Origin of the sequence: Streptococcus sp. CL9.43 (genome assembly GCF_049737935.1) — a bacterium.
Lineage (GTDB): Bacteria > Bacillota > Bacilli > Lactobacillales > Streptococcaceae > Streptococcus > Streptococcus infantis_I.
Genome location: NZ_JBKOTS010000006.1, coordinates 1 through 42,682 on the forward strand (window position 1 = coordinate 1; position 42,682 = coordinate 42,682).

A 42,682-nucleotide genomic window follows, 5' to 3' on the forward strand; every position below is an offset into this window, starting at 1 on the left:
AACAGTCTTCTCAACACCGTTAACTTCAACTGTACCACCCTTGAATTCAGGCTTACCTGTTTGAGTTGCACCTTGAATATCTTTTGTTTCTGCTGGTGTTGCAGTTGGTGTTACTCCTACAACTGTTGGTGTGTATGTCGCTGATGCTTTTGTTCCGTTCTTATCTTCGCGGACAACTGTCACTGCTGGTGCAGTTCCTACAAAGTTTGGTTCTGGAACGAATGTTACTGTTCCATCTGCTGCAACCGTAAATTCACCAACACCTTCTACTGTCTTAGTTGTTGAACCATCATCAAATGTTGCTGGAACATCTTCGTTGATTGGTACACGGCTATCACCTTCAGTAAATACAGGTTTACCAGTTTGTGTAGCACCTTGGATATCTGTAGTTTCAACTGGTGTTGCTGTTGGTGTTACTGGAGTCACAGTTGGTGTGTAGGTTGCTGAAGCTTTTGTTCCGTTCTTATCTTCACGGACAACTGTCACAGCTGGTGCAGTTCCTACAAAGTTTGGTTCTGGAACGAATGTTACTGTTCCATCTGCTGCAACTGTAAATTTACCAACACCTTCAACAGTCTTAGTTGTTGAACCATCGTCAAATGTTGCTGGAACATCTTCGTTGATTGGAACAGTCTTTTCAACACCGTTAACTTCAACTGTACCACCCTTGAATTCAGGCTTACCTGTTTGAGTTGCACCTTGGATGTCTTTTGTTTCTGCTGGTGTTGCGGTTGGTGTTACTCCTACTACAGTTGGTGTGTACTTAGCTGTAGCAGTCTTAATGTACTCTTTTTGAATCTGACCGTCTTTATTTCGTCCAACTGGCGCTGACAATGTAACTTCCACACCTTTGGCTGTACCAGTAAAGCTTGGTTCTGGAGTGAAGGTTACTTCACCAGTTGTAGGATTAATAGTGTAAGTCCCTTCTCCTGCTACTGTTACAGATGTCGCATCAGTAGTAAGACCTGTTGCTGGATCTACCAACTTAGCAGGATAGTCCGTGCTTGGAGCAATAACAATCTTATCACCAGCTGAGTTAGAAGCTGTTGTATTAAAGGTAGGTGTTTCTTTTTGAGTTGCACCTTGAATATCTTTAGATGTTTTGTCAACCCCTTCGATTTCAATCGGAGTAACTGTTGGGATGTAAAGACCATCCATGGTATTCAACTGACCATTAACGTTTGCTTCTTGGTCTGGGAATTTTGTTGACCAACCAGTATCATAACCATTATTATCTGAACGACGGATAGAGATACCATCAGCTGTTCCTAGGAAGTTGTCCTCAGGAATAAACTCAACATCTACATCTTTACCTTTAGCAGTAATCTTGTACTTACCTTGTCCTTGAACGACATAGTAACCGTCTGCGTCAAGGGTTGCTCGGTTGCCATCTTTGTCAACAATGTATGGTTCTACAGTTTCATCAATAATAGCAGTAGAATCACGTTCAAACTTATGTTCTCCACGTGCTGTAAAGGTTACAGTTGCTGATTGTTTCGTACCTTGAGGGCCACTTGTTTCCTTAAATTCTCCTTTTGGTGGGTGGGTGATTTGAGTCTTGAAGTCTTCTACTTCACCTGAGAAGGCCATGCCAGTTGGGCTTTCGATCTCGTTCGCTTTCTTAGCGATACGAACACGAGCACCTAACTCTTTAACGCTTGGGTCGACGTAAGTCTTGCTGTTTGCAAAGGTCAACTCAACAGTGCCATCTTGTGTGATTGTAGCGAGATTTGAGCGTTCATCCTCATCGAATTTACCATTTTGGTTAAAGTCTACCCAACCATAGATATGTGCTTCTGAAGCTCCATCCGTATGAGCTTGAATTGACATCTTATAGTTGCCTGGTTTGGTACGATCCATCTTAATCATCTCATTGGTTGTACCTTTGAGTTCATCTGGAAGCAATTGGTTAATTCCTTCATCGGCCGTAGTTGCCTTATCATCACCGAACCAGTCTTGAGTAGTGTTTTCATCCATATCTGGGCTCACATTACCAAGATACGGTTGATTTACTTTAGCTCCAGTAACACCGTCAACAGTTGCAATGGTATGAACTGCCTTACCGTATGACTCAGGAGCATCCCCTTCATCAAGTGGGAAGAACCCTAGCATAGCAGACTGTTTACCACCCGAAGCGATGTAAAGTCCCACTTCAGATGCTCCACGCGTCATAACAAGGGGAACAGAGGAATCGCCTGCAGAAATATTTGGCCCAAAGACACCAGTCCCAAGACCACCAGTTACTTGGTCAGGGTTCCCAAAATACTTCCAAGCGACTGGTTTCTTATCTGGGCCAACTTGATTAGACCCGCGAAGTTGGTTAAGGTTAATTCCGTAGAATGATTTACCATTAATAGTAGTCGTAGGGTTAGGGCCAAAAAGATTATCCGTATCTTGTATCATGTACGGTACACTATATCTTCTATAATCTTTTTTCCATTCTCCAAGATGTTGCCAACCTTGTCCGTTGGTAGTGAACATAACAAATTCACCAGGGTTGGCAGACTCACCATCAGCCATTACAATAGCCGGTTTAACAACTTTACCACGGAAGGTGGCAGAAATTTCAAATTGCACACCAATATTTCCACCATTTATCGCTGAAGCAATGGTTGTCTTCTTGGCTTTGGTATCAATTCCTTCATGTTTAACTTCGGTATAACCATTTTGAGGCTCTGCGGTAATCATGGCCTCATCACCGTTATTGAAATGTAACTTAGAAGTAGGTGAACTTGAATTATTGACAAAACCGTTTCGAGCATTTGGATCATAGGTTGCTTTTTCTGCGTCAGTAGCTCCTTGGCTTTCTAGTCGCTTCTTATAGATTTCAGTTGCTTGGAAGGGTTTCAAAGACTTAACTTTGATGGTCACCACATATCCAGGCATGATTTCCTTAGTATAGGTAGCTCCAACTTGAAGAGCCATTTTCTCTTGTAAGTTTTCAGTTGGTTTAGTTTCGGCGGCAGGTACTAATGTCGTAGTGGTTCCTGTCCAGTTGGCTACATCTCCAAAGTCCAACCATGTAATCTGGCTAGTCAAAGATTTTGCGTCAAGGTCTGTTGTATATCCTGGTTTTTCAACCTTTGGAGTTGAAGTTGCATCGACAACGTCTGCTCCTACACCAGTAGCTGTCGCTGTATCTGCACGGAAGGCTGTGTTTTTGTCAATCTCTTTACCATTACGAGGGTCGTTTTTCCCTGTATTTGCGATTGCGTTAGTACCTTCAGCTGGCTTAGTGTTTTCTGCAGGCTTACCTGTAGTGGCTTCTGTCTTTTCAGTAGCTGCTACTTTTTCTTCGGCTACAGCTTTTTCTTTGTTTTTAAGCTTAGAATTGACAATAGTTACAAGTGATTGGTAAGCTGCGTCAAGTTCAGCTTGGCTTGTAGCAGAAGTAAGTGCATTTTTAGCATTAGCAAGACCTACCTTAAGAATTTCAACGCTCTCGTCTGTCTTGTTGCTGTATTTACCATTTGCCACGTTTGCTTCAATTTCAGCAACGTAAGCTGCCAATTTGTCGCTATTTAGCTCCGGTTTTACTTCAGTAGAAACTGCAGGTGCTGCTTCTGCTTTATAAGTTACTTCTTTAGCAGGTGCTGCTTCTGTAGTTACAGGAGCTTCAGTTTTCTCTACTTCTGTTGTAGCTGCAACTCCGTCAGCTTGTTTTTCTTCAGTTACTTCATCAGCTCCGACACCTGTAGCAGTTCCGAGCATTACCAACGTTCCGAGTAAGACCGAGCAAACTCCTACATGAAGCTTACGGATCGAGAATCGACTAATTCGGTCGTTAAACAGATCATTTTTCATGATTTACCTCCATTACCCTTTCGGGAGTGTATATATTGTTATAATTTATGCATTGTTTTTTACAAAATCCCAAACATGCAACGCTCCTATTTTAGCACTATTGTACTTAAAAACCAAGCATTATGCTCATTGTTTTGAAAGTTGAAATCAATATACATTTATTCCATTTTTTTACTATTATTTCAAGAAAATATACATTACGATTTCATTTCCTATACACACCAAAAGAGGGAATTGCCCCTCTTTTGGATAAATAGGTTTATTCACTTGTTTCAACAGTCTCGACTTGGGCATCTACTTGCTCTTCTTGTGAATCTGCAAGGAGGGATTCTTCGTTGACTGCTTGTGGTTCAAGGTTACGGTAGCGAGCCATACCAGTACCAGCTGGGATGATCTTACCGATGATAACATTTTCCTTGAGACCAAGGAGATGGTCTTTCTTACCACGGATAGCTGCGTCTGTAAGGACACGAGTTGTTTCCTGGAAGGAAGCTGCTGACAAGAAACTATTGGTTTCAAGTGAGGCTTTGGTAATTCCCATAAGGACTGGGCGACCAGTTGCTGGAACACCACCTGCGATAAGAACATCTTTGTTGGCATCTGTAAAGTCGTTGATATCCATGAGAGTACCCATAAGAAGGTCTGTATCCCCTGGATCCATGACACGAACTTTGCGGATCATTTGACGAACCATTACCTCGATGTGTTTGTCACCGATTTCTACCCCTTGGCTACGGTAAACTTTTTGTACTTCACCGAGGAGGTAAGTTTCAACTGACAAGACATCACGTACAGCAAGGAGACGTTTTGGTTGGATAGAACCTTCTGTCAATGCTGCACCACGAGAGATTTGATCGCCAACCTCTACACGCATACGTGCTGTGAATGGTACCACGTATTCGCCTTCGCCAGTTTCACCTTTAACGAAGACTTTCTTAGTACGAGTTGAAGCATCTTCTTCGATTGCTGTAACTTCCCCTTTGACTTCTGTGATGACCGCTTCCCCTTTAGGATTGCGGGCTTCAAAGATTTCTTGGACACGAGGAAGACCCTGAGTGATATCGGTATTTGAGGCAACACCACCCGTGTGGAAGGTACGCATTGTAAGCTGTGTACCAGGTTCCCCGATAGATTGGGCAGCGATTGTACCAACTGCTTCACCAACTTCAACCGCATCACCAGTCGCTAAGTTGATACCGTAACAGTGACGGCAAACACCATGACGAGTGTTACATGTAAATACTGAGCGGATAGTCACTTCTTCAACACCAGCATTGACGATTTCACGCGCCTTGTCTTCTGTAATCAATTCATTTGGACCGATAATAACTGCACCAGTTTCTGGATGTTTAACAGTTTTCTTAGTGTAACGACCATTGAGACGTTCTTCTAGAGACTCAATCATCTCTTTACCTTCAGTAATAGAACGGATCAAGAGACCACGGTCAGTTCCACAGTCATCCTCACGAATGATAACGTCTTGGGCAACGTCAACCAAACGACGAGTCAAGTAACCTGAGTCGGCTGTCTTAAGGGCCGTATCGGTCATACCTTTACGGGCACCGTGAGTTGAGAAGAACATCTCAAGTACTGACAAACCTTCGCGGAAGTTTGAAAGGATTGGCAATTCCATGATACGTCCGTTCGGAGCAGCCATCAGACCACGCATACCGGCAAGCTGTGAGAAGTTTGAGATGTTACCACGGGCTCCAGAGTCCATCATCATAACGATAGGGTTCTTAGGATCTTGGTTGGCAACCAAACGTTTCTCGAGTTTTTCACGGGCAGCACGCCATTCAGCTGTAACAGCATTGTAGCGCTCATCGTCTGTGATCATACCACGACGGAATTGTTTTGTGATTTGTTCTACACGTTTGTGTGATTCTTCGATGATTTCAGCCTTGTCTTCAACGACTGGAATATCAGCAATACCCACTGTCAAACCTGCAAGAGTTGAATGGTGGTAACCGAGGTTCTTCATACGGTCAAGTAGGGCAGATGTTTCTGTCGTACGGAAACGTTTGAAGATTTCAGCGATGATATTTCCAAGGTTTTTCTTCTTGAATGGTGGGTTGAGTTCAAGCCCTTCAATAGCTTCCTTGATATTTCCACCTAATGGCAAGAAGTACTTGGCCGGGACACCTTCTGTCAAGTTAGCGTTTGTTGGCTCTTGCAAGTAAGGTAGTCCTTCTGGCATGATATCGTTGAAGAGGATTTTACCTACAGTTGTAAGCAAGATTTTGTGTTTTTGCTCTTCTGTCCATGGTTTGTTAAGGCTATCTGTTGCGATACCAACACGTGAGTGGAGGTGAACATAACCATTACGGTAAGCCATGACAGCTTCGTCACGATCCTTGAAGACCATACCTTCGCCTTCACGACCAGCTTCTTCCATAGTCAAGTAGTAGTTACCCAAAACCATGTCCTGAGATGGAGTAACAACTGGTTTACCATCTTTAGGGTTCAAGATATGCTCAGCAGCAAGCATCAAGATACGAGCTTCTGCTTGGGCTTCTTCTGAAAGAGGTACGTGGATGGCCATTTGGTCCCCGTCAAAGTCGGCATTGTAGGCTTCACAGACAAGTGGGTGCAAACGAAGGGCTTTACCGTCAATCAAGACTGGCTCAAAGGCTTGGATACCCAAACGGTGAAGGGTAGGTGCGCGGTTCAAAAGCACTGGGTGTTCTTTGATAACTTCTTCGAGGATATCCCAGATACGTTCATCTCCACGTTCTACCAAGCGTTTAGCCGCTTTAACGTTTTGAACGATATCGCGCGCAACGATTTCACGCATGACAAATGGTTTAAAGAGCTCGATTGCCATTTCACGTGGCACACCACATTGGTACATCTTAAGAGTTGGACCAACGGCAATAACGGAACGTCCTGAGAAGTCAACACGTTTACCGAGCAAGTTTTGACGGAAGCGTCCTTGTTTCCCCTTGAGCATATGGCTCAATGATTTAAGCGGACGGCTACCTGGCCCTGTGATCGGACGACCACGACGGCCATTGTCAATCAAAGCGTCAACCGCTTCTTGAAGCATACGCTTCTCATTTTGAACGATGATACCTGGCGCGTTCAACTCAAGCAAACGAGCCAAACGATTGTTACGGTTAATAACACGACGGTAAAGGTCGTTCAAGTCAGATGAGGCAAAACGGCCACCATCCAACTGCAACATTGGACGAAGATCTGGTGGAATAACTGGAAGGATGTTAAGAACCATCCATTCAGGCTTGTTTCCAGACTTGTGGAAAGCATCCAAAACATCCAAACGACGGATAGCTTTCACACGTTTTTGTCCAGTAGCTGTTTTCAACTCTTCTTTGAGTTCAGCAATTTCTTTTTCAAGATCTACTTGTTTCAAGAGGTCTTGGATCGCTTCGGCACCCATTTTGGCAACGAATGAACCATGACCAAATTCACGCAAGCGTTCACGGTATTCACGCTCTGTCATAATAGATTTGTGCTCAAGTGGTGTATCTTTTGGATCAATCACCACGTAAGCAGCAAAGTAGATAACTTCCTCGAGGGCACGAGGACTCATGTCAAGGGTCAAGCCCATACGGCTTGGAATCCCCTTGAAATACCAGATATGAGATACAGGAGCTTTTAACTCGATGTGCCCCATACGTTCACGACGAACTTTTGTACGCGTTACTTCAACACCACAACGGTCACAAACAATCCCTCTGTAACGAATGCGTTTGTATTTACCACAAGCACATTCCCAGTCTTTTGTAGGACCAAAGATCACTTCGTCAAAGAGTCCTTCACGTTCTGGTTTCAACGTACGGTAATTGATTGTTTCAGGTTTTTTGACTTCTCCATAAGACCATGAACGGACTTTACTTGGAGAAGCTAGTGTGATTTGCATACTTTTAAAACGATTTACATCAACCACTATTTCTTCCCTTTCTATTATAAGTGAACTGCTTATTCTTATTCAGCAGCTTCTTCTGTTGCTTCCGCTTTTGCATTTTCTTCTGCTTCAAAGGCTGCTTTAGCCTCTTGAGCTGCTCTTTCGCGGGCTTTTTCAAGGTCATCTACGTGGATGACATCTTCGTCCATTCCTTCATCAAGGTCACGAAGTTCCACTTCTTGATTGTCTTCGTCAAGGACACGCATGTCAAGACCAAGAGATTGCAATTCTTTTACAAGAACTCGGAACGATTCTGGAACACCTGGTTTTGGAATTGGTTTTCCTTTTGTAATAGCTTCATAAGCTTTCAAACGTCCGTTGATATCGTCAGACTTGTAAGTCAAGATTTCTTGAAGAACATTTGATGCACCATAGGCTTCAAGCGCCCAAACCTCCATCTCACCGAAACGTTGTCCACCAAACTGAGCTTTACCTCCGAGTGGTTGTTGTGTAACGGTTGAGTATGGTCCGACTGAACGAGCGTGCAATTTATCATCAACCATGTGGTGAAGTTTGATCATGTACATGACACCAACTGACACACGGTTATCAAATGGTTCACCAGTACGACCATCGTATAGGATAGTCTTAGCGTCGCTATCCATACCTGCTTCTTTGACAGTGTCCCAAAGATCTTCAGAACTTGCTCCGTCAAAGACTGGCGTTGCGATGTGGATACCAAGAGTACGAGCCGCCATACCAAGGTGAAGTTCCATAACCTGACCGATATTCATACGTGATGGCACCCCAAGTGGGTTCAACATGATATCGACTGGAGTTCCGTCTGGAAGGTAAGGCATGTCTTCTACAGGAACGATACGAGAGACAACCCCTTTGTTTCCGTGACGTCCGGCCATCTTATCTCCGACCTTAATCTTACGTTTTTGTGCGATGTATACGCGAACTAGCATGTTAACACCAGATTGCAATTCATCACCGTTTGCACGTGTAAAGATTTTAACATCACGAACGACACCATCGGCACCGTGTGGTACACGAAGGGAAGTATCACGAACTTCGCGAGATTTGTCACCGAAGATAGCGTGCAAGAGACGCTCTTCAGCAGAAAGGTCTTTTTCACCCTTAGGTGTGACTTTACCTACAAGGATATCCCCTTCTTTAACCTCAGCACCGATACGGATGATACCCATTTCGTCGAGGTCTTTAAGGGCATCTTCACCAACGTTTGGAATTTCACGAGTGATTTCTTCAGGCCCAAGCTTTGTATCGCGTGTTTCTGATTCATATTCTTCGAGGTGAACTGATGTGTAAACATCGTCTTTCACCAAGCGTTCGCTCATGATAACGGCATCCTCGAAGTTGTACCCTTCCCATGTCATGTAGGCAACGATTGGGTTTTGTCCAAGCGCCATTTCACCTTTTTCCATAGAAGGTCCATCAGCGATAAAGTCACCTTTTTCGATGACATCGCCAACTCGAACAAGGGTACGTTGGTTATAAGCAGTACCTGAGTTTGAACGACGGAATTTTTGGATGTGGTAAACATCAAGGGAACCATCTTCACGGCGAACTTCTACTTTGTCCGCATCCGCATAGGTAACCTTACCACCATGTTGTGCAATAACTGCAGCTCCTGAGTCATGGGCTGCTTGGTATTCCATACCAGTACCAACGAAAGGCGCTTTAGGATCGATCAACGGAACAGCCTGACGTTGCATGTTGGCACCCATGAGGGCACGGTTGGAGTCATCGTTTTCCAAGAAAGGAATACATGCTGTCGCAACGGCAACTACCTGTTTAGGAGAAACGTCCATGTAGTCAACGCTTGATGCTGGATATTCTTGGTTAACCCCTTGGTGACGTCCCATGACAACTTTTTCAGCAAAAGTTCCATCTGCGTTCAATTTAGAGTTAGCCTGAGCTACTGTGTATTCATCTTCTTCATCGGCAGTCAACCAAACAATTTCGTTGGTAACTTTACCAGTTGCACGGTCAACCTTACGGTATGGTGTTTGAATGAAACCATACTTGTTGAGGTGTCCATATGAAGACAAGTTGTTGATCAAACCGATGTTTGGTCCTTCAGGTGTTTCGATTGGACACATACGACCATAGTGAGTGTAGTGCACGTCACGCACTTCATATCCAGCGCGGTCACGTGTCAAACCACCAGGCCCTAAGGCAGACAAACGACGTTTGTGAGACAGCTCAGAAAGTGGGTTGTGTTGGTCCATGAACTGTGACAATTGTGAAGAACCAAAGAATTCTTTGATCGCCGCAGTCACTGGACGGATGTTAATGATTTGTTGAGGTGTCAATACTTCGTTATCTTGAACAGACATACGTTCACGAACATTACGTTCCATACGTGAAAGTCCAAGACGTACTTGGTTAGCAAGCAATTCACCAACGGCACGAATACGACGGTTTCCGAGGTGGTCGATATCATCGATACGACCGATACCTTCAGCCAAGTTAAGGAAGTAGCTCATCTCAGCAAGGATATCTGCCGGAGTGATAGTGCGAACCTTATCATCTGGATTTGCATTTCCGATGATTGTTACAACACGGTCTGGATCAGTTGGTGCCACAACCTTGAATTTTTGAAGAACAACTGGTTCTGTCAAAACAGCTGAGTCATTTGGAGTGTAGACAATCTTGTTCAAATCGCCATCTAAATGGCTTTCGATGCTCTCGATGACATCGCGAGTCATAACAGTACCCTTTTCAACTAAGATTTCACCAGTTTCAGGGTCCACCAATGGTTCAGCGATTGTTTGGTTGAGCAAACGAGTTTTAATATTTAATTTCTTGTTAATCTTGTAGCGTCCAACAGCTGCCAAGTCATAACGACGTGGGTCGAAGAAACGAGCCACAAGCAAGGTACGTGAACTCTCAGCAGTTTTTGGTTCACCTGGACGAAGACGCTCATAAATTTCTTTCAAAGCTTCGTCTGTACGAGAGTCCATTGGGTTTTTATGGATATCTTTTTCAACAGTGTTGCGAACCAACTCGCTGTCCCCAAAGATATCAAAGATTTCGTCATCGCCTGAGAAACCAAGAGCACGAACCAAAGTCGTAAATGGAATTTTACGTGTACGGTCGATACGAGTGTAGGCGATGTCTTTTGAGTCACTTTCCAGTTCCAACCAAGCTCCACGGTTAGGGATTACAGTTGAACCGTAGCCCACTTTACCGTTTTTGTCTACTTTATCATTAAAGTAAACACCTGGAGAACGCACCAACTGTGATACGATAATACGTTCACCACCGTTAATGATGAAAGTACCCATCTCAGTCATGATTGGGAAATCACCAAAGAAGACTTCTTGAGTTTTGATTTCGCCAGTTTCTTTGTTAATCAAGCGGAAAGTTACAAAGATTGGTGCTGAATAGCTAGCATCATGGATGCGAGCTTCTTCAAGCGTATATTTAGGTTCTTTGATTTCGTAGCCAACAAATTCCAACTCCATTGTTTCTGTGAAGTTTGAAATTGGCAATACATCTTCAAACACTTCCTTCAGACCATAGTCTAGGAAATCTTTAAATGAATCAGTTTGAATTTCAATCAAATTTGGTAAGTCAAGAACTTCTTTGATTCTTGAAAAACTACGACGGGTACGATGTTTCCCGTATTGAACGTCATGTCCTGCCAAGATGATTCTCCTTTGTAAATAAAGTTCCAAGCTTAGTCACCTAAGCTAATAATTATCGTTTAATGGTTCTAAAACCCCTATCAACTTATCCCCCTTGACTAATTTTTCAGAATCTTTAAATCTCTGTTACAGATGCAAAAAATACCGAAAAAAAGCACAAAAAGAGCAGTTAAATCCGACTTTTTTGAGGAGATTTAACTGCTGTGAGCCTTGTCCGGACAATATTTCAGACAAAACCTACGACAAATGATTACTCATATTATACCCGATTTTCTCTAATTTTTCAAGTCCTTTGAAGGATTTTTCTTGCTTTAGTATAGCTGTGGATTGTTTTCAGAAAAGGTAATTTTCATAATTTTGTAATTTTTCTTATAGTTTCTTCATCTCATAGTTACATAAATCCCTTAATTGCTAGCTATGAAAAATTAGGATATACGGACAGTAAGTACATAACAAAAGAGCTTTTCATCCTCGAAAAACCTGAATAAAAAAGAGAGCAGTTCAAACTACTTCTAAAGTAGACTGAACCGCTCTTTTTTAATTTCCCACTCTAACTCGCGTCACAATGCCATCGCTATCAGTTATACTAAATTCTGCAGAAGAAAGCCACTGAATTATCACCTCATTACCTTGAGATTGAGCAAAAACCTTCAACAACTCCTCTTTGTTCTCAACTTCAACCACATAGTAGGCTAGCCCCACCATTCCATGCTTACGTCGAACTAAGTTTTTGCCACCCCATTCATTTACAGCTAAATGATGGTGATAAGCCCCTGATGCGATCCAACTGGCATGTGGAATCGTGAATTTATCCTCCAGACCTAGAGACTCTTGATAGAATGTACTCGCTTCTCGGCTATTCTTAACAGATAGGTGAACATGGCCCATACGAGTGCCTTCTGCAATCACAAAAGGCTCGATTTCTTTTCCTAGTTGGTAGATATCTTGAGCAGAGAGTTCTTCTGTCACACCAATAATACGGCCATCCTCACGAATATCCCATACTGTTACAGGTTTATCTCTGTAGAGTTCAATGCCATTGCCCTCTATATCTTCCAAATAGATAGCCTCGCTATAACCATGGTCCGCTCCACCCACTAGAGGTATCTTTAAACCGAGCAAGTGTTTAAAAACATTAGCCAAGTCTTCTCGGCTCGGTAAGAGCAAGGCCATATGATAAAGTCCGTAGCTCTGCTTAGGATTGCTAGTATCATCTGTCTTAATTAGCCGAACTAGTGGTTTCCCACCGGCACCTAAAAGAACTTTATTTTCCGATTGATTCAAAATCTCCAACCCAAGCAACTGATGATAAAATGCTGTCTGACTTTCTAAGTCCTTGACATTTAAAGCTACTTCAGCCAAATAAATCTGACTATTATATTCGTAAACCATAGAAAACCTCTCTTTGTTGTAACTGTTTTAATTACATCTATTGTACTCCCTTCTCAGCCAATGTCAATCCAGATGCTCAACGCTGATAACACAAGAAAAACCCTCCCCGTGTAGGAAGGATTGTTTGGATTTAATGAGCCAACATTTCTTGAGCAATCTCTTGACCTGATAAGCCATCTGGATAGTAGGTTGGCCAGTTGTCCATCTCTTCAAAGAGGGCTTCTTGGCTAGTGCCTCCAAAGAAGATATGGAAATGTTCTGCCTTGACCGGAGCAATATTGTGGTCGCTAAACTGAACATACTTGAATTGTCCGGCGTCTGCATCAGTCGCTTCAAAGAGGAAGCGTACTCCACGATTCCCTTTCTTATAAGTCAAGATTTTCTTGCCGACATACTTATAAGTATATTGCTTACTTTGGCCTCCTTGGATAAATTCCATAGTATTATCTGCAATATTAATCTTGTTTACATCTGTTTGGTAACCTTTTTGATAGTAGGCTTTGTATTCATCCTTGGTCATCTTACCAGTCAATTTAGCCTTGTAGTCAAATACTTGATCAAGAGTCCCATCCTCAAGGAAAGGATAGACTGACTGCCAGTTGCCAGCATAATCACTCAGGGTACGGTCCTTAACATCTGCATCCTCAAAGTAGCCATTTTGAACGGTTTTAGTTTCCTCTGCCTTTTCTGGTTCAATCTCTGCTCCTGCCTGATCAGTTGTCTGCTTGAGAGACTTGAGGTTTTTCTCCATGACAGAGATATAGTTTTCTCCAGCCTTCATATCCTCTTCGGTCAAGCTTTCAAGAGGATTCAGAACATCTAACTTCACTCCTGTTTCTTTTGAAAGGGTATTGGCTAGGGCTTGAGAAGCATTTTCTTCAAAGTAGATATAAGAGATCTTGTTTTTCTTGATGTACTCGGTCAATTCTGCTAAACGGCTTGCTGAAGGCTCCGCATCTGGTGAAAGACCTGAGATAGAGACTTGATTGAGTCCGTAGTCTAGAGCTAGATAACGGAAGGCAGCGTGTTGAGTCACAAAACTCTTTTGCTTAGCATTAGAAAGTCCTTCAGTATAAGCCTTATCCAAGGCTTGCAGTTTTTCGATATAGGCTGCTGCATTTTGTTCAAAAGTCGCCTTCTTATCTGGATAGTCAGCCGAAAGACTGTCACGGATGTGCTCTACAAGCTTAATGGCACGCGCAGGAGACAACCATACGTGAGGATCATACTCATGATGATGACCTTCTTCACCATGGTCATGGTCTTCCTCTTCTTCACTTCCTGGAAGAAGCAACATATCTCCAGTAGCCTTGATTGTTTTTACTTTTTTCGCATCTAGTGAATCTAAAAGCTTGGGAACCCAAGTTTCCATATTTTCATTCTCATAAACAAAGGCATCTGCGTCTTGGATTTTAGCGACTGCCTTAGCTGATGGTTCATAATCATGTGGCTCTGTTCCAGCCCCGATTAAGAGTTCGACATTGGCTGTATCACCTGCTACTTGCTTGGTAAATTCATAGACAGGGTAGAAAGTTGTAACGATATTTAATTTCCCGTCTGCTTCTTTTTGATTGGAACAAGCAACTAAGAATAAGGTCACAAGACTTGCCAAAAGTAGGCTTAGTTTTTTCATGTACTTCTCCTATTTGATAAAACGTTTGAGGATGCTGACTACTAAAAAGACAACTACAAAGATAATGGTGATACTTGCACTAGGAGGCGTCTCTGCATAATAGGAAATATAGAGTCCCGCAACCATGCCTAGAAAACCAATGACGCTAGCAAGAATCATCACAGAACTAAAGTTTTTACCTAGACGCAAAGCAATACTTGCTGGCAAAACCATAATAGTCGATACCAAAAGTGCTCCCGCTGCTGGTATCATGAGGGCAATAGCCACACCCGTCACCATGTTAAAGAGAATAGACATGGTGCGTACAGGCAATCCATCTACAAAAGCTGTATCCTCGTCAAAAGTTAGAATATACATAGGTCTTAAAAAGAGGAAGGTCAGGATTAGAACAACCGCCGCAATGACAAAGAGCCCAATGACCTGCTCTTGACTAATAGTCACAATAGAACCAAAAAGATACTGATCCAGACTCATCGAACTAGAGCTCTTACCCTTACTCATGACAATAAGTGAAACTGCAAGTCCTGTAGACATGAGAATGGCTGTCCCAATCTCCATAAAGCTTTTATAAACTGTACGCAAGTATTCAAGAAAGACCGCCGCAATCAAAACGATCACAATGGTTGAGATGGTCGGAGAAATCCCCAAAACCAAACCAAAGGCAACACCCGAAAGCGAGACGTGACTGAGAGTATCACTCATGAGACTTTGACGGCGCAAGATGAGAAAAGTCCCAAGAACTGGTGAAAAGAGACTCATGGCAATAACTGCCAAAAAGGCTCGCTGCATAAAATCATAAGACAGTAGATTAAGCATGCTCCACCTCCTGGTCACTTTCATGGACATTGAAGCAACGCCATGGTGAATCTTGGTCTCGGACAAGGTGAATATTGCGATCTGCGTAGTCTTTGACTTCTTCTGGGTCATGAGTAATCATCAAAACAGCCTTGCCATGATGGTGGGCGCTGTGGTGCATGAGCTCATAAAATTCATTCTTAGTCCCTGCATCCATCCCTGTCGTCGGCTCATCCAAGATAAAGATATCTGGATCGGACGCAAACATACGTGCAATGACTGCTCTTTGCTTTTGCCCACCAGAGAGGGAACCAATGCGTTTATCCCGATGTTCCCACATGCCAACCGAGTTTAAACTAGCCTTGATATGTTCCTCATCGTGAGCATTTAAACGACGGAACCAGCCCTTTCTTGGATAACGACCTGATTTGACAAATTCATAAACGGTACTTGGAAAACCTGCATTAAAACTTGCAATCTGTTGAGGAAGGTAGGCAATTCTTAATTTTGTCCCACGAGTGTTGGTCTTTGAAATGGTAACTTTACCAAATCTTGGTTGTAAAATACCTAGACTGGCCTTGATTAGAGTCGTCTTGGCAGCTCCGTTTTCTCCCGTGAGTGTGACAAACTCCCCACTATCAACACTGTAATTGATGTGCTCAAGCACAGGTTCCTTGTCATAATAGAAGGACAAATCCTCTACTGTGATGTATCTCATTACTTGATTTCTCCTACTAAAGCAGTTAAAAACCGCTGGATAATTTGTTGCTCCTTAGCTGAGAATTGAGTGACAACTTGCTCATACGTCGAGAGGGTATGTTCATGGTGATGATGGTGCTCCTCAGCAATTGGTCTAGCAAGGTCTGTCAATTGATAAAAAATCACTCGAGCATCCTTAGGATCCTTAGACGTTTCCAGCATCCCCTCTTTAATCAAAGATTTAATAGCCTTGGTAACAGCCGCTTGACTGACATTAAGGCGACGTGCCAACTCAGAATTGGTCAATGATTCCTCTGATAAGAGCATGAGGATATGCTCCTGGGTGTTTGTCAAAGCCACTTCACTCGTGCAATGACCAATCAAAATTTCATGCTGATTTTCAGCTTTCAAGATTACTTCATTTAAAAAATGATCAATTTCCGTTGCTAATTGTCTCATGATTTGCCCCTTTCTTCGAATAGTTTTTCCATTATTACAGGACTTTTAGTCTATTTGTTTACTAGTTAAGTATATCACATCCTAGTACAGAGTCAAGAAAAAAGATGAAAACAATTTTTTATGTTTTCATTTTCTTGATCTCTTTTTACTTACCCTTATTCAAATGAAGAGGCCGCTACAACACTGTCCATTACCAAAAATCTTTCATTACAAAGAGCCCAAAACAAGGTTCGGGCTCTTTTGCTATTTATTGAAAATCTTTAATATTCCCATCGTAATTTGCCCAATCCTGGCTAAAGAATCGATCATTCATTTGGTAACTAGGTGCTGTTGTTGGATTGCTCAAAAAAGGATTTACAACCTTGTCAAACGCCAACCAACCTAACCAACCGATATGAATCGTATCCTTGACAAAGTATGGATCTCCTCCGTTTTTTGAAAAGTCAGCAATATTGGTAAAACCTTGACTTTCCAACTGGTAACGGATCTTTTCAACAGAGTGTTGATACATTCCCTCACTTAATCCGGTATAATTCATCCATTTTTTATTGACAGGTTGAAAGACAAAGAGTACATTCACCTTAGATTTGGCAAATTGATTGAGCACTAACTGCAAATCATTGTATTCCCTTGACTGGAGGAAGTTGTAATTTTTTTGATACCCTTCCCACTTTTTTAAATCTTTCTTAAGTTGAGTATTGTAAAAGTGGTTATCCATCCCCAAATCATTATTGGTCGTATTTTCCTCTGCATCCTTACGTGCAATATTTTCCAATTCTTCATACGAAAACTGATCTGGGAGACTGCTCAAATATTTTTCAATATGATCTTTATACTTTAATTGGCCTCGAATAGAGAATTGACCAAAAAGGGCAGCTTGTCTCTCATTGAACTCGGCAGAGATATTAACCATCGTTTGATCAAAGTCTGACAACTGTTCATTCTTAGCTATCTTCTCAACAATTCCTTTCATCGGAACTCTTGGATTTTGCTTTAAGAGTCTATTAGCCGCATATTGAGAAGCTACGTCTCCAGATTGATTCTCCAAGAAGGCAGTCAACTGATCATTGTTAAAATAAGTTTGAAAAATAGTCGGGTCATGATCCTCTTTTGTAAACCACTGTGGAGAGATTACAAATACCGCTTGTTTGTTTTCAAGTTCAGATGTGATTTGTTGCATCCCAAAATATTGACTAAGAGAAGCGGCTCCTGCCTGCCCCATAAAATACGGACGGTAGGAGCGATTATACTTTTCAGCCAACACTCCTGGATGCATGCTATCAAAACGAATCCATTCACTCGAACCCAAAAAGGGTATAAAACGCATATTAGGATCCGTGAGAGCTCTCACTTTTTGACTTCTCTCTTTGAAACTTTCTGCACTTACTGAGGCTGCAGAGTATTTTTCCTCCATTAGATTATGACTCTTACTACTAGGATAGAAAAAAATGAGTAGAAGAACCAATAAACCTGCAATAAGAATCGGCCCGAAGATTAACCACAGGCGTTTAAGCATTCTTTAACTCCGTAATCCCTGCCACGATTTTATTGGCTGTATTCCAATCATCACGGCCAAATTCTGTAACCGGGACACGTATATCAAAGCGATTTTCGATTTCTACAATCAATTCAACCGTTCCCATACTATCCAAGACACCTGCATCGAAAAGATCTTCATCCATCATGTCAGAAACATCTTCCATAAATAATTCATCGATAATTTCAATAACTTCTGATTTGATATCCATTTTTTAATTTCCTTCTATTTTTTAAACCATAAATCATTCAAAAATCCAGAAAAGATTAAGAATGAAACCATTACGACATGGAAGGTTATCACCATGCCAAGCAACTGAGCCCAACGATTTTCAAGCAAGGGAGGTCGTCCTGCTTTCTTACGTTCTTTATTGAGCGTTTTTTTCTTTCGAACCCAGACATCATTAATGACTAAGCCCACTCCATGAAAGAGCCCGTAAACGATATAAAACCATGTTATCCCATGCCAGAACCCCATAATCAGCATATTTACAATATAAGCGACACTTGAGGTCACATTTCGATTCTTAAAAAGCTTCTTTCTCGTCATCACCATGACCATGCGCATAAAGACAAAGTCACGAAACCAGAAGGATAAACTCATGTGCCAACGATTCCAAAACTCTTTCAAATCTCTTGACAAAAAGGGTTTGTTGAAGTTGATCGGACTACGAATCCCCATCAGATTTGAAATAGCTATAGCAAACATAGAGTAACCTGCAAAATCAAAGAAGAGTTCCAAACCAAATGTGTACATGATGGCCACTACATAATAGTTAAAGACGCCACCTGTTTGTAAAGCTAAATTCTTTAGCGGTGGTAATAAAATCTCGCCTAAAATATGGGCTAGGATAAATTTATACAGAAATCCCCACATGATATACCGAACGGACTCGGCTAGCATATCTAGCAACTCATCGCGCTCTGGTATCGTCTTATAATTTTCATTAAAACGTTTGAAACGATCAATAGGACCACTTGAAAATGTCGGCATAAAGAGAAGAAAACGCAAATACTCCCACATTTTCAAATCCTTAATGACTCCATCTCTAAGTTCGATGATGATTCCCACTGAACGAAAGGTCAAATAAGAGATTCCTACGAATCCCAGCAGAGACTGTGTACCGTTAATAGCTGGTTGCACCTTGACAAAGATGATGGGAAGGAGGGACAGAAAACTAACGAGGTAGAATACCCACTTGCCATCCTTGCTTTTTCGATAGTGCTTGTAGAAAAGCAGGAGCAATATTTCCCAGCACAGATAAATACCCAAGGCAGCCAATTGATTGGTCTTGCCTCCCGTCAACATAGTGACGATAAAGAAGAGACTAACCAATATTTCATACCAGCCAAAACGTTTTTTGAAAAAAAGACCGATAAAGATTGGCAAAATAGCAGTAATCACATACAAAAAGTACTGCGGATTCCAATAAGGCTCAATATGAGGAAGCTGTTTAAGAAGCTCCATCATCTATTGTTAACCTCACTAATCAACCCTTTGATGTCGATTTTCCCATTTGGAGTTAACGGCAAGCTGTCACGGTAGAGGAATTTCGAAGGCATCATATAAGACATCATAATATCTTCCAAGTCTTCCTTGATCGCTTTGGTAATATCAATCTCGCGCTCAAATTGTTCTTTGACCCCATCTTTTAAGATAACATAGGCCAAGAGATTTTGAACCTTGTGATCTTTATTATAGCGCGGTACCGCAACAGCCGAGTCAATGTACTGAGATTTGTTCAAGTTTTGAGAAACATCTTCTAGCTCAATACGGTAGCCGTTAAACTTGATTTGGAAATCCATCCGTCCACCGTAGAGAAGAAGGCCTTCATCCGTCATGGTTCCAACATCTCCTGTATGGTAGGCTGGCAGACCTTCAAATTCGAAGAAAGCTTCTGCTGTTTTCTCAGGATTATTCATATAACCTTTTGAAACAGCCGGTCCAGACACGATGATTTCTCCTTGCTCTCCATTTGGCAATTTGTTTCCTTCCTCATCAATGATGAAGGTTGGAGAATCTTCTTTGGTATAACCAATTGGCAAGCGTTTAAGTGTCGCTAACATCTCATCTGTGATAGCAACCGCCGACAAAGCAACGGTTGCTTCTGTTGGTCCATAGGCATTGATGATGCGCGCATTCGGGAAACGTTCACGCAGTTTTTGAGCCGTTTTAACAGTTAACTCTTCCCCATCAAAGTAGAAATGGGTAATGCCTGGCATCTTTTCAGCATTGAAATCTTCAGACAGCATGGCCATATCTGCAAAAGATGGTGTCGAAGTCCAGATAGCAATCGGAAGAGAAAAGATAGTTGCAAAGAGTTGTTTGAAGTCTTGAGTAATGGCTGATGGGAGGGCAAAAAGCGTTCCTCCAAGAGCCAAGGTTGGTGCCCAATACATGACAGACAAGTCAAAGGAATAGGGCGGTTGCGCCAACATTTGCGGACGTTCTGGCGTTGCAAACTCCTTGTCTGTAATCATCCAGTTGGTGAAGCTGAGCAAGTTATCATGTGAAATCTGCACCCCTTTTGGCTTCCCGGTCGTCCCCGAAGTAAAGATGATGTAGTAGTTATCATCCCCTTTGACCGGATGTTGCAAATCATAGGCATGCTGAACCGCACAAGCTTCACGCACTTGCTCCAAGGGCATGATTGGAGCAGCTGGGTTTCCCAATGGAAATTCATTGATAGCGATGATTAAGCTTGGTTCTGCTACTTCAAGAATGGCAGACACGCGCTCCAAAGCAGAATGGCTATCAATTGGGATATAGGCATGGCCAGATTTGGTCAAGGCCACAAAGGTTGCTAACATTTCATATTCTTGGCCACCAAAGACCACAACAGGTGACTTTTCAGGAAGTCCCATTTGGTCAATATGGGCTGCTAAGCTATCTGAATCAGCCTTCAATTGGCCATAGGTATGCTCTTCTCCAAGGACATTGTAGACCGGAAAATTAGGCTGCTTTTGAGCATAATGCTCAATGGTTTCAATCATATCTACTATTGGTTTATTTGACACAATAGGGTTTCTCCTTTAAGTTAAAATTCATTATAGATAAAGCTACCTTGAACCTGACCGAGATAACTAAAAAAGTAAAGCAGGCCCAAGAAAATGATAAAATACAAGGCTGTCCGACCAAGAAAGAGATAGAGTTCATTTCTCTGTTTCATCAAGAAAAACCTTTCATTCCTGTAATTTTCAACTAAAATAAAATCAATTTCTTACTAACTTATTTTCTGCTATTATACCACTTTATAAACTATTTTTTCAATTGTTTTCCGTCCATTTCCACTACATTTCAACATCATTAAATCGTTCCATATGATACCTTCTACTGATAGCTTTAATGTTTCCCAGTATAGATTATATTGGGAGCTACAACAAAGTAGGCTCTATACTACCTATAGAGGACTTCCCCACTATAAATATTATAGAGCCTTATCTTATGTCTCACTTTATCGGTAGAATTCCCTTTATCTAGAGATTTTTATAATATGTAATCTTAAAATTCACTATAGATGAAATCTTGAATGTTCGAAAAATCAGTCACAAAACAGTAGATTACGATGCTTAAAATAACTGTGTAGAAAAACAAGGTCCACAATAGTAAACGATGTGTGTCAGTTAGTTTCATTTGCAAATTTGTAAAGTTCTTTTTCAACTTCCATCCATCCTTTCACCCCAACGTGCATCACGTCGAATAAAAAGTAATCTTCATACTCTTTATTTCCATAGTTTAACACCGTAGCACCGTGGTTTTTGGCAATATTTTCTATTTTTTTGTAAGTTTCTTCACGCATTTCTCGTGAAACACCTGTGTAATCATTCCATTTACCATTTACAGGAAAGATAATGACTTCAACTTCAATTCCCAATTCCTTAGCAACTGTCAAGAAGAGTTCCATATCTGAATACTCTGGTGACTCTATGTAACTCAAGTCTTTGTTAGAATCTTTCAACGAAGCATAGCGGTCTCTCAAGTAGGTATTGTAGTAGTTATTATCCACAGCATAATCATTGTTATCTGTTTTCTTTTTAACTTCTTCTACAAACTGATCTGTCATCTGCTCCCAATTATAATCCGGAGTTTCATCCCCTAGTGCAGGATAGTCTGATTTGGCATGATTTTCATAGAATTTTCGTTTAAGCTTAAAGGAATAAACGGCATTGTCAAACTCCAACAGTTTTTTATCAATGATTGTTCCTTTTCCTTCTATGAAATAGCTTTTATACTTTTTATAGATATCATTTTGTTGTTTGTTTCCTTTGGTAATCTCAATAATGCGATTAATCAGTTTTTCTTTCGTTTCCTTACTGATTTTCTCGTTATCTAGCATGTGAAAAATATGTTCCTGAGAGGCCTTGTTTAAGAAGGCGTCTTGATGAGTCCCATCCTTTTCGAACCATTGAACAGACTCTACGATGGCTACTTTTCGCTTGCTCATAGCCCCCTCAATCGAGCTCAAGGTCGTAGCTTGAATGATATTTTGAGAGTAACTGGTTCCTATCTGCATAATGTTAAAATCATTGTAGTTAAAAATTTTATTGGGATGGTAATCTTCATTTATCGTCGCAACTAACTCTGAGGAACCCATTAGAACTAGTGTATTGGGAGTGATATTATTTGTTAGAATATCTCTACTTTTATACTTTTCATAAGAAGTGCTGTAGCGAATACTATTGTCCTTGACTTTATAATAGTCGTCAATCTTCTTGACATATGTCACATTTAAAAGAGCAAGAGTCGCAATTACGAGCACAAGCGATAGTAAAAATGCTTTTAACTTAATCATCTTGTTTTTCCAATCTCCTTGTTTTAGCAAATCTCTTTATCTACTTAGAATTGCCATAATTATCTTATAAGGTTCACCTGAAAAGATAAAGAAGCCAACCATAACTAAATTCATGGTCACAAACCAACTTATTAGCTTGTACCAAGTTTTATTTTTATGTTTCTTATAAAAATTGCTTTTCTTTTGATAAATTTCAAATCCAGACATCAAGATTCCATGGTAAAATCCATAAGCGATGTAGCTGACACTAATTCCATGCCAAAATCCCATAACCAACATGTTGACCATATAGGCATAGGCTGCATTGTGTAATCTATTCTTAAACCACTTCTTTCTGATAACCTGCATCAAAACTCTTGAAAATACGAAATCTCTCAACCATGTTGACAAGGTGATGTGCCATCTAGTCCAGAAATCCTTGATATCAATACTCAAGAAAGGTTTATTGAAATTCATCGGTGTCTGAATACCCAAAACATTGCTGCTTCCAACAGCCATCAAACTATACCCCGCAAAGTCAAAGAACAGATAGAGAGTATACAGGTACATATATTTGATTGAGTAGACAACTGTACCAGTATTGCTTAGAGCAAGTAGTATCTGGTAAACATAGGTTGATAAAACAACCTTGTAGAGAAGACCTAAAACGATGCGATAAATACCATCACCTGCTAACTCTAGGTAGTCTTTTCTAGGCATGACTTCATTGATCTCTTTTAGAAATCTTCTGCTACGATCGATTGGCCCAGAACTAACTGTAGGGAAAAAGAGTAGAAACTGCAGATAATCTTTTACAGTGATTTTTTCTTTGATTAAACCATCCGATATTTCTAGCATGATCTGAATGGTCTTAAAGGACATGTAGGAAATCCCAATAAAAGCCAACAAATGTAGCTGGGTTATTGCAAAGACTTTATTGACCACTAAAGGTAAAATGGATAACATAACTAGAGGTTTTAACTGTTTTGAATCCATTCTTTGTGCTATGAAAACTAGGACATATTGGTAGATGATGAAAGCCAATAGATAAACAACCATGGATTTACTCTTACCATAGATGGCTCCTGCAAATAAAATTGACAGACTTAAAATATAATAATCCTTACGCTTGCCAAAATAGTTTAAAACAAAGCCAATCAGTAAAACCACAAGTAATAGAAGGAAAAACTCATTCCCCTCAAAATAATTCATACCAAATGGACTCCTTTTCTCTTTTTCTCATCTCCTGATTTGTCATTTTAGGATTAGTCCCTATCATATTATCAAGGATAATTAACTTTATTCATTATATCATAATTTAAAAACTATATACTTCTATTATCCAATTTCCTAAAATAAAAAAACAAATGACTCTTACCACTAAAATCCCAATAACGAGACAAAATTATTTACAAAATAAATAAAATCTAATAGTAAATAATTAACTTGACTCAGCTTTTCCCATCAAGTCTCCTAAATATATTCGTTACCCCTTTCATTTTCTCCTTCAATCGGAACATAATATAAAAAATACCAGAATAATCCTCAGAACTAGCAAACACACCACTCCCCCTTTAAGCATTTTTATGCTAAAATAGTAGCTATGGATAAAATTATTAAAACAATATCAGAAAGTGGTTCTTTTCGTGCTTTTGTTCTAGATAGCACGGAAACGGTCCGTACTGCTCAAGAAAAACATCAAACCCAAGCTAGTTCAACTGTAGCGCTTGGTCGTACTTTAATCGCCAGTCAGATTCTCGCTGCCAATGAAAAAGGGAATACCAAGCTAACCGTCAAGGTTCTTGGGACTAGCTCCCTCGGTGCCATTATCACAGTTGCAGATACCAAGGGCAACGTCAAAGGTTATGTGCAAAATCCAGGTGTTGACATCAAAAAGACTGCAACTGGCGAAGTCCTTGTCGGACCTTTTGTCGGCAATGGTCAATTTCTAGTCATTACAGACTATGGCACTGGAAATCCCTACAACTCCATGACTCCTCTCATCTCTGGAGAAATCGGTGAAGACCTAGCTTTCTATCTTACAGAAAGTCAACAAACGCCTTCAGCAGTTGGCCTCAATGTTCTTTTAGACAAAGACGACAAGGTCGAAGTTGCAGGTGGCTTTTTGCTCCAAGTATTGCCAAATGCCAAAGAGGAAGAAATCGCTCGTTTTGAAAAACGAATCCAAGAGATGCCAGCCATTTCAACTCTTCTAGAAAGTGACGACCATATCGAAGCCCTTCTCAAGGCTATCTATGGTGACGAGCCCTACAAACGTCTGTCCGAAGAAGAAATTCGTTTCCAATGTGACTGTAGCAAAGAACGCTTTATGGATGCTCTTGCCAGCCTTCCAAGTTCAGACCTTGAGGAAATGAAAGAGGAAGACCATGGGGCAGAAATCACTTGTCAATTCTGCCAAACAACTTATAACTTTGATGAAAACGACTTGGAGGAACTCATTCGTGACAAATCTTAATACACCATTTATGATTGGGAACGTCGAGATCCCAAACCGGACGGTCCTCGCACCTATGGCTGGCGTAACCAACTCAGCCTTTCGTACTATCGCAAAAGAACTTGGCGCAGGGCTCGTTGTTATGGAAATGGTCTCTGATAAGGGTATCCAATACAACAACGAAAAAACCTTACACATGCTTCATATCGACGAGGGCGAAAACCCTGTTTCCATCCAACTTTTTGGTAGCGATGAAGATAGCCTAGCTCGCGCAGCTGAATTTATCCAAGAAAATACAAAGACAGATATCGTGGATATCAACATGGGCTGTCCAGTTAACAAAATTGTGAAAAACGAAGCTGGGGCTATGTGGCTCAAGGACCCAGATAAGATTTACTCTATCATCAACAAGGTCCAATCTGTCCTTGATATCCCTCTCACTGTCAAAATGCGGACAGGTTGGTCGGACCCTTCTCTAGCAGTGGAGAATGCCCTCGCAGCTGAAGCAGCAGGTGTCTCTGCCCTCGCCATGCATGGACGGACTCGGGAACAAATGTATACGGGGCACGCTGACCTCGAGACCCTTCACAAGGTTGCGCAAGCTCTGACCAAGATTCCATTTATTGCAAATGGAGACATCCGTACGGTTCAAGAAGCGAAACAACGTATCGAAGAAGTCGGTGCCGACGCGGTCATGATTGGCCGTGCCGCTATGGGCAACCCTTACCTCTTCAATCAAATCAATCATTACTTTGAAACAGGAGAAATCCTGCCTGATTTAACCTTCGAAGACAAGATGAAGATTGCTTATGAGCATCTGAAACGCTTGATTGATCTCAAGGGCGAGCACATTGCCGTTCGCGAATTCCGCGGCTTAGCCCCTCACTACCTCCGTGGGACATCTGGTGCTGCTAAACTCCGTGGAGCCATTTCACAAGCCAGCACTCTTGCAGAGATTGAAGCACTCTTGCAACTAAACAACGCATAACCTTCTATCTACTTCACAAAAAGGCAAAGCTCAAAAACGAGCCTTGCCTTTTTATATATTTTCATCTTGTAAATCTAATTGCTTCACCCTAGCTATATAGTAGGACATAATCAAAAACAAATTGAAGCTGACAATCCAAATAGACCATTCATGGAAAAAATGCATAGATATAGCCAAACTAATTGCCCCTACTACGAAACTCCCTACAACAATCCCATAGTTTAAGGCTTGACGGCGATATTCTTGAACGTCTCCTTCTCCTCTAACGACGCGATACAAAGCAGTCAGCATTTTTCGGTAATTTCCAGAAGTCATAAAAATGACATAGGGATGATCTTCAATCAAACTGCCCGTATATGTCAGCATCATCATTCCAGTTCCAAAAGCAATAAAAGGGACTTCTAATAGAGGAAAGCGGGAAAAGAAGGGAAGAACAAGGGTTCCGATAAATAAGGGAAGTAGCATCTTAACCCGCCAATAGGCTGTTTTACGATATTCCTTCACGTGTAAGGCAAAAACAAATCCTAGGGAAAAGAAAATAATGGAGCAGAATCGCAGCATTGTATTGATAACATGTGAATCGTGCCAATCTGATATCAGTAGAAGAATGTTCCCTGTCTGTGTTGCCACCAAACTATGGTACTGGATGTGACAGAACACATCCAAAGAACCACCTATAAAGCCAAGAAATATTCCCATTAGTCGTGTATTTTGAGGTAAAATTAATTTATCTGGCATTGATTCATCACTCGTTTCCCTTTGATTTTTTCATTATACCACTTTCTCTGAAAGAAACTAAGTGAAAAACGGTCAGTTCAAGTAGACATGATTACATATACTCCTAAGTTAGTCTCATCTCTGGAGTTCATGTATGACGTCTTATCAACTGGGAATGCTGTAAGTATTCATCAACTGAGCTATTTTTAAACAAATTATTTCAGTACTAAATTCTATGGTTGAATCAAGACAACACTAGATACCGTACCATCCGCTCCTGTTGTAATTTGAATGACTTTTCCACCACCTACTTCCGCATTGTATTTTCCATCATCAAGGGTATAAGAATAACTTTGGATAGAGTAGTTTTCTTTCTTACCATCAGCAGATTCCACTGTAAACTGGCCACCTGATGAGACCGTGATAGTTTCACCATTAGCCCCCTTCCAATTCCCAGCTGCAGCCGAAAAGTCTTTGTCCACCATAGTCAAGACGCCTTTATAACGTTTGTTGTGTTCTGCCTGCTTGTCTTGAAGTTTGCGATCAGTTGCTGGATCATAAGCTGACTGATTCGGGTTTGCTTGTGTTCCTTGTTGATTGGATGGGGCTTGAGAAGGGGTTTGCTTAGCAGAAGGTTCTTGATTTTGTTTTGTTTCTGGTGCTGGTGTTGCTTGCGATTGATTAGCAGTAGTCGTTGACTGATCAGAAGATGATGACTTAGCTTTTTCTGATGAAGTTGAATTTGATGATTTCTGAGTTTTGTTCTCTTTACTTGAAGAACTCGCCTTAGAACTAGAAGATGCTTGTGTTGTCTTACTAGAATTATCACTTGCAGTGTTCTCTTTCTTATTTCCGCATGCTCCTAAAAGCAAAGTTGAAGCCAATACTGCTACTGCTAGTAAACGAATTGAATGTTTTGTTTTCATGATGCGCCTCCCATGTAATCTTTTTGAAATGTTATGAAATACTTCTGTAATGTTATTGTAATATTTGTTTTAGGGTTTGTCAACTATTTATATATGGTTTTGGTTTTTATTTATATTTGTTTTTTTTTAATCCTCCTATCTCTATTATTCGTTAAAAATTTAAAAAACAGGAAATTTTTCCTACTAAAAATACTATATTTTATAAGTGTAATCGCTTGCATTTTTTTCTTGAAGGGCTATAATAAAATTGAAATAAGATATTGGAGGTGTAGGCTTATGTTAAGAAACTATTACAAGTATCTTCCTTGGTTGATTTTAGCTGCTTTCGTTTCTTATGGGGGTGCTACTCATTACGCTCAAACAACATTTGATTTGTTCTACCTAACTGCCATTTTCATGATTGTCTACGTGGCTTTATTGTATTTACACGAACATTATTTAAAATATAAATACAAAGATTTATTCATTCGAATCATGAGCAATTCTAATAAAGATAAACATCCTTAAACAAAAAGAGGTCGAGAAAATCCCGACCTCACTTTTTTATTTTAATCGATAAATAGTGATAACTTCCTTCTGAGGAATCCGTTTAAATCCAACTTCCTCTATGCTATGACCATATTTCGATAAGAAACTATCACTCGTACATGATTTGCCTGGGCATAGAGTCTCAATGAGGGCTAACCCATCATCCACTGTGAACTCATCCTCTAGTAAATAAAGGAAACGAGCGTCATAGTCGATAGCTTCTTGAATCTTCTTGATGGATGTTTGAATAATGGATAAGTGGTCAAATGCAAAGTCCTTCTCGTCAAGTTCTTTGCCATCCAAGTAACACTTGCCTGTGTGAAAATCAACATCTACAAGAACGACTTCTTTTGCATCATCTCCTGCCTGGACTAAGTCAAGAGCTCGACTAGGTAGGTAAACCAAGTGGGCAATGGTAACTGTCCAACCTCTGGGATCACGACCAGGAGTAGATACTGTCACTAACTGTTCAATCTTTTCTAGTGGAAGTTCAAGATTAATTTCTTCTTTTACCTCACGTTGACAAGCATGGGCAGCATCTTCCCCTTTATCCATAAAACCACCAACTAGCGCTAAACAATTTTGAAAAGGGTGTGCCTTCCGACGAATCAGAAAGAGTTTCATTTTCCCTTCTGCAAAGCAATAGGCTACCATATCCACAGTCACACTTGGTTTTTCATACTGAGGGAGTGCTTGCTTGTGGTACCAGTCTAAAAATTCAGCTTGACTAGCGTGAACTTCAAAGTACTCTTTTTCTGTCATCCCGGTTGGAATTATCTGATTCATCATCTTCTACTTCCTTTCTGCTTTTGATGGCAATAAAGAGGGTGGATCTACAAATTATAGATTAATAGTTCTTGTTTTATACAATGTCGAATTTCAATTGACCAGCTTTGACACCAATTTTAAGTGTCTTACCTTCTTTCAATTCACCTGTAAGAAGGAGTTCTGCTAGTTTGTCTTCTACTTCTGTTTGCAGAGTTCTGCGCAGTGGGCGAGCTCCCATTTCTGGATCATATCCCTTCTGAGCTAGAAGCTTAAGGGCAGATGCTTGGAGTTTCAAGTCAATGCCTTTTTCTGCGAGACTTGCAATCAATGGTTTGACCATAATCTTAACCACTTCCTGCATATCTTGACTTGACAAGCTGTGGAAGACCACCTTTTCGTCAATACGGTTGATAAACTCTGGACGATAAGCTTTTTTCAACTCTTCGAACATCCGTTTTTCCATATTTTCTTGGTCAAAACGAATATCCTTAGCTCCAAAACCGACTGTCTTGTCATCACGAAGAGCTGTCGCACCAAGGTTTGACGTCATGATAATAATGGTATTTGAGAAATCAACCTTGCGACCCTTACTGTCTGTTAAGACACCATCATCCAAGACCTGCAAGAGCACATTAAAGATATCTGGGTGGGCCTTTTCTACCTCGTCAAAGAGCAAGACTGAGTACGGTTTGTTACGAACCTTCTCGGTCAACTCTCCGCCCTCTTCGTAGCCTACATAACCTGGAGGAGCTCCATTGAGACGACTAGCTGCGAATTTCTCCATATATTCACTCATGTCAAAACGAATGAGGGCTGACTCGTCATCAAAGAGAACTTCTGCCAAGGCTTTGGCCAATTCTGTCTTACCAACACCTGTTGGTCCTAGGAACATAAAGGAACCAATTGGACGTTTGTTATTACGAATACCTGATTGATTTCTGCGAATGGCACGACTGATACTTGATACCGCTTGTTCCTGCCCGATAACACGTTTATGCAGTTCAGCTTCTAGATTGAGATATTTCTTGGCGTCCGTTTGTGTCAATTTTTGAACTGGAATACCTGACAAGCGACTCAAGGTTGTCAAAATATCAGACTCTTTTACTAGATCTTTATAGACTGGAACTTCCTGTTCTTTTGCAATGAGCTGAGCTGCTTGTTTCCATTTGCCATCCATCAAGGCCTTGTCCGCTGCTGTTAAACCTGACTCATCTTTTTTAGCGTGCTTTGATTTATTTTGGACAGTTGCTGCCGCTTCATCCAAAAGATCAATCGCTGAGTCTGGCAAGTGACGACTAGTCAAATAGCGATGTGCCATTTTGACAGCTGTTTCGACAGCATCATCTGTAATTTGGACATGGTGGTGTTTCTCATAAGTTGCTTTCAAGCCACGCAAGATAGCCATACTATCAGCCACACTTGGTTCCTCAATCATCACTTTTGCAAAGCGACGAGAAAGGGCTGCGTCTTTTTCGATGTGTTTTTGGTATTCTTCCTGAGTGGTTGCCCCAACAGTTCTCAGAGTTCCACGCGCTAGGGCAGGTTTCAGGATATTGGCCGCATCCAAGGTCGAATCAATACCACTTCCTGATCCCATAATGGTATGAAGCTCATCTATAAAGAGGATAACCTTACCGTCTTCCTCGATATCTTTGATGATATTGTTCATACGTTCTTCAAAGTCTCCACGGAAACGGGTTCCCGCAACCACATTCATCAAATCAAGTTCTAAGACACGCATCTTAGCCATTTCATCAGGCACATTTCCGTTGGCAATTCGCTGTGCAAGGCCAAGTGCCAGAGCTGTTTTACCAACACCTGCATCTCCAACTAGAACTGGATTGTTTTTTGTTTTTCGACTCAAGATTTGGATTATACGAGAGATTTCTTGGTCACGTCCAATAACTGGTTCCAATTTGCCTGAACGAGCTTGCTCTGTGAGGTCATGAGTGTAATCTTCCAAACCACCACTTGGAGTTTGAGGCATACCCATCATATTGGCCATAGAATTTTGCTTATCTGCTACTGATCTGTGACGCTGACGCAGAGCCTTCAAATCTTCCTTTGTCCAACCAGCACGCGCTTCAAGACTACGACGAAGCCCAGCAATCTTGACTTGATCTTTCTGGTCTTCATAAGAAAATCCTGCTTTTTCCAAAATGCGAGTAGCTAGGGCATTGCCATCATGTAAGATAGCGTAGAGAAGATGCTCTGTTCCCAATGCTTTGGCATGTACAACCGAAGCAACATGTTCCGCCTCCAACATCAAGACGTTCAAACGATAGGAAAATGGGAGCTCCTTATAATCTTCCTTATGGTTAAAGTTTGCTTCTGTTAATTCTACAGCTACTTCCTCTAAACGATCAATCTCATACGGGAATTCATTTAAAGTTGCTCCAGCAACACTGTAGCTATGATTGGCCATGGCAATCAGCAAATGCCAAGACTCTAGGTAATCTGCATCAAAGCGACTCGCTACCAGAAAGGCACTATCGATGCATTCTCTCAATGCTTTTGAATATTTCATGTCGTCTTATTTTCCTTTTCTATCTACTTCATGCAACAACTGACGAAGCATATTGGCACGAATATAATTAGCTTCCTCACCTAGAATTCGGTCTGTCCCCATAGCTAATAATAGATTCATTTCTTGGCGGGTCATGAGTTCTTGTTCGACTAAGAGTCTTAAGACATCTTCAAAGATGACTTGGTTCACCTCATCACTCACTGAATACAACAAATCGCGGAGCATATCATGATGGTTAGAGAATTCGATTCGACCAATACGAATATAGCCTCCACCACCACGCTTACTCTCAACTAGATATCCTCTACTCTCTGTAAAACGAGTCTTAATCACATAGTTGATCTGGCTAGGTACGACTTGAAAGGTATCCGCTAGCTGACTTCGTTGCAATTCTACGATACCAGATTGTTCTAAAATCGCCTTGATATAGGCTTCGATATGGTCTGATGTATTTTTAAATTTCATAGCTTGCTACCTCCTTCTTAAACTTTGACTATCTTTGACTATACTATCATTTACAACTCTATAAGTCAAACTTTTAGGGCTCAATCCTTGAAAATACTGAGTTTTAAAAATAGCTACCGTTAGCAAACTATACTTTATTTTCTATTCTACATTTCAACATTTATGTTATAATAAAAAAATTACAACTAGCTTTCAAATCCTTTGAAAGTATGTTATTTATCATCAAATCTAAGAAATATTTCGTAAAATCTATAAAAATAAAACTTCGGTATCATTAATGATGTACCGAAGTTTTTTTGTAGTGTGAGTTTTTCACAGTTTTTTAGCTATAGTTCCAAGCCCAATTCTTCTAATATCTGGCGTTTATAGGCAATTTTTTGAACGTCCTTGTCTTCAGTTTCAGACCAATTAAGTTTGACTTCAGAAACAATCTGACCAGGGCGATTTTTCAAGATATAGATGCGATCACTGAGATTGAGGGCTTCCTCTATGCTATGGGTGATGATTAAGGTCGTTAACCCTAGCTGTTTATGAATATCAAGATACCAGGCATGAAGTTCCATCTTAGTCATCTCATCCAAAGCGCTAAAGGCCTCGTCTAGAAGAAAGAGCTTGTGCCCGAAAAGGTAGGTACGGAGTAAAGCAACACGCTGGCGCATCCCACCACTGAGTTCATGAGGGTACTTATCCCTTACAGCCGTCAACTGAAAGGTAGCAAGAATTTCATCTGCTTTGGCAATGGCTTCTGCCTTGTCCACCTTTTGGATCAAGAGGGGCAAAATGATATTGCCAAGGACAGTCTTGTGTTCCAAGAGCAAATCCTTTTGGAGCATATAACTCACACGCCCCTTGGGATTTTCCTCCCCGTCAAGCACAATTCTACCTGACTGGACTTCTAAAATCCCTGCAATCAGGTTAAAGAGGGTGGTCTTTCCAACACCACTGGGTCCCAAGATGGAGACCACTTCACCTGAAACCACTTGTAGGTTAATGTCCTCTAAAATCTTTTCATTGTCGTAGGCATAGCTTACGTGTTCAAGTCTAATTTCTGTCATTATTTTACAAATTCGTTAGTGAATCCTTTATCAGTCAAGTCTTCCTTGAGGATACCATTTTCTTTATCCCATTTGTAGAAGGCATTCCAGCGGTCCGCATCAAATTGCCCCCATTTTTCCTTGTCGCTTGCATATTCTTTTGACAAGTATTTCTGAGATTCGATGACAAAGTCACGTTTATCCTTTAACTCAGGGGCATTCTTGATCAAGATATCAGCCGCTTCTTCTGGGTGATCCATCGCGTATTGGTAACCTTTTTTGATAGCTTGGATGACTTTACGAGCTTCTTCTTTGTTGTCTTTTAGATAGTCGTTGTTTGCAATGATGACTGGTGAGTAGTAGTCAAACTCTTTTACATAGTCTTTCAAATACATGAAGTTGGCATCCACACCTTGCGATTTAGCAAGGATTCCATCCCAACCATAATAAATCCAAGCAGAGTCAAAAACTCCATTGGCAATCGGTGTGATCGAGTTCGAGTCGTTGTTTGGTACTTTTTCAACCTTCTCAAAGTCTCCACCTTGAGATTCTACCAAGGTTTTCAACATCGCAAGTTCAGTTGGGTCATTCCAGGTTCCGTATTTCTTCCCTACCAAGTCTTTAGGACTAGTTACATTATCAGATTTACGAGAGATGATCCCTGATGTATTGTGCTCAACGATCGCTGCAACGGCAGTAATGCCTGCTCCTTTTTCCAATTTCTTAGCCATGTAATCTTGGAAATAGATAGCAAATGGCGCCTTGCCATTGATAACCAAGTCAGATGAACTTTCTTCTGGTGGCAATTTCAAATCAACATCCACTCCAGCTTCTTTGAAATAACCTTTTTCCTTGGCAACATAAAGCCCTGTATGATTGGTATTTGGTGTCCAGTCTAGGATAAAGTCAATTTTTTTGAGTTCTGCTTCTTTGTTATCCTTAGAAGCTGTTCCTTGGCCACAAGCCACAAGCACGACAGCTAGAAGAGCTGTTACAACCGTTAAAAACACTTTCCATGTTTTCTTCATTTTTAATTCCTCTTTTCTTTTTCTAAAACGCTTCTTTTAAGCACGTTTCCATTTAATCACATATTTTTCACTGATATCGACTAGCTTCATACCCAGAAGACTGATCAGCGATACCAGAATAATAATCGCAAACATAGTATCATACTGAAACAGTTTTTTGGACTGAATCATGTAGACACCTAGTCCTTCAAAGCCTCCCAACCACTCAGATACCACTGTTGTGATAAAGGCGTAGGAGACACTGACCCTAAGTCCTGCATAAAAGTAAGGCAGGCTGACAGGGATTTTAAAATGCCACAGGATTTGCCAAGGATTGGCTCGCATCAGACTAAACAAGGTCAGCATATCCTTGTCACAATGCCTAAAACCATCTAAAATACTGACGATAATAGGAAAAGTTGTCGTCAAGATAATCAAGACAATCTTGGGCAAGATTCCATAACCCAACCATAACACTAGGATAGGGGCCATGGCAATGGTCGGTATGGTCTGGACAACTACCATCATGGGGTAAATCAAGTCATTGAGCCAACTCAGACTATCCATAAGGACGGCCATGATACAGGCTATCAAGACACCCAAGGCCAAACCTAATAAGGCTACTCTCAAGGTTGCCCAACTATGGTACCAGAGAAATTCTCTGTCACGAACAAAAGACTGGAGAATCTCAAGTGGTGTCGGCAGGATAAACTTTGGTAAGAGTTTTAAGAGTCCCGCCACCTGCCAAGCGGATAAGACACCCAAAAATCCTAGCAGACTAATATGCCGTCTCATTATACTTTTCAAGTTTCTCATCGATGCTTAAAATCTCTCCTATATTTATTTTCACATTGGCAAAAACATTGTCTGCTCCCTGACCTGCCACTTCTAGCGCTTCTTTGAGAATGCGCATAAGCTCATCAAACTCCCCCTCCAAAACCGTTTCAAAGGGTGTCACCACCATGGCCACTCCTTGAGTTTGCAGATAAGCAATGACCTGATCAATTACAGCTATGCGGTCAATCCCTTGTGACAGGGGCAGGACTTGTAAAGCAATGCTTGCTTTCATTAAAACCTCCTTCTAAGTTACAGTTTTTCTTTGTAAAAAAAGAAAAACCTCTTCCATATATGAAAAAGGTGCAAAATTAGGCCAAGTATCGTTCCCTACGCTGGCATTACCCAGATCAGGTGCGGTCGAAGTTTAACACTTCCTCTCAGACTGTACACAGACTCCCATATATTATATGGACATATGATAACGAAAAATAAATAAGATGTCAAGGAAACTGCTTACAGAAAAAGAGAGTGGGACAGAAATCGGTAATTCGTTAGAATTCGATTTCGTCGTCCCACCTCCGCACAGTTGAGTAGGGCTGTAAAAGCTGATGAAATCAGCGTAGTAAAGCCCACTCAACCACTGCGTCTTGCTCGACAATCCAAAGAAAATTGAGAGGCTAGGACTTTTGTCCCAACCTCTCCTCTAATCATCTATTCTCAGTTAATTCTTTCAATTAAAGCATAGGTGCAAATAACTGTGTTACTTCTTTAATCATCATTTGATACCATGTAGGATTTATGGTATCCGAGAAGATTTCTTGAGATTGTTCAAAAATTCCTTCAAAATCTTTGCGAATATCCGCTATTGACTCTGTTTTGTAGAGTAGTACTGCATTTTCATAGTGATGAACCAAGCTACGATAATCCAAGTTAATAGTGCCGACAGCCGCAAATCGATCATCAACAATCATTTGCTTACTATGGATAAAGCCAGGTGTGTATTCAAAAATGCGAACACCCGCAGATAAAAGATCTGGATAAGCTCCCCGTGTTATCAGTTGAATGAGCTTCTTGTCTGGTACAAAGGGAGTAACTATTCTCACATCTACGCCTCGCATAGCCGCATTTTTTATATCCTCTGTCAAATCATAATCGATAATGAGATAAGGCGTTGTGATATAAACAAAATCTTCTGCTTGGTTAATCAGATTTTGATAAACAATCTTCCCTACCTTAGTTTTATAGATTGGCTTAGGTCCACTGCCGTATGGGATACAAAGACCGCTACCAAATCGTGTCTGATTTTCCAAATGATACTGATCAAAGTCACTAATCTCCCCACGGTTGATGTACCAGTTCATGAGAAATAGTCTGGTAAATGCTTGAGTCGCCGGACCATCAATCCGAATCCCACTATCTTTCCAGTGTCCAAAACGTTCAATATGATTGATATATTCGTCTGCAAGATTGATTCCTCCAGTATAGGAAATTTGTCCATCAATCACTAATATTTTCCGGTGGTCACGGTTATTATAGGCCACTGTCATACGAGGAATCACCTTATTAAATTTATGAGCATCAATCCCTTTAGAACGCAAATGAACAGTATAATCCCCAGGCAAAGTCACCATACAACCGATGTCGTCATAGAGCATCTTGATTTCGACTCCCTGAGCTGCTTTTTCTTCCAGAATTTCAAGTATGCTATCCCACATCAAACCTTCGTCGACAATGTAGTATTCTAGAAAAATAAATTTTTCTGCTCTTTTAAGATCCTCCAGCATCTGCTTCCACATTTCTTCTCCATCTGCGAAAAATTGTGAATCTGTCTGGTCATAGACTTCTGCATTACTATCCATATGTAGCAAGGCATTGATAATTCCGTAAGCTGGTTTGTCTGTCTCCTGTAGTTGTAAATGGAGTTGCCGCCCATTATTCTCATGAAATGCAATAGAATTCAATTCCTGGAGTTGTTTCAGTTCTTTTTTTGATAGTCTTCTCTCACCGAACATGAGATAAAGCAGTGGACCAAACACCGGTACAAAGGTCACAATCAACCAAGTCACTTTGCTTTCAGGTGACATCGAACGATTGACAATCGCTATAACGGTTGCTACGCTAATCAAAAATACAAGAGTCACCCAAATAATCGGAGCAATCTGGCTCATGTAAAGAATAATTCCGAAAACAAGAAATAATTCTATCAGGATAATCGCAATACTAAAGCCATACTTGGACATTAATAAGCGAAATTTTCTTATTCCCATATCTCCCTCTCAATTTCTAAGTATACTCCCTAATATACTGTCTGAAAACGCTTGTTACCTTCTAGTATACTTAGTTTCGTAAAAGTTATCAAGCTTTTTCTGTATAGGCCGATAGTTCTATGTTTAAAATTAATTTAAAAAGCAGGCCACTTATATGTGCCTGCTATTATTTTACAATTTCAAAGCCAACATATTGACCGTCATACCAGCTGCAGTTCCCATCAAGAAGATGGTATCTCCTTCTTTTACATAGCCATGATCGAGTGCATAAGCCAAACCAAAAGGTACAGCAACGGAGACCATATTTCCATAATCCGTAACGAGATTAAGGTACTTGTCTTCGTCTACACCCAGTTTTCCCATGACCAAAGGAAGAGCGCGACTAGCTTGGTGGGGAATAATATAGTCTACAGCATCTTTAGAAATGCCTGATTTCTCTTGGAATTCTTGGAACATTTCTGGAATGACACGAGCAGAAAGCAAGAGGATTTTCTTGCCTTTCATATCAAACATAAAATTTGTCTTGGTCTCTTCAGAGTACTCTTTTGGTTGATAAGAAGTCAAGCCTCCACGAATCTCTGTATCGTGAGCCCCCTCTGACCAAGTACGTTGAAGACTAGCGATAACTCCCTTATCCTTATCACTTGATTGGAAAATAAAGGCTGCTGCCCCATCACTAAAGAGTTCATAACTTTCTTTTTGCTTTGGATTGAGACCCAAGCTACCAACTTCACTGGATACAATCAAAACACGACGGTATTCCCCAGCTTCAATCAAATGTGACATGGTTGATAAAGCAGAGATAAAACTTGTACAAGTCGTATTGATATCCATAGCTGGGATAGAGAGCCCTTTTGCCACACGTTCATGTATCAAAGCTGCCGTACAAGGAATCGGCTGAACACCAACCGCACTAGCTGATACCAGGCAATCAATGTCTTTCATACTCAAATTTGCATTTTCAAGTGCAGCTTGGATAGCTGCTTCTGCCAAATCTAGTTGCGTTTCTTCATTTTCAACCACACGATGACGGGTCTGGTCTTTAAATTGCACCGTATTTTTTGGGAGGCAGACTCCATATCCTACAATTTCTACATGTCTTTTTACTTCTGTCATAATTTTTTGTCCTTTCATAAACGTTGGATACGTTTGAGCTTACGACTTGTATCCCAGTGATAATCTGAAAATTGTATTTCAGGTTCTTTAAACTCTTTTTGTTGCGCCAAAAGTCGAAACTGCTCTGTAATCGCTGTTTCAACCTGCTCATCTCTTCGACTCAGACAAACTTCCACTAGCTTCTCAGAATGTTGCTTGACTTGATAATCTCCAACATTCTCCACAAAGAGAATGCAACGTCTGATAAAGTCAGGATAAATCGTTACCTGATCTCCGTCCTGTCCATCAAAATAGAAGATGTCGTCAGAACGCCCTTCGACCTTGTCAATCCTTGTGCAATGAGATCCACATGGACAAGGTTCAGGATTCTCAACCAAGATATCGTTGAGCTGGTAGCGATAAACAGGCTGACTGATTCGTTTAAAGTCCGTAATCACCGGATAAAAACGTCGGTCATCCAAGTAGTGTTTTTCCACAAAAATGATGTCTTCATTGAGATGAAGATTCCCAGCAGAGCAAGTGCAAGCTAGGAAACCTTCGGTTGCCTGGTAGACTTGGTCAATAATCGGCAACTCAAAAGCGCTCAAAATTCGCTCTTTATCACTATCTTCCAAGATTTCAGCCACCGAAACGATTTTTTGTGGGTGTATGACCAACTCCCCATCTTTTAGACGCTTGCTCAATTCAATCAACATAGAAGCAGGCGCTACCACAATGGTCGGTTGATAACTATTGAGACGCTCTATGTGCTCATCTGTATTCTTGAAAATATCAAAGTACTCTAAACGAATAAGTGCCGTATTGATAGTCTGATACAATTCATTATCCGCTCTGAGGAAAAAGGCTATGCGTTGCCCAAAAAGGTGACCTTTGGGCAACATTTTTGCCAAGATAGCTGCTGCCCACATACTGCGCTCTTTTTCGGTTGTGATAAAGAGTCCCCGGTGTCCAGATGTCCCAGAAGACAACCCAACAGCTATTTCTCCTTTGAGTTCTGTAAAATTCCTGGTCTTTTCACTTTCGATAGCCAAAGCCAAGGCCTCGTCTCGATCCACACCTTGAGTATTGAGCTCATTGAAATGCGTCATCATAAAAGCCTTGTCCATATGATCAAAGTCGTTAGGTACACCATTTTTAAAATAAGGTGACTCACGCTTGAGAAAGTCCATATAGCTAACCAGTTGCTTTTTCTGATAGTTTTCTAATGCTTCTCGAGACTTAAAATTATGAAGCCAACGAGTTTGGATAAAAGTTTTAAGAAAGGTTATTTTTTTCATACAAGATCCGCTCAATCCTTTCTACAGGGTCATGGCTAACCAGCACTTCTATCCCATCCTTTAAAACCTCTTCCAAGAGCTCTGTTCCCTTGATATAGTCATCCTTACTATCTTGCACCAAGGAAGGAATCAGATGCATCTGTTTGGTGTAGGGTAAAAGGTCAATTCCCCAACAAAGATCTGCTGCGATAAAGAGATGATAATCTGGAATAAAGAGACAAGCTTGCCCCTTAGCATGCCCATCAATAGAAGCAACTAAGATACTACCATCTCCAAACAAATCATAGGTAGGGCGATACTTAAAGTTAGCATTTTGCTGATTTGCCTTGATGACTGTCAATCTTTCCTCGAAGTCACTCGGTAAAAATTCTTTAAAAATTAAATCTTTTAATTTTGGTTTCTTGTATACATCATAGACTTCCTGGGTCAGGATAAAGTTTGCATTCGGAAAGAAGCTAGCCCCTCCTAAATGATCTGGATGTAGATGAGACAGCAAGACATAGTTGATTTCTTCTAGTTTGATCTCTTTAGCTTTCAGCAAGTGCGAAATCTGATCTTTCTCCGTCATTTGAACAGGCGTTCCTAGACGATACAAGCCATAACGAAGTTGCCTCTTAATATCATAGTGATAGCCAGTATCATAGAGCAGATAGCCCTTATCCCTGTGCTTGATAAGGAACACTCCTGCGGGGAAAGTCATCTTTCTATTCTTGACACCCTTAAAAAGCAAACCGGCATAACTCGTACAATATCCGGCTGGGAAATACTCAATGCTTTCGATAATCTTGGACATATTGTTCAATCCCTTCTGAAATCCTAATTTTCGGATGATAACCTAAGTCCTTCTCAGCCTTACTAATATCAAGAGTCTGACTATAGCGAAGCAGATAATAGGTATATCGAGTTAGAGGTGGCTCCCCTTTAAGGTTCAAGGTCTTGTATATAAATTCTAAACTACTTGCAATTCCTGATAAGAGAGATGCTGGAATTTTTCTATATTTGATTGGATAACCCAGACCTGTCAAACTTTCCTCTAGTAAATCTCTAAAAGCCCTCGGTTCACCATTAGTAATGTTATAAACCTCACCTTTAGCTTCTGGAGCTTCTATGGCCAAACGGATAGCCAGAGCAACATTTTCCACACAAGTCATGTCCATGAGCTGACGCCCATCCCCAATCAAAGGAATTCCAAGTTTTTGACTCAGATTGATAACCCGTGGCAAGATGCTAGTGTCCCCAATCCCAAACAGGCCCCGAGGTCTTAAGATGATGCTAGGAACATCTGGATAATCTTTAAAGAGTTTCTCCGAAGCTAATTTGCTACGGATATAGTTATTGAGATTATTTTCCTCTGGAGCATCACTTTCTTTAATCCCTAGTTGATCTCTAGGAGCAGCATAGATGCTTGGTGAGGATACATAGACTAAACGTTGAATACCAGCTTGTCGACAAGCTTCGAGAACATACTTTGTCCCTAATACATTAGCCAGATAAAAATCTTCCCACGGACCCCAAACGGTTGATAGAGCTCCCGCATGAACGACCAGATCCATCCCCTTGCAAGCCTCTAGCACATCATCAGCTTTGGTCAAATCACCCTGAAAAAAACTAATCGAAGAATTCTCTAAAGAGCGACCAACCTTACTGTTTCTACCAAAAGCTCGAACCTGATAGCCATGCTGGACTAATTCATCTACAACATATTTACCCAGGAAACCTGTCGCTCCAGTTACTAAAACTGTTTTCATTTTTCCTTCTCCTTATCTTCTAGCAGACGATGGATTTCGCTCTCTAAGATTTCCGTCGGATGATAATACTGTGTTGCTTGGCGTAAAGTCTCTAATTCTGGCCAATTTTCTTTAGCTAACAGCTCCTCAAAGGCTTGTCCAATGGCCTTGCTATTATCTCTTTTAGCTGAGAAAGCAACACCGGCTTCAACCCCACGAACGGCATAATCAAATTGATCATAATCATGAGGTAATATCAAAGCTGGTTTACCATAAATAATGCATTGATAAAAAATCCCAGCTCCCCCATGATGAATCACATAATCCATCTGGGGAATGTACTCCTTATAAGGTAGATAAGAAACTACGGAAAGGTTCTCCATGAGATTTTCACATTGGAAGGCTTCTCCACCCACACCACGTGTCACAAAAAAATGACAGTCTGGATGAGCTTTTGCAAGTTGCTTAGCTTGATAGATAAGGTTTTCTTTAGCCCAAGCAAGTTGTGTACCACAAGTCACTAAGACTTTCTTTTGATTAGAAAATGTTGATAAATCTAAAGGATAATCCTCTCCTGTCTCAACTGAAGCACCAGAAGGACCAATCCACTTGTAGTGTTTTGGAAATCCCTTTTTTAATTCTACTTCTTTCATACCAATACCAAGAATTGAATATGGAGAATAAATGGTCTCATGACCGAGTTGATTATACAATTTAAAATGATATCTTTTTAAGCGATCACGAAGCAGAAAAGATACAATTCGTTTCACTAAACGAGTTGCTTTTCTACCTAAAAATCGTACTGAAACTTGCCAACCATTCTTAGGACTCCCCATACCACCAATTAGACAAGGCGGGCCGTCAGTAGTCTCTAAAACAAATTGTGTAGCCATGGTAGTGATCCAAGGAATTCCAAGTTGATTAGCTACTAAACCTCCAGACAAGGTTATAAAATCAGCAATGACGATATCAGGGCGATTCTTTTGCCACTCTTCCAATAATTGATCTGAAACTACATTAATTAAATCAATACTAGAAGAAAGTTGTTGATAAGCTGATAATATCCCTAATTGCTTATCATTATTAGCTGCACGTTCAAAATCCTCAATGTGATTTTCTAATATTGGAACTACATGAAAACCTGCAGATTCAGCAACGGCCTTTTTTTGAGGACCAGTGAATAAGCGAATATCATATCGAGGGTTATTAAGTAAGGGGATGAGTAAATTCATTGTTGGGTACAAATGTCCACTTAAAGGAACAACTACAACATCAATTTTGATTCTTTTCATATGTCTAGGATATCAAATTTTAAAAAAAAGAACTATCGATAAGATAATTCTTTACACATTTATTAGTTTGGACATGAAAATGTAACGAAACATTTAAGAAAACTAAATGTAAATTTACAGATAATAACAATCAAAATCAAATATAAAAAAAAGGCAATTGCCTCAATTTAAGTATTGAC

The 42,682-nt window shown here is 40.7% G+C and carries 33 protein-coding genes; 3 read left to right on the top strand and 30 right to left on the bottom strand.

Annotated elements, in window-relative coordinates; genetic code table 11:
• The 15 genes from ACLNCS_RS08155 to dltB (ACLNCS_RS08225) all read right to left on the bottom strand — a co-directional run.
• Nucleotides 1–3,804: CshA/CshB family fibrillar adhesin-related protein (locus tag ACLNCS_RS08155; RefSeq protein ID WP_424848217.1), on the bottom strand; the 3,804-nt coding region annotated here is incomplete at its 3' end.
• A 259-nt stretch (nt 3,805–4,063) separates the two neighbouring features.
• A complete protein-coding gene (rpoC, locus tag ACLNCS_RS08160) occupies nt 4,064–7,711 on the bottom strand; it encodes a DNA-directed RNA polymerase subunit beta' (protein WP_004254004.1) in 3,648 nt (1,215 codons plus the stop codon).
• Between the two features lie 38 nt (nt 7,712–7,749).
• Nucleotides 7,750–11,346 carry a DNA-directed RNA polymerase subunit beta gene (gene rpoB / locus ACLNCS_RS08165; protein ID WP_070678265.1) on the bottom strand — a complete coding sequence of 1,199 codons (3,597 nt, stop codon included), beginning with the start codon at nt 11,344–11,346 and terminating at the stop codon, nt 7,750–7,752.
• A 537-nt stretch (nt 11,347–11,883) separates the two neighbouring features.
• The gene (locus ACLNCS_RS08170; protein WP_070678268.1) at nt 11,884–12,738 is read right to left on the bottom strand and encodes a VOC family protein; all 855 of its coding nucleotides are present in this window, start codon (nt 12,736–12,738) and stop codon (nt 11,884–11,886) included.
• Between the two features lie 130 nt (nt 12,739–12,868).
• Nucleotides 12,869–14,371 carry a zinc ABC transporter substrate-binding protein AdcA gene (locus ACLNCS_RS08175; protein ID WP_424848220.1) on the bottom strand — a complete coding sequence of 501 codons (1,503 nt, stop codon included), beginning with the start codon at nt 14,369–14,371 and terminating at the stop codon, nt 12,869–12,871.
• Nucleotides 14,372–14,380: 9 nt separating this feature from the next.
• Nucleotides 14,381–15,187, bottom strand: coding sequence for a metal ABC transporter permease (locus ACLNCS_RS08180; RefSeq protein ID WP_263394108.1), 807 nt, complete (start codon nt 15,185–15,187; stop codon nt 14,381–14,383).
• Nucleotides 15,180–15,884, bottom strand: coding sequence for a metal ABC transporter ATP-binding protein (locus ACLNCS_RS08185; RefSeq protein WP_214262902.1), 705 nt, complete (start codon nt 15,882–15,884; stop codon nt 15,180–15,182). The genes ACLNCS_RS08180 and ACLNCS_RS08185 overlap by 8 nt, the downstream gene beginning before the upstream one ends.
• Entirely contained in the window at nt 15,884–16,324 is a 441-nt protein-coding gene (adcR, locus tag ACLNCS_RS08190) for a zinc-dependent transcriptional regulator AdcR (protein WP_214262903.1), read from the bottom strand. Before adcR ends, ACLNCS_RS08185 begins: the two co-directional genes overlap by 1 nt.
• A gap of 247 nt (nt 16,325–16,571) precedes the next feature.
• Nucleotides 16,572–17,840: a D-alanyl-lipoteichoic acid biosynthesis protein DltD gene (gene dltD / locus ACLNCS_RS08195; RefSeq protein ID WP_424848223.1), complete on the bottom strand. Its 1,269-nt coding sequence runs from the start codon at nt 17,838–17,840 to the stop codon at nt 16,572–16,574.
• Nucleotides 17,833–18,072, bottom strand: a complete 240-nt coding sequence (dltC, locus tag ACLNCS_RS08200; RefSeq protein WP_000351968.1) for a D-alanine--poly(phosphoribitol) ligase subunit DltC — start codon at nt 18,070–18,072, stop codon at nt 17,833–17,835. Before dltC ends, dltD (ACLNCS_RS08195) begins: the two co-directional genes overlap by 8 nt.
• A 14-nt stretch (nt 18,073–18,086) precedes the next feature.
• Nucleotides 18,087–19,331 carry a D-alanyl-lipoteichoic acid biosynthesis protein DltB gene (gene dltB / locus ACLNCS_RS08205; RefSeq protein ID WP_424848226.1) on the bottom strand — a complete coding sequence of 415 codons (1,245 nt, stop codon included), beginning with the start codon at nt 19,329–19,331 and terminating at the stop codon, nt 18,087–18,089.
• Nucleotides 19,328–20,878 carry a D-alanine--poly(phosphoribitol) ligase subunit DltA gene (dltA, locus tag ACLNCS_RS08210; RefSeq protein WP_004254019.1) on the bottom strand — a complete coding sequence of 517 codons (1,551 nt, stop codon included), beginning with the start codon at nt 20,876–20,878 and terminating at the stop codon, nt 19,328–19,330. The genes dltB (ACLNCS_RS08205) and dltA overlap by 4 nt, the downstream gene beginning before the upstream one ends.
• Before the next feature lie 20 nt (nt 20,879–20,898).
• Nucleotides 20,899–21,030 (bottom strand): teichoic acid D-Ala incorporation-associated protein DltX, encoded by a 132-nt coding sequence (locus ACLNCS_RS08215; protein WP_004254020.1) that lies wholly within the window; start codon nt 21,028–21,030, stop codon nt 20,899–20,901.
• 450 nt (nt 21,031–21,480) lie between these two features.
• The gene (gene dltD / locus ACLNCS_RS08220; RefSeq protein WP_004254022.1) at nt 21,481–22,653 is read right to left on the bottom strand and encodes a D-alanyl-lipoteichoic acid biosynthesis protein DltD; all 1,173 of its coding nucleotides are present in this window, start codon (nt 22,651–22,653) and stop codon (nt 21,481–21,483) included.
• 36 nt (nt 22,654–22,689) lie between these two features.
• A complete protein-coding gene (gene dltB, locus ACLNCS_RS08225; RefSeq protein WP_004254024.1) occupies nt 22,690–23,844 on the bottom strand; it encodes a D-alanyl-lipoteichoic acid biosynthesis protein DltB in 1,155 nt (384 codons plus the stop codon).
• Between the two features lie 391 nt (nt 23,845–24,235).
• On the opposite strand from dltB (ACLNCS_RS08225), the gene hslO reads away from it, so the two are divergent.
• Nucleotides 24,236–25,108 carry an Hsp33 family molecular chaperone HslO gene (gene hslO, locus ACLNCS_RS08230; protein ID WP_004254034.1) on the top strand — a complete coding sequence of 291 codons (873 nt, stop codon included), beginning with the start codon at nt 24,236–24,238 and terminating at the stop codon, nt 25,106–25,108.
• The gene (dusB, locus tag ACLNCS_RS08235) at nt 25,095–26,075 is read left to right on the top strand and encodes a tRNA dihydrouridine synthase DusB (protein ID WP_025170587.1); all 981 of its coding nucleotides are present in this window, start codon (nt 25,095–25,097) and stop codon (nt 26,073–26,075) included. Before hslO ends, dusB begins: the two co-directional genes overlap by 14 nt.
• Nucleotides 26,076–26,126: 51 nt before the next feature.
• Here the strand turns inward: dusB and ACLNCS_RS08240 are convergent, their stop codons facing one another.
• Both ACLNCS_RS08240 and ACLNCS_RS08245 read right to left on the bottom strand, forming a co-directional pair.
• Complete coding sequence (locus tag ACLNCS_RS08240; RefSeq protein ID WP_004254040.1) at nt 26,127–26,813, bottom strand: DUF1275 family protein; 687 nt, start codon at nt 26,811–26,813, stop codon at nt 26,127–26,129.
• Nucleotides 26,814–27,025: 212 nt separating this feature from the next.
• Entirely contained in the window at nt 27,026–27,718 is a 693-nt protein-coding gene (locus ACLNCS_RS08245) for a hypothetical protein (RefSeq protein WP_004254042.1), read from the bottom strand.
• Between the two features lie 276 nt (nt 27,719–27,994).
• Here ACLNCS_RS08245 and ACLNCS_RS08250 point away from each other — a divergent pair, with 276 nt between their 5' ends.
• Complete coding sequence (locus ACLNCS_RS08250; protein ID WP_004254045.1) at nt 27,995–28,225, top strand: hypothetical protein; 231 nt, start codon at nt 27,995–27,997, stop codon at nt 28,223–28,225.
• 36 nt (nt 28,226–28,261) lie between these two features.
• Here ACLNCS_RS08250 and ACLNCS_RS08255 read toward each other — a convergent pair whose 3' ends face one another.
• The 13 genes from ACLNCS_RS08255 to ACLNCS_RS08315 all read right to left on the bottom strand — a co-directional run bounded on the left by ACLNCS_RS08255 (nt 28,262) and on the right by ACLNCS_RS08315 (nt 42,503).
• On the bottom strand, nt 28,262–29,035 hold the full coding sequence (locus ACLNCS_RS08255) for an NUDIX domain-containing protein (protein ID WP_004254048.1): 774 nt from the start codon (nt 29,033–29,035) through the stop codon (nt 28,262–28,264).
• A 73-nt stretch (nt 29,036–29,108) separates the two neighbouring features.
• The gene (locus ACLNCS_RS08260; RefSeq protein WP_070678276.1) at nt 29,109–31,541 is read right to left on the bottom strand and encodes an ATP-dependent Clp protease ATP-binding subunit; all 2,433 of its coding nucleotides are present in this window, start codon (nt 31,539–31,541) and stop codon (nt 29,109–29,111) included.
• Nucleotides 31,542–31,547: 6 nt separating this feature from the next.
• A complete protein-coding gene (locus ACLNCS_RS08265; RefSeq protein ID WP_004254054.1) occupies nt 31,548–32,006 on the bottom strand; it encodes a CtsR family transcriptional regulator in 459 nt (152 codons plus the stop codon).
• 326 nt (nt 32,007–32,332) lie between these two features.
• Complete coding sequence (locus ACLNCS_RS08270) at nt 32,333–33,061, bottom strand: ABC transporter ATP-binding protein (protein ID WP_004254058.1); 729 nt, start codon at nt 33,059–33,061, stop codon at nt 32,333–32,335.
• A complete protein-coding gene (locus tag ACLNCS_RS08275; RefSeq protein WP_070678279.1) occupies nt 33,061–34,068 on the bottom strand; it encodes an ABC transporter substrate-binding protein in 1,008 nt (335 codons plus the stop codon). The genes ACLNCS_RS08270 and ACLNCS_RS08275 overlap by 1 nt, the downstream gene beginning before the upstream one ends.
• 36 nt (nt 34,069–34,104) lie before the next feature.
• A complete protein-coding gene (locus ACLNCS_RS08280) occupies nt 34,105–34,863 on the bottom strand; it encodes an ABC transporter permease (RefSeq protein ID WP_074324961.1) in 759 nt (252 codons plus the stop codon).
• Entirely contained in the window at nt 34,826–35,116 is a 291-nt protein-coding gene (locus ACLNCS_RS08285) for a thiamine-binding protein (RefSeq protein WP_004254065.1), read from the bottom strand. Before ACLNCS_RS08285 ends, ACLNCS_RS08280 begins: the two co-directional genes overlap by 38 nt.
• Before the next feature lie 442 nt (nt 35,117–35,558).
• Nucleotides 35,559–37,091, bottom strand: coding sequence for a cardiolipin synthase (gene cls / locus ACLNCS_RS08290; protein WP_070678285.1), 1,533 nt, complete (start codon nt 37,089–37,091; stop codon nt 35,559–35,561).
• A gap of 171 nt (nt 37,092–37,262) precedes the next feature.
• Nucleotides 37,263–38,207, bottom strand: a complete 945-nt coding sequence (locus ACLNCS_RS08295) for a 3-oxoacyl-[acyl-carrier-protein] synthase III C-terminal domain-containing protein (protein WP_004254070.1) — start codon at nt 38,205–38,207, stop codon at nt 37,263–37,265.
• A 14-nt stretch (nt 38,208–38,221) separates the two neighbouring features.
• Complete coding sequence (locus tag ACLNCS_RS08300; RefSeq protein ID WP_004254074.1) at nt 38,222–39,484, bottom strand: F390 synthetase-related protein; 1,263 nt, start codon at nt 39,482–39,484, stop codon at nt 38,222–38,224.
• Nucleotides 39,462–40,277: an MBL fold metallo-hydrolase gene (locus ACLNCS_RS08305; protein ID WP_004254076.1), complete on the bottom strand. Its 816-nt coding sequence runs from the start codon at nt 40,275–40,277 to the stop codon at nt 39,462–39,464. Before ACLNCS_RS08305 ends, ACLNCS_RS08300 begins: the two co-directional genes overlap by 23 nt.
• Nucleotides 40,252–41,232, bottom strand: a complete 981-nt coding sequence (locus ACLNCS_RS08310; protein WP_004254079.1) for an NAD-dependent epimerase/dehydratase family protein — start codon at nt 41,230–41,232, stop codon at nt 40,252–40,254. The genes ACLNCS_RS08305 and ACLNCS_RS08310 overlap by 26 nt, the downstream gene beginning before the upstream one ends.
• Nucleotides 41,229–42,503 carry a glycosyltransferase gene (locus ACLNCS_RS08315; protein ID WP_424848235.1) on the bottom strand — a complete coding sequence of 425 codons (1,275 nt, stop codon included), beginning with the start codon at nt 42,501–42,503 and terminating at the stop codon, nt 41,229–41,231. Before ACLNCS_RS08315 ends, ACLNCS_RS08310 begins: the two co-directional genes overlap by 4 nt.
• Nucleotides 42,504–42,682: the final 179 nt, after the last annotated feature.

What these genes read in the sequence shown, in the direction of transcription:
- ACLNCS_RS08315 (WP_424848235.1), bottom strand. Translation starts at nt 42,503, where the DNA reads ATGAAAAGAATCAAAATTGATGTTGTAGTTGTTCCTTTAAGTGGACAT.
- ACLNCS_RS08255 (WP_004254048.1), bottom strand. Translation starts at nt 29,035, where the DNA reads ATGATGAATCAGATAATTCCAACCGGGATGACAGAAAAAGAGTACTTT.
- ACLNCS_RS08265 (WP_004254054.1), bottom strand. Translation starts at nt 32,006, where the DNA reads ATGAAATTTAAAAATACATCAGACCATATCGAAGCCTATATCAAGGCG.
- ACLNCS_RS08300 (WP_004254074.1), bottom strand. Translation starts at nt 39,484, where the DNA reads ATGAAAAAAATAACCTTTCTTAAAACTTTTATCCAAACTCGTTGGCTT.
- ACLNCS_RS08250 (WP_004254045.1), top strand. Translation starts at nt 27,995, where the DNA reads ATGTTAAGAAACTATTACAAGTATCTTCCTTGGTTGATTTTAGCTGCT.
- dltC (WP_000351968.1), bottom strand. Translation starts at nt 18,072, where the DNA reads ATGGATATCAAATCAGAAGTTATTGAAATTATCGATGAATTATTTATG.
- dltD (WP_004254022.1), bottom strand. Translation starts at nt 22,653, where the DNA reads ATGATTAAGTTAAAAGCATTTTTACTATCGCTTGTGCTCGTAATTGCG.
- ACLNCS_RS08170 (WP_070678268.1), bottom strand. Translation starts at nt 12,738, where the DNA reads ATGGTTTACGAATATAATAGTCAGATTTATTTGGCTGAAGTAGCTTTA.
- ACLNCS_RS08260 (WP_070678276.1), bottom strand. Translation starts at nt 31,541, where the DNA reads ATGAAATATTCAAAAGCATTGAGAGAATGCATCGATAGTGCCTTTCTG.
- ACLNCS_RS08285 (WP_004254065.1), bottom strand. Translation starts at nt 35,116, where the DNA reads ATGAAAGCAAGCATTGCTTTACAAGTCCTGCCCCTGTCACAAGGGATT.
- ACLNCS_RS08245 (WP_004254042.1), bottom strand. Translation starts at nt 27,718, where the DNA reads ATGAAAACAAAACATTCAATTCGTTTACTAGCAGTAGCAGTATTGGCT.
- ACLNCS_RS08295 (WP_004254070.1), bottom strand. Translation starts at nt 38,207, where the DNA reads ATGACAGAAGTAAAAAGACATGTAGAAATTGTAGGATATGGAGTCTGC.
- hslO (WP_004254034.1), top strand. Translation starts at nt 24,236, where the DNA reads ATGGATAAAATTATTAAAACAATATCAGAAAGTGGTTCTTTTCGTGCT.
- ACLNCS_RS08270 (WP_004254058.1), bottom strand. Translation starts at nt 33,061, where the DNA reads ATGACAGAAATTAGACTTGAACACGTAAGCTATGCCTACGACAATGAA.
- ACLNCS_RS08275 (WP_070678279.1), bottom strand. Translation starts at nt 34,068, where the DNA reads ATGAAGAAAACATGGAAAGTGTTTTTAACGGTTGTAACAGCTCTTCTA.
- ACLNCS_RS08305 (WP_004254076.1), bottom strand. Translation starts at nt 40,277, where the DNA reads ATGTCCAAGATTATCGAAAGCATTGAGTATTTCCCAGCCGGATATTGT.
- ACLNCS_RS08175 (WP_424848220.1), bottom strand. Translation starts at nt 14,371, where the DNA reads ATGAAAAAACTAAGCCTACTTTTGGCAAGTCTTGTGACCTTATTCTTA.
- ACLNCS_RS08280 (WP_074324961.1), bottom strand. Translation starts at nt 34,863, where the DNA reads ATGAGAAACTTGAAAAGTATAATGAGACGGCATATTAGTCTGCTAGGA.
- dltB (WP_004254024.1), bottom strand. Translation starts at nt 23,844, where the DNA reads ATGAATTATTTTGAGGGGAATGAGTTTTTCCTTCTATTACTTGTGGTT.
- ACLNCS_RS08185 (WP_214262902.1), bottom strand. Translation starts at nt 15,884, where the DNA reads ATGAGATACATCACAGTAGAGGATTTGTCCTTCTATTATGACAAGGAA.
- adcR (WP_214262903.1), bottom strand. Translation starts at nt 16,324, where the DNA reads ATGAGACAATTAGCAACGGAAATTGATCATTTTTTAAATGAAGTAATC.
- ACLNCS_RS08310 (WP_004254079.1), bottom strand. Translation starts at nt 41,232, where the DNA reads ATGAAAACAGTTTTAGTAACTGGAGCGACAGGTTTCCTGGGTAAATAT.
- dltD (WP_424848223.1), bottom strand. Translation starts at nt 17,840, where the DNA reads ATGCTTAAACGCCTGTGGTTAATCTTCGGGCCGATTCTTATTGCAGGT.
- dltB (WP_424848226.1), bottom strand. Translation starts at nt 19,331, where the DNA reads ATGATGGAGCTTCTTAAACAGCTTCCTCATATTGAGCCTTATTGGAAT.
- ACLNCS_RS08240 (WP_004254040.1), bottom strand. Translation starts at nt 26,813, where the DNA reads ATGCCAGATAAATTAATTTTACCTCAAAATACACGACTAATGGGAATA.
- ACLNCS_RS08180 (WP_263394108.1), bottom strand. Translation starts at nt 15,187, where the DNA reads ATGCTTAATCTACTGTCTTATGATTTTATGCAGCGAGCCTTTTTGGCA.
- cls (WP_070678285.1), bottom strand. Translation starts at nt 37,091, where the DNA reads ATGGGAATAAGAAAATTTCGCTTATTAATGTCCAAGTATGGCTTTAGT.
- ACLNCS_RS08215 (WP_004254020.1), bottom strand. Translation starts at nt 21,030, where the DNA reads ATGAAACAGAGAAATGAACTCTATCTCTTTCTTGGTCGGACAGCCTTG.